Genomic DNA, 50695 nt, shown 5'->3' with positions numbered 1-50695 from the left:
TTCGGCAGTCATCGTAGCCATGGGGGACTCCTGAGGCGATGAGGGTCCGCCACCGGGCGGACCCGAGACCATTAGTCGGCGAGGAACTCTTCAAGGTTGTCGCGGGTGACGAGCTGGAAAGGCACCATGTTGATGCTCTCGACGGTCTCACCGTTGGCCAGGGCGATGGCCACCTTGACGGCGCCGCCGCCCTGGCCGATCGGATCCTGGAAGACGCTGGCCGCCAGCTCGCCCCGCTGCAGGGAGTCCAGGGCGTCTCGGGTGGCATCGATGCCACCAACCAGGATTTCGTCGGGGGCAATACCCGACTGGCGCATGGCGATCAGCGCGCCCAGCGCCATTTCGTCGTTGTTCGCCGCGATGGCGTCGATCTGCCGACCGCCGACGATCCAGTTGTTCATCAGGTCGATGGCATTGGTGCGCTGATAGTCGGCAGGTTGCTTCTCGATGATTTCGATACCCGGATACCTGGCGGCAACTTCCTCCACGCCTTCGGTGCGCAGATGGGTTGCGCTGGAGGAGAGCTCTCCCAGCATGATGGCGATACGGCCTTCTCCGCCCAGCATTTCGGCCAGTGCCTCCATCTGCAGCTCACCGGCCACCTTCTGCTCTGAGCCGACGAAGGCCACGTTGTCATGATCGAGGTCGTTGCCTTCTGGTTCACGGTTCACGTAGACGAGGGGGATACCGTTCTCGACGGCAACGCGAGTCATCATACCGGTGGCGGCGGTATCCACCGGGTTGATGATGATGGCATCGACGCCCTGGGCGGCCAGGCTCTCGGTGTGGCTGAGCTGACGGCCGATATCCCCTTGGGCATCCAGGATTTGCACATTCCAGCCATGGGATTCGGCCTCTGCCTGCATGGCATTGCGCATGCTGGTGAGGAAGTTGTCATCGAAGTAGGCCACCGACACACCGATGTTCTGGGCCATGGCCGTGGTGGTGCAGGCGGTGAAGAGGGCGGCGCCAAGCAGAAGACGTTTCATGAGGCAGACTCCATTGAGTGTCGTTGTGGTTATTGCTAGCCGGTGCTGGGTGAAGGCATCAGAATTCTATGCGTGCCTTGAATGGAATATAGATTCCATGTTGCAGGAATGCAAAAAATATATTCTATACTTTGGTATATATGGAACAAATGTTCCTTTTAGTGGCGCCCAGAGTCATACGGCAGGCACAAAAAAGCCCCGCCGAGGCGGGGCGAAGAGACGTCAGGCACACGACAATCGAATATGGCGGGGGGTTACTGGTTGGCGATCCACTCATGGGCCGGGTCGTTCTGGAACTTCCAGGCACGCTTGGGGCCGGCCATCACATTGAGGTAGTAGAGGTCGTAGCCGTGGGCGGCACCTACTGGGTGGTAGCCGCGGGGCACCATCACGCAGCAGCCGTTCTCCACCGCCATGGTCTCGTCCAGGGAGCGGTCGTCGGTGTAGACCCGCTGGAAGGCGAATCCCTGAGAGGGGTTGACGCGGTGGTAGTAGGTCTCCTCGAGGATCGACTCCTCAGGCAGGTTGTCCACATCGTGCTTGTGGGGCGGGTAGCTCGACCAGTTGCCGGCCGGAGTGTAGACCTCCACCACCAGCAGGCTGTCCGCCGGCTCGGTCTCCGGCAGGATGTCCTGGATATGGCGGGTATTGGTGCCGCTGCCGCGGGTGCTGCGCTTGACCTGGTCGGGGGTGATCAGCCGCGGCGGGTGGTTGCCCTGGCCGGGTGCGCTGCACACCGCCAGTTCCAGGTCGGTGGTGGCCTCCACGCTGTAGCCCACGCCATTCGGCAAATAGACGGCATAGGGCGGGATCTTCTCGAAGATGTCGAGGCGCTCACCGATCTCTTCCCAGCGATGCTCGCCGCTGGTCACGGTGGCGCGCCCCGCGAGCAGCACCAGGCAGTGCTCGCGGCCTTCGGTATTGGCTTCGAGGCGCTGCCCCTTGGCTAGCTTGTGCACGCGGAAGCCCACGTGCTCCCAGCCGGCGGATGCCGGGGTGACTTCCAGCACCTTGCCCTGGGCATCGGGCTCGTGGGGACGAACGAGGAGTGAGGTCATGGTCATGCCCTCCTGAAACGGTTGCAAGTAAAAAAAGGAGAGTGGTCCTGTAGCGGCTGCGTCGCTCAGCGCACGGCGGGAGATCCTTCCCCTTCCTGGTCGACCTCGTCCCGCGCCCTGTCCTGACGGACGCCCAGGGCGATGGCCAGGGTCTGGGTCAGGCACAGCGAGGCGGTCAGGCCGCGAAAGCTCTTGACCTCCGCCTCATGCACCACCAGCGAGACGTCCGCCAACCGGGCCAGTGGGCTGAGGCTGGAGTCGGTGATGACCACCAGGGGAATGCCTCGCCTGGAAGCCTCTTCCGCAGCTTCTCGTGACTCCTGGGCGTAGGGCGAGAAGCTCACCACCATGAGCGCATCGCGACTGCCCATGGACTTGAGCTGCTCGAGGTGCATGCCGCCCAGGCCGCTGACCAGATGGGTGCGTTTCTCTACGTGCTGCAGGGCGTAGGCCATGTAGCTGGCCACCACGAAGCTGCGTCGGGCGCCCATGACATGCACGATCTCTGCCGCTTCGAAGAGATCCAGCGCGCGCTCCAGGCTACGCAGGTCGGTGCGAGCGGGAAGCTGATCCAGTACGTCCCGGTTGGCTTCGGCAAACTCCCACAGCAGCTGGCTGCTGTCGGGCGTCTCACCGGTGGCGGTGCGTACCGCACGAATCCGCTCGGTGTAGTTGGGCAGCTCGTCCACCAGGCGGGCGCGGAACAGCTGCTGCATCTCCGAGAAGCCCTTGAAGCCGAAGCTATTGGCGAAGCGAATCAGGGTCGAGGGTGTGACGCCTGCCTGCTCGGCCAGCTTTGCCACCGTGGCGAAGGCGACCTCCTGGGGGTGATCGAGAAGGAAGCGCGCGGTCTGCTGCAGTCGACGGCTCAGCGACGGGTAGTCGGCCGTGATGCGCGCTTCCAGCGAAGTGAAGTCCTGGGGTGTCTCATTCATGGTGTCCGCCTTGCTGATGACTGGCCAGCGTTCGGGTGTCGTGTCACATGACTGACGTTACCCTAGCAGAGCGGGAATGAAAATTCCATTCAAACGATGGTCTAGAATGAAGGTCCCAGCAGTTCCAGCACCGGATGTGACGACATGACCGGGGGGCGGTCTGCATCTTTGGTCGTAGAGAGTCTCGCCCCGCCTTGCCTGGATGAGATCTAACCCCCTGATGTTGTGTGCATATGGCGGTGGGGCAGGGTGAGTGATTCGTCTGAGATGGAAAATTCAGTTTGTTGATTTAATGGAATGTATATTCTAGCCTTCAGGCGGACGACAACAACCAAGCCATTCACTGGAGGCCGCCATGGCTCAATACGACGTGAAATTCGCCCTCAACCATATGGTCTGCCCCCGCTGGACCCCGCAGCAGCTGATCGAGGTCGCCGCCGAGATGGGCCTGGGCGCCGTGGAGCTGCGCAACGACGTGGGCGAGAACAGCATCCTCGACCTCGAGGCCGCGCGTGCCGCCGGGCAGCGTGCTCGAGAGCTGGGCATCGAGGTGCTCAGCATCAACGCGCTCTATCCCTTCAATATCTGGAACGCGGAGCGTGAGGCCAAGGCGGATGAGCTGGCTCAGCTGGTGGATGCCGCGGGCGGGCTGGGCCTGGTGCTCTGCCCGCTGGTGGATGCGGACCATTCCGCCAGTGCCGACGAGAAGCGCGCGGGGCTGGAGCGCTCCCTGATCGAACTGGATGCCATCCTCGGGCGCTACGATCTCCAGGGCTTCGTCGAGCCCCTGGGCTTCCCCATCTCCTCGCTGCGCACCAAGGCCGAGGCGGTGAAAACCATCCGTGAGCTGGGGCTGGAGTCGCGCTTCGGCCTGGTTCACGACACCTTTCATCATCGGGGCGCCGGCGAGACCGCCTTCTTCGCTGGGCAAACCGGCCTGGTGCACATCTCCGGCGTGGAGGACCCGGCGCTCGGCTTCGACGACATGCTGGATCCGCATCGCCTGCTGGTCGGCGAGCGTGACCGCCTCGACAACGTGGGGCAGCTCAGCCGACTGCTCGCCGATGGCTACGAGGGGTACGTCTCCTTCGAGCCCTTCGCCGAGGAGGTTCACGCCCTGAAGGATCCCGTTGCGGCCCTTCAGCAGAGCATGGCCTTCATTCGTGCCGGCCTGACACGCTGAGCCCCCATATCACCGCACCCTTCCACCAGGAGGACGACATCATGAAGATCGCTCTCGATCCCCATATGCATCGCCATCTGTCGTTGCCGGAAATCTGCCGCCTGACCAAGGAGCTGGGCTACGACTACATCGAGCTGTCGCCACGCCCGGACTTCATGGTTTGGTGGACCCGGCCGCGTACCTATCCGGCCGCCGTGCAGGCCTTCAAGAAGGCGATGCGCGAGCACGACGTGGGCCTGGCCACCATGCAGCCCATGTACCGCTGGTCCAGCCCCTACCGCGACGAGTGGGAAATGGCCATGGACAACTGGAAGCGCATCATCGAGGTGGCCGTGGAGCTGGGGTGCGACACCCTGATCTCGGAGTTTGGGCGCGGCGGCTCCGTGGAGCGCTCCCAGGCCGACCGTCAGGGCATTCACACCCCGGAGGCCTGCGAGAACGCCTTCTGGCGCTCCATGGACGTGCTGGTGCCGATCCTCGAGCGCGAGGGCCTGACGCTGAGCGTCGAGCCTCACCCGGAAGACTGGATCGAGACCATGGAGCCGGCGGTGGAGATCATCAAGACCATCGACTCCCCGGCGGTGAAGTGCTCCTACATTGCACCGCACTGCTTCTATTACGGTGACGATCTGGCCGAGACCATTCGCGCCACCAAGGGCGAGCTGGTCCACGCCCGGGTTGCCGACACCTTCAATCATAAGGCCTCCTCCGAGTTGCGCTACATCGTCAACCCGCCGGGCTCCGAGGCCCGCGTCCATCAGCACCTGGATATCGGCCAGGGCGAGATCGACTGGGACGTCTTCTTCAAGACCCTGCACGAGGTCGGCTTCGACGGCGTGCTCTCCAGCTGTGTCTTCGGCTGGGAGGAGCGAGCCGTGGAGTCATCCCGCTTCATGCGTCAGGAAATTCAGCGTTACGTCGACAAGTACTGGAACCAATAAAAGGACAACATCATGACCGTCAGAATCGGAGTCATCGGCACCGGGATGATCGGCGAGGAGCACGCCCGCCGCATCACCCAGCAGCTTACCGGCGGCGAGATCGTCGCCGTCACCGACGTCAACATGGAACAGGCCCGGGCCGTGGTCGACCGCCTGGGGCTCTCCGCCCGCGTCTACGAGGATGGCCAGGCGCTGATTGCCGCCGAGGACGTGGATGCCGTACTGGTCACCTCCTGGGGGCCGACCCACGAGGAGTATGTGCTGGCGGCCATCGCGGCCGGCAAGTACGTGTTCTGCGAGAAGCCGCTGGCCACCACCGCCGAGGGCTGCCGCCACATCATCGATGCCGAGATCGAGGCCGGCCGCCGCCTGGTGCAGGTGGGCTTTATGCGTCGCTACGACAGCGGCTACCGAATGATGAAGGAGGCCATTGATGGCGGTCAGCTGGGCGAGGCGCTGATGGTGCACGCCGCCCATCGCAACCCCGAGGTGCCGGAGCGCTATATCACCCCCATGGCGATCCACGACACCCTGATCCACGAGCTGGACACCTTCCGTTGGCTGCTCGACGACGACTACAAGAGCGCCCAGGTGGTCTTCCCGCGCAAGACCCGTCATGCCCATAGCCAGGTCGCCGATCCGCAGATCGTCATGCTGGAGACCGTCAAGGGCGTGCGCATCGACGTGGAGGTGTTCGTCAACTGCCGCTACGGCTACGACATCCAGTGCGACGTGGTCGGCGAGGAGGGCGTCGCCCGCCTGCCCGAGCCACAGAGCCTGCAGTTTCGCCAGGCCGGCCGGCTCAGCAACGAGATCCTCCAGGATTGGAAGAAACGTTTCAGCGAGGCCTTCGACGTGGAACTCCAGGCCTTTATCGATGGCGTGGCCGCCGGCGGCATCGGTGGGCCCTCTTCCTGGGACGGCTATGCCGCGGCGATCACCGGGGATGTCTGCGTCAAGGCCCAGGAGAGCGGCGCCATCGAGCCCATCGAGATGCCCGAGCGGCCAGCCTTCTACGCCTGAGTATTCCGTCTCGTGCCGCACAGCCCCGGACCCGGCAGGGACCGGGGCTGTTCTTTGTTTGGCAGGGGATCCTTGTTTGGCAAGAGGATTTCGTTTGGCCAGCGCGCTTTGTTGTGAGGGGAGCGCTTGGTTTGTCGAGCGCTCATGCGACTAAAGAAGAACGAATCATCATTTCCATTCATTGAACAGATGGAATCTTTGTTCTAAAATGGATCTCAAGTGGAATACATAAACCGGCATCTTCAACCATCAACGATCGCCGAGCCGTGATAGCAGGGCTCGGGACTGGACAAGCCTAGGATGCGAGCCCATGAATGATACCAAGACCCTCGATCTGATCTGCCTGGGGCGTGCCGCCGTCGACCTCTATGGCGAGCAGGTCGGCAGCCGCCTGGAGGACATGAGCGGCTTCGCCAAGTACCTCGGCGGCTCCTCCGCCAATATCGCCTATGGCACCGCGCGCATGGGACTCACGTCCGCCATGCTGACCCGGGTCGGCGACGAGCATATGGGGCGTTTCGTGCGCGAGGAGCTGGCGCGTGCCGGCGTCGATATCAGCCATGTGGTGACCGACCAGGAGCGCCTCACCGGCCTGGTGATCCTGGGCATCAAGGATCGCGACACCTTCCCGCTGATCTTCTACCGCCATGACTGCGCCGACATGGCCATCGATGCTAATGATTTCAGCCCGGAGTTCATTGCCTCGAGCCGGGCGCTGCTGATCACCGGCACCCACTTCTCCACCGAGCAGACCTATCAGGCCAGCAAGACCGCCATCGAATACGCCAAGGCGGCCGGCACCAAGGTGATCCTCGACATCGACTATCGCCCGGTGCTGTGGGGCCTGACCACCCTGGGTGACGGCGAGACCCGCTTCATCTCCAACGAGGGCGTCAGCCGCCACCTGCAGACCATCCTGCCCGACCTGGACCTGGTGGTGGGCACCGAGGAAGAGGTGCATATCGCCGGCGGCAGCACCGATACCATCACCGCCCTGAAGACGATTCGCGAGCTCACCGATGCCACCATCGTGCTCAAGCTCGGCGCCCAGGGCTGCACCGTGCTCGACGGTGCCATTCCCGACAGCGAGGCCTCCTTCGAGGTGCATACCGGGGTTCGGGTGGACGTGCTCAACGTGCTGGGCGCCGGCGACGCCTTCATGAGTGGTTTCCTGCGCGGCTGGCTGCGGGGCGAATCCCATGCCCGGAGCTGCGCCTATGCCAACGCCTGCGGCGCTCTGGTGGTCTCCCGCCATGGCTGTGCCCCGGCGATTCCCAGCGCCGAGGAGCTCGACGACTACCTGTCCCGGGCCGAGTCGATCCCGCGCCCGGACCTGGACGCGCGGCTCAACTACCTGCACCGGGTCACCACCCAGCGCACCGCCACCGAGTGGAACGACCTGTGCATCCTGGCCTTCGATCACCGCAAGCAGCTCTTCGACATGGCCCGGGAGGCGGGCGCCGATCCCTCGCGCATCCCCACTCTCAAGCGCCTGCTGGTCCAGGCCACCGAGCGCGGCAGCCAGCAGCTTGGCGCGAGCCAGGTGGGCGTGCTGATCGACGACACCTACGGCCAGGATGCCCTCAACGACGTCACCGGCCGCGGCTGGTGGATCGGCCGCCCGGTGGAACTGCCCAGCTCCCGGCCCATCGAGCTGGAGGGCGGCCGCGATATCGGCTCGCGCCTCAAGAACTGGCCGCAGGAGCATATCGTCAAGTGCCTGGTGTTCTATCACCCGGAGGACCATGTCGAGCTGCGGCGCGCCCAGGAGCGCCAGGTGCTGGAGCTCTATCGGGCCTGCTGCGCCTCTGGTCACGAGCTGTTGCTGGAGATCATTCCACCGCGCGACCAGGTCAGCAACGACGACACCTATCTCAACACCATGCAGCGCATCTACAACCTGGGGGTGCAGCCCGACTGGTGGAAGCTGCCGCCCCAGAGCCCGGCCGCCTGGCGGCGGATCGGCGACCTGCTGGCGGCGCGCTCCCCCCACTGCCGCGGCGTGGTGATGCTGGGCCTGGATGCGCCGGCCGAGGAGCTCAAGCAGGGCATCCTCGACAGCGCCGGCGCCGAGGTCTGCAAGGGCTTTGCCGTGGGTCGCACCATCTTCGGCGAGCCGAGCCGCCGCTGGCTGCGCGGCGACTTCGACGACGAGCAGCTGATCGAGGCCGTGGTGGCCAACTACCTCGCACTGGTGGAAACCTGGCAGGCGCGTCAGCGCACCGCTGCCTGACCCCTCTGGACTCCTGATCAAGGGCAAATGACCATGACTACCATTCGACTCACCATGGCCCAGGCCGTCGTCCGCTACATGATGGCCCAGAAGGTCGAACTCGACGGCGAGATCCAGCCGCTCTTCCCCGGGGTCTGGGCGATCTTCGGCCACGGCAACGTGGCCGGCCTGGGCGAGGCGCTCTACCAGGCCCGCGAGACCCTGCCCACCTACCGGGCCCATAACGAGCAGGGCATGGCCCACGCCGCCATCGCCTACGCCAAGACGCTGAACCGCCGTCAGGTGATGGCCTGCACCGCCTCGGCGGGGCCGGGCTCCACCAACATGGTCACCGCCGCCGCCGTGGCCCACGTCAATCGCCTGCCAGTGCTCTTCCTGCCGGGGGACACCTTCGCCACCCGCCTGCCCGACCCGGTGCTGCAGCAGGTCGAGAACTTCCACGACCACACCCTGACCTCCAACGACTGCTTCAAGCCGGTGAGTCGCTTCTTCGACCGCATCACCCGCCCGGAGCAGCTGCTCACCTCGCTGCCCCAGGCGGTACGGGTGCTCACCGATCCGGTGGAGTGTGGCCCGGTGACCCTGGCACTGCCCCAGGACATCCAGACCTTCGCTTACGACTATCCCGCGCACTTCTTCGCCGAGAAGGTGTATCGCCCGCGTCGCCAGGCCGCCGACCGCCGGGAGCTTGAGGATGCCATCGCTCTGATCCGCCAGGCGAAGAAGCCGCTGGTGATCGCCGGTGGCGGCACCCACTACGCCGACGCCCTGGCCGAGTTCGATGCCTTCGTTTCTGCCTACCACCTGCCGGTGGGCGAGACCCAGGCCGGCAAGGGGGCCTTGCCCTGGGACCACGAGCAGAACCTGGGCACCATCGGTGTCACCGGTGGCGCCGCGGCCAATGCGCTGGCCGCCGAGGCCGACCTGATCATCGCCGTGGGCACCCGCCTAGGCGACTTCGCCTCCGGATCCCGGGCCCTGATCAACCCCGAGGCCAGGCTGCTCTCCATCAACGTCGCTTCCTTCGATGCGGTCAAGCACAAGGGCCAGGCCCTGGTGGGCGATGCCAAGCTGACCCTGCCGGAGCTCAGCGCCGGCCTCGACGGCTGGCGGCCCGAGGGCGCCTGGATCGAGCAGGCCGCCGAGCTGCGCGCCGACTGGAACCGCACCGTCGAGCGGGTCACCGCCGACCGCGGCACCAACCTGCCCTGCGACGCCGAGGTGGTGGGGGCGGTGAACCGCGCCGCCGGTGAGCGCGACATCGTGGTGTGTGCCGCCGGCGGGCTGCCCGGTGAGCTGCAGAAGCTGTGGCGCACCCGGTTCGATCGCGGCTACCACATGGAATACGGCTACTCCTGCATGGGCTACGAGCTGGCCGGCGGGCTGGGCGCCAAGATGGCGATGCCCGACTCCGAGGTCTTCGTCATGGTGGGCGACGGCTCCTATCTGATGCTCAACTCCGAGATCGCCACCTCGGTGATGCTGGGCCACAAGATCATCGCCGTGGTGCTCGACAACCGTGGCTACGGCTGTATTCACCGCCTGCAGCAGTTCTGCGGTGGCCCCGGCTTCAATAACCTGCTCGACGACTGCCTGACCGTGGAGGAGGGCGCGCCCAAGACCGATTTCGCCGCCCATGCCGAATCGCTCGGGGCGAAGGCCGAACAGGTGGGCAACATCCAGGAGCTGGAAGCGGCCCTGGAGCGTGCCAAGGCCTCCGACATCAGCTACGTGATCGCCATCGACACCGATGCCCTGGCCGACACCCAGGACGGCGGAGCCTGGTGGGACGTGGCGGTGCCCGAGGTCTCGGAGCGCCCCGAGGTCAACGAGGCTCGTGAGCGCTACGAGGCTTACAAGGCCCGCCAGTTCCAGAACATCTAACTCTCGACCACCACCACGAGCGCTTTCAGGAGTCCATCATGAGCGTAAGACTGGGCATCAACCCCCTGACCTGGACCAACGACGACATGCCGTCGCTGGGCGGCGATACCCCTCTGGAGACCTGTCTCTCCGAGGGCAAGCAGGCCGGCTTCGCCGGCTTCGAACTGGGCCACAAGTTTCCCCGCGACCCCGAGGTGCTGGGGCCGATCCTGGCGGGCCACGGCCTGTCGCTGGTCTCCGGCTGGTACAGCGGCGGGCTCTTGACCCGCAGCGCCGAGGAGGAGATCGAGGCGCTCAAGCCCCACCTGCACCTGCTCAAGTCGCTGGGCGCCAAGGTGATGGTGTTCTGCGAGGTGACCCGCTGCGTGCACGGCCAGCGCGACGTGCCGCTCTCCCATACCCCGACCATGAGCGAGGCGGAGTGGCAGACCTTCCTGCCGCGCCTCAACGAGGTGGCCGACTACTGCCAGGCTCAGGGTGTGCAGATCGCCTACCACCACCACCTGGGCACGCTGATCGAGAGCGAGGCCGAGATCGACCGGTTGATGGCCGGCACCCAGCCCTCCGTGGGCCTGCTGCTCGACTCCGGCCACCTGGTGGGCGCCGGCGGTGACCCCCTCGCCGTCCAGAAGAAGTACGCCGAGCGCATCAACCACGTGCACTGCAAGGACATCCGCCAGGAGGTGCTGGCCGACGTGCGCAACCGCGACCTGAGCTTCCTGGAGGGCGTGCTCAACGGCATGTTCACCGTGCCGGGTGACGGCTTTATCGACTACACCAGCCTGTTCAGGCAGCTCGCGGCCAGCGACTACGCGGGCTGGCTGGTGGTCGAGGCGGAGCAGGACCCCGCTGTGGCCCATCCGCTGACCTATGCGCGCCTGGGCTGCGACAACCTCAAGCGCTTCTGTGCCGAGGCCGGACTCCAGGTCACCGAATAATCCGACTCACGACGACAAGAGGAGCCCCTATGAGCATTCTGGGCAACTATATCAATGGCCAGGCCGTGGCCAGCCAGAGCGGTCGCACCGCGCCCGTCTACAACCCCGCCACCGGCGAGCAGAGCCTGCAGGTCGCGCTCTCCTCGGCCGACGAAACCCGCGAGGCGGTGCGCGTCTCCCACGAGGCCTTCGCCAGCTGGTCCAAGGTCAGCCCGCTGAAGCGCTCGCGCATCCTGTTCAAGTTCAAGGCGCTGGTCGAGGAGCACGCCGACGAGCTGGCGCGGCTGATCGCCAGCGAGCACGGCAAGGTGTTCTCCGACGCCAAGGGCGAAGTGACCCGCGGCCTGGAGGTCGTCGAGTTCGCCTGCGGCATCCCGCATCTGCAGAAGGGCGAGCACTCCCTCAACGTGGGCACCGGGGTGGACAGCTACTCCCTGATGCAGCCGCTGGGCGTCTGCGCCGGCATCTCGCCGTTCAACTTCCCGGCGATGGTGCCGATGTGGATGTTCCCCGTGGCCCTGGCCTGCGGCAACACCTTCATCATGAAGCCCTCCGAGAAGGATCCCTCCACGCCGATGCGCCTCGCCGAGCTGCTCAGCGAGGCCGGGCTGCCCGACGGCGTCTTCAACGTGGTCAACGGTGACAAGGAGTCGGTGGACGTGCTGCTCACCGACGAGCGAGTCCAGGCGGTGAGCTTCGTCGGTTCCACGCCGATTGCCGAGTACATCTACTCGACCGCCTCTGCCCACGGCAAGCGGGTCCAGGCCCTGGGCGGCGCCAAGAACCATATGGTGGTCATGCCCGACGCCGACCTCGACCAGGCCGTGGGGGCGCTGATGGGGGCCGCCTACGGCTCGGCCGGCGAGCGCTGCATGGCGATATCGGTGGCCGTGCCGGTGGGCGAGGAGACCGCCGAGCGGCTGCGCGAGAAGCTGGTGGCCGAGCTCGACAAGCTGCGCGTCGGCCCGGGCCTCGTCGACGGTCCCGACAACGACATGGGCCCGCTGGTTACCCGCGAGCACCTGGAGAAGGTCACGGGCTATATCCAGGCCGGCGTGGACGAGGGCGCCGAGCTGGTGGTGGACGGCCGCCGGGCGGTGATCGAAGGCGCCGGCGATGGCTACTTCGTGGGCGGTAGCCTCTTCGACCGCGTCAAGCCGGGCATGCGCATCCACCGCGAGGAGATCTTCGGCCCGGTGCTGGCCATCGCCCGCGCGGCGAGCTTCGACGAGGCCGTGGAGATGATCAACGACCACGAGTACGGCAACGGCACCGCCATCTTCACCCGCGACGGCGACGCCGCCCGCCAGTTCTGCGAGCAGATCCAGGTGGGCATGGTGGGCGTCAACGTCCCGATCCCGGTGCCCATGGCCTTCCACAGCTTCGGTGGCTGGAAGCGCTCGCTGTTCGGCCCGCTGCACATGCACGGCCCCGACGGCGTACGCTTCTACACCCGGATGAAGACCATCACCCAGCGCTGGCCCAGCGGCATCCGGGAAGAGACCAACCACTTCACCATGCCGACCCACTGATCGCGCCCGCGAAGCGGGACACCGTGACAACGAGCGCCGGAGCCGCGAGGCTCCGGCGCTCTTATGTGGGGGGCAAGAGCCCGATGCGGTGGGAGCGCCGCAGGATCAGCTCGCCGCGCGTCAGGTGCTGGGTCTCGGCCTCCGGTCGCTCGACCACCCGTCGGACGGCCTCGCTGACCAGCGCCTGGAGGGGCTGCCGGTAGGTGGTCAGCGCGTAACGAGGTGAGGCGGCCAGCTCGATATCATCGAAGCCGATGATGGCCATCTGCTGGGATAGCCCCCGCTCGGAGAGGGCGTCCAGGGCGCCGATGGCCAGTATATCGTTCTCGCAGAACAGCGCCTCGAGGCGCTCGCCAGGGGACGTGGTGTCCAGGTAGGCCGCCAGGGTGGTGAGCCCGCACTCGCGGCGATAGTGGCCGGCATCCAGAATCTCGATGGCGCCTACCCCATGCTCCGTGAGTCCCTCCCGGAAGCCCGCCAGGCGCCGCAGGCGGGTGGACTCGCTGGCCGGGCCGGTCATATAGCCGATCCGGCGGTAACCCTGAGCGCTCAGCAGGTCGGCGATCTCGCGGCCGGCGGCGTGCCCGTCGGTGGCGACGGCCTGGATATCGGGCTCCTCGCAGTTCCGGTAGAGCACCACCAGCGGGATATGGCGAATATCCCGGGCCAGTCGGATCAGCTCGTCGGTCAGCACGGTGCCCAGAAAGATCAGGCCATCCACCTGGAACTGATCGGCCAGCGAGATGGCCGAGCCGTGACGGTTGTCGTTGGTGATGTTGAGCAGCATGGAGAGGTAGCCCCGTCGCTGCAGCTGCAGGCTGACCTCGTTGAGCAGTGGCAGCATGTTGGGGTTGTCCATCTCGTCCACCACCAGGCCCACGATGCGGGTCTGACGCGTGGTGAGGCTGCGCGCCAGCAGGTTGGGGCGATAGCCCAGCGCGGCGGCAGCCTGCAGTACCCGATCACGCGCCTGGGGCGAGATGGAGGCTCCCTCGGTGAAGGCACGCGAGACGGTCCACTTGGAGACGCCGGCACGCTCGGCCACATCGCTGGCGGTCACCTTGTGGGCACTGACCATCTCGCCCTCGTTCTTGGACTTTTTGATCAAGATTTCCCCTTGACGGAAATTTTGTTCCATTCTAGTCTGGCTTGCAACCGGGTGCAAAGCGGTTTCGAGCCTAGCACAAACGGGAGCTTCAAGGCCGTGTCGCGGGACAGGGCATTTTTTTGACAGCCGGTTGCAACCGGGTGCAAGAGGCCTCGAAGACACCAGTGCCGCAGGCCGCAAGTGCCGTAGCGCCCGGGGGCACGGCAATTGACGGATAACAATCGACAAATGAGGAGAGGTGACATGCTGAATGGTGAGAAGACGACTACGCGCCCGCTACGCTGGGGCATGGTGGGCGGTGGCCGCACCGGCCAGGTGGGTTACAAGCACCGCACCGGCGCCCTGCGTGACGGCACCTACCAGCTGTTGGCAGGAGCCTTCGATCTCGACGCCGAGCGCGGCCGCGACTTCGGTACCAACCTGGGAGTCGCCGAGGAGCGCTGCTACGCCACCTATCAGGAGCTGATCGCTGGTGAGGCCTCACGCGAGGACGGCGTCGAGGTGGTGTCGATTGCCACCCCCAACGTCACCCACTACGAGATCACCAAGGCGTGCCTGCAGGCGGGGCTGCATGTGATCTGCGAGAAGCCGCTGTTCTTCACCGTCGCCGAGTGCGAAGAGGTGGCCAGGCTGGCCGAGGACAAGGGCCTCATCGTGGGCGTGTCCTACGGGTTCTCCGGCCACCCGCTGGTCCATCAGATGGCCGCCATGGTCAGGAAGGGCATGCTGGGCGAGATCCGCATCGTCGATATGCAGTACACCCACGGCTTCAACTCGGGTGACGATGAAGGTGCCGGCGAGGCGGTGAAGTGGCGCACCAACCCCGAGACCGCCGGCCCCACCTTCGTGCTGGGCGATATCGGCACCCACCTCTACTACCTCTCCGAGGTGGTGCTGCCGCACCTGAGGGTCGAGAAGCTGCTCTGCGACCGCAAGGCGTTCATTCCGACCCGCGCGCCCCTCGAAGACCACGCCACGGTGCTGATGCACTACGACAACGGGGCGCGCGGGCGGCTCTGGGTGTCGTCGGTGAACGCCGGCCACATGGGGTCGCAGCGCTACCGTTTCATCGGCTCCCAGGCCTCCCTCGAGTGGTCCGATGCCCATCCCGACCAGCTGATCTATGAAGTGCAGGGCGAGCCGCCCCGTACCCTGCATCACGGCATGCCCTACCTCGAGGAGGAGAGCCTGGCGATCGATCGCATGGGTGCACTGCACACCGAGGGGCTCGGTGACAGCTGGGCCAACATCTATCTGTGGATCGCCCAGGCCATCGACGCCAGGCGGCGCGGCGATGACGCCTTCCTGAAGGCCCATCACTACCCGGGGATCGCGGCCGGCACCGAAGGCGTGCGCTGGCTGGAGAACTGCGTGCGCTCGGCCGACAGCGGCTCGGCATGGGTCGATTACCAATGAGTTGTGTCGATGACACCCTATTGAATCAGGCAGTCGCGACGTTCCCTTGAGCCTCTCTGAATGCGGGTGAGGATGGGAGCGCTGGGCGACAACACAGCTTAGGTCCGCTTCCAGGACATCCATGACGTGATCACCACCCCCGAGTGGGGTGGTCTGGGTATCGTGCAGGGGCAGGATGCGGACTTCCAGCGCATCGGGTCCGAGCAACTGGCTGACCTCAGGCACCGCTACTGAAGGTGCGGGTTGCTCCTTGGTGTGCCAGGTGTTCCAGGGCCCCTTCTCGTGGAGTCCGCGTTGATGCTCGACTATGGTCTAGTGCTCTCGGTTTGAATATTCCTTCCGTGGAATCTATATTCTGGATCTAGTATTCCAGTCCCTCGTCATCCACCTGCTGGCGAGAGGCCAACCACAGCGGAGACGCACATGAGCACCCAGTCCTCGACACTGTCTGCAGCCGATGTCGGCGCGTCGTCGGCAGACACCAGCCAGGGTGGAGAATTCGAACACCAGCGGATTCCGGCCAGTCGTCAGCTGAGCGGCAAGTACTTCCTTGGTTCCTATGCCGGCGAACATGTCGCCGGCACCGAATTCGTGATCGGCGCCTCCCTGGTGGCGCTGGGCGTGAGCACCAGCGACCTGCTGTGGGGCCTGCTGATCGGTAACCTCTTCGCCGTGCTCTCCTGGGCCTGGGTGTGCAGCCCGGTGGCAGTGCGTTCGCGCATGACCATCTACTGGTACCTGGAGCGCCTGGCCGGCAAGCGTTTCTCGCTGGTCTACAACCTGCTCAACGGCTTGATCTTTGCCGTAGTGTCCGGGGCCATGATCACCGTCTCGGCCTCGGCGTTCCGGGTGGTGACCAGCATTCCGCCACAGACCGCCTGGTACCCCCAGAGCCTGAGCTTCGTGGCCCTGGTGCTCTTCGTGGGCGCCATCACGGTGTGGATGACCATCAAGGGTTTCAAGCTGATTGCCAATTTCTCCACCGTCTGCTCGCCCTGGATGGCCACCATGTTCCTGGCCAGCGGTGTGGTCACCATCCCGGTGCTGCTGCACATGGGGCAGTTGGACGGCATCACCACGCTTTCCGGGGTGGTCGATACCTTCGTCTGGACCGGCGCCACCCCCGATGGTGATCCGGGCATCTCCGTCTGGGTGATTGCCGCCTGGGCCTGGGGGGCCAACCTGCCCATGCACCTGGGCATGAGCGACATGTCGATCCTGCGCTTCGCGCGCAAATCCTCCTACGGCTACTTCTCTGCGGCCGGCATGTATATCGGCCACTACATGGCCTGGGTCTGCGCAGGCATGATGGGCGCCACCGCGGCGCTGCTGGCCGGCTCCCAGCTCACCGAAATGGACCCCGGTGGCGTGGCCTTCCGCATCCTCGGTGCCATGGGCCTGATCGCCGTGGTGATCGCTGGCTGGACCACCTCGATTCCCAGCCTCTACCGCGCCGGGCTGGCCTTCCAGTCGGTATTTCCCAAGTACTCCCGAGTCCAGGTGACGATGGTCACCGGGCTGGCAACCACCCTGATCGCCTGCTTCCCCTTCGTCTTCACCCAGTGGCTCAATGTGCTCTCCTACTTCATCATGCTGATCGCCCCGGTGGGCGCCATCATCGCCGCCGAGCACTTCCTGCTGCCGCGCCTGGGCATGCGCCCCTTGTGGCGTGAGCACCGCGGTCTCGCCGACAACCGTCCGGCCTTCCTGGCCTGGGGCATCGGGGTGATGACCGGCGTCCTGCTGCTGATGGAGGGCTCGCTGCACCTCTTCACCCTGTTCATTCCGGTGTGGCTGGTGAGTGTCATCGCCTACCCGCTGCTGTGCCGGGCCCTGGGCGTGCAGCGTGAAACGGGGATCGACTACTATGCCGAGGCCTATGGCCCCGTGCATCCGCCGGAGGTCCCCGGCGGCGAGGCTGAAGAGCAGCGTCCGGTGCGCGTACTCGACCCCTGGTACTTTACCGCCGTGGCCTGTCTGCTGGTGATTCTCGGGGCGGCTGGCTGGGCCTGGTTCAACGGTGCCGATGCGGTGGCCCACCTCGGCAGCTTCCAGACCCTGATCGTGATACCGACCGCGCTTTACTTCCTCTCGGCCACGCTGTGGATGAAGAACCGCCGCAAACCCAAGACCGCCTGAACACGATCTCGGGTTGTCTTCTCCCCGCGACGGGCCGGCCTAGTGCCGGCCCGTCGTTGCCTGTGGGAAGGAGCGTCGCGGGCAAGCGCAACAAAGTGATAGTCATGAGCCCGGTGCTCGCGGTGGTCGGGGCCGTGAGGCCGGCGTTGGCGGCTTGTCAGTGGCGGCCCCAGTCCGAAACAATCGCAAGAATGTGACATCGGGGCCGGCGCAGGCCTGCTGTAATGGTGCTCGACCGGGCATGAGCCCAACACCAATGACAATCGCCAGCGGAGCCACCCGAATGAGCATGCGAATCGCCAGCGCGCCCTGCTGTTGGGGCGTCGACAACGTCAACAGTCCTCACCTGCCGCCCTGGCAGAAGGTACTGGATGAGGCCGCCGAGGCGGGCTACAAGGGGCTGGAGCTGGGCCCCTACGGTTACCTGCCCCTGGACCGGGAGCGGCTCGGCCAGGCGCTGGATGAGCGTGGCCTGAAGGTGGTCGCCGGCACCATCTTCGACGACCTGGTCGACCCGGCCAACCGGGACAGCCTGGTCAAGCAGACCCACGAGATCTGCGCCTTCCTCACGCAGCTGCCCGAGCTGCCGCGGGCGGCGGGCCAGCACTTCCCCGCCCCCTATCTGGTCGTAATCGACCATGTGCATGCCGAGCGCAGCCGCTACGCCGGCCATTCCGACGAGGCGCCCCGTCTCGACGATGACCAGTGGGCCACCATGATGGGCCATATCCGGACCATCGCCGAGCTGGCCCACCGCGAGTATGGCGTCCGTGCCGTTATCCACCCCCATGCCGGCGGCTATATCGAGTTTGCCGACGAGATCCAACGCCTGCTGGCGGATATCCCCTACGAGATCGCCGGCCTCTGTCTGGATACCGGCCATCTCTATTACGCCGGCATGGATCCGGTGACCTGGCTCCGCGAGCAGGCGGATCGCCTGGACTACCTGCATTTCAAGGATATCGAACCGCGGGTCTTCGCCGAGGTCATGGCCAGCCGGGTGGACTTCTTCGAGGCCTGCGCCCGTGGGGTGATGTGCCCCATCGGCCAGGGTGTGGTGGACTACGACGCCCTCTACCCGCTGCTCAAGGAGATCGACTACCAGGGCTATATCACCATAGAGCAGGAGCGCGACCCGCGGGATGCCGACGGCAGCCTCGCCGCCGTGACTGCCAGCCTCGAGTACCTGAAGGGCCGGGGCTTCCAGGCCGACGTCTGACCACAGGAGACATGACCATGATCCAGGGTGACCTGAAGGTAGCCGCGCCCATTCGCTGGGCGATGGTGGGCGGCGGACGCGGCAGCCAGATCGGCTATATCCATCGCTGTGCGGCACTGCGCGACAACAGCTTCCAACTGGTGGCCGGCGCCTTCGACATCGACCCCGAGCGGGGGCGCGAATTCGGTCAGGCGCTGCGGGTAGCGCCCGAGCGCTGCTATCCGGATTACCAGACCCTGTTCGCCGAGGAGGCCAAACGGCCGGACGGTATCCAGGCGGTCTCCATCGCCACGCCCAACGGTACCCACTATGCCATCTGCCAGGCGGCGCTGGAGGCCGGTCTGCACGTGGTCTGCGAGAAGCCGCTCTGCTTCAGCGTGGAGGAGGCCGAGGTGCTGCATGACCTGGCCGAGAGGCAGAACCGCTTCGTTGGGGTGACCTATGGCTATGCCGGGCACCAGCTGATCCGCCAGGCCCGCGAGATGATCGCCGCCGGCGAGCTGGGTGAGATCCGCATGGTGCACATGCAGTTCGCCCATGGCTTCCATAGCGAGGCCGTGGAGGCAGCCAACCCCAGTACCCGATGGCGGGTCGATCCCAAGCATGCCGGGCCCAGCTACGTGCTCGGCGACCTGGCAACGCACCCCTTCTACATCGTCGAGGCGATGCTGCCGGAGCTGCGCATCTCGCGTCTGCTCTGCGCGCGCCAGAGCTTCGTGACAAGTCGTGCGCCCTTGGAGGACAACGCCTATGTGTTGATGGAGTACGAAGGTGGCGTCATGGGCCACCTGTGGGCCTCGGCGGTCAACGCCGGCTCCATGCACGGCCAGAAGGTGCGGGTGATCGGCTCCCGCGCCAGCCTCGAATGGTGGGACGAGCGGCCCAACCAACTGCGCTACGAGGTGCAGGGCGAGCCGGTCCGGCTCCTTGAGCGGGGTATGGACTACCTGTATCCCGAGGCGCGGGAGGACGACCGTATCGGCAGCGGTCACCCCGAGGGGCTCTTCGAGGCCTGGGCCAACCTCTATGCCCGCTTCGCCTTGGCCATGGAGGCGATGGATTGCGGGGACACCGGTGCCATCGAAACCTTGGCTGTTCCCGACATTCATGCCGGCGTCGAGGGCGTGCGCTGGGTGGCACACTGCGTGCGCTCCGCCGAGGCAGGAGGGGTGTGGGTCGATTACCACTGAGGGCAGTGCGAGCCGGTCCACGGCAAGCAAGTCGTGGTCTGGCACCCTGGGGGACTGAGAGAAGATGACGGATATCCACCATTGCTCCGGAGGGCCGTCGGTCATCCAGCGATTCCGGCAGCCGAGCGCCGGCAGCCGGCTGGCCATCGAGCGGCCCGCCGAGCTGCTCTATATGTGCCGGGCCGAGGGGAGCCAGAGTGATATGCCCCGGGCCATGCATCGCCATGATGACTGCGCCGAGCTCGTCTTTATCAGCGAGGGGTTGGGCACCCATATCATCGGCGGGCAGGAGTACCGGACGCGACGGGGGGATGTGCTCATCTATAACAGCGGTACCCTGCATGACGAGTCGGCAAGTCCCGAGGTGGGCATCGTCGCCTACTGCTGCGGCTTCCGGAATCTCCAGCTCAGGGGGTTGCCGGTCAATCACCTGGTGACCGAACAGGGGTGTCCGGTACTGGCCAGCGGCGAGCACCACGACACATTCGAGGGCCTGATGCGGCTGCTCTACGACCAGGTGTGGCAGGGAAGCGACGAGATCTGTCACCATCTGCTGCAGGCGCTGATTCAGCTGGTGGGGCGCCTGCTGGAGCGGCACGAGCCACGCCTCGACCTCCCCGGCTACGACTTCGGCCAGGAGGTGCGCCGCTATATCGACGAGCGATATGCCGAGGCGCTCGACCTGCAGAACATGGCCGAGCGCTTCAAGGTCAGTCACTTCCATCTTGCCCACCGCTTCAAGACCGCGGTGGGCTGTTCGCCCATTCACTACCTGATCCGGCGCCGGGTCGGCGAGGCCCAGTCGCTGCTGATCACCACCGACCTGAGCGTCGCCGAGATCGCCGAACGGGTGGGGTATCGCCACGCCAGCTATTTCACGACCGCCTTCAAGAAGGTGGTGGGGGTGACGCCCGGTGATTATCGTCGGCGCTATTTGAGCGATTGAGCAGCGCCAGCTTTCGCACAGCGCCTCAGCAGGGAAACAGCTCTCGCACCCGCAGCGTATGGCGGATCTGGCTGAGTGCCTGCTTGGCCTCGTCGTCGTAGCGCCCGTCGGATTCGATCACCACGTAGCCGACCTTGTCGTTGGTCTGCAGATACTGACCGGCGATGTTGATGTCGTGCTCGGCGAGCACTCGGTTGATCTCGGAGAGCACCCCGGGCACGTTGGCGTGGATGTGCAGCAGGCGGTGCTTGCCGGGATGAGGCGGCAGCAGTACCTCGGGAAAGTTGACCGCCATCATGGTGGAGCCGTTGTCCGAGTAGGTGATCAGCCGCTCGGAGACCTCGATGCCGATGTTTTCCTGGGCCTCCAGGGTGGAAGCCCCGATGTGCGGGGTGAGGATGACGTTGGGAAGTCCGCGCAGCGGGCTCTCGAAGACCTCGTCGTTACCCTTGGGCTCCACCGGGAAGACGTCGATGGCCGCCCCATTCAGCTTGCCGGCCTTGATGGCCTCAGCCAGGGCCTCGATCACCACCACCTTGCCGCGGGACGCATTGAGCAGGATGCCGCCATCCTTCATCAGGGCGATCTGCTCGGCGCCGATCATCCACTGGGTGGAGGGCAGCTCAGGCACGTGCAGGCTGACCACGTCGGCGCGGGCCAGCAGCGTCTCGAGGCTGGCCACCTGGCGGGCGTTGCCCATGCCCAGCTTGGTCACCACGTCGTAGTAGATGACGTCGAAACCCAGCGATTCGGCCAGCACCGAGAGCTGGGAGCCGATATTGCCGTAGCCGACGATGCCCAGCGTCTTTCCGCGGGCCTCGTGGGAGCGCTTGGCGCTCTTCAGCCAGCCGCCCTGGTGGGCGCGGGCGTTCTTCTCGGGGATGCCGCGAAGCAGCATGATCGCCTCGGCCAGCACCAGCTCCGCCACCGAGCGGGTGTTGGAGTAGGGGGCGTTGAACACCGGGATGCCGCGCCCCAGCGCCGCGTCGAGGTCGACCTGGTTGGTGCCGATGCAGAAGCAGCCCACGGCGTTGAGCTTCTCGGCGGCGGCGAAGACCCGCTCGGTGAGCTGGGTACGCGAGCGGATGCCGAGGAAGTGGACGTCGCGGAGCTTGTCGATCAGCGCGGCCTCGTCCAAGGATCCGGACAGCGCCTCGATATTGGTGTAGCCGGCGTTGCGCAGGTTATCCAGGGCGCTCTGGTGGACCCCCTCCAGCAGCAGGATCTTGATGGCGCTCTTGCTCAGTGATGTCTCGTGCATGGCGTGCATTGGAAGAGTCTCTTCGATAACGAGGGATGCGAATGTCGCGGAGGGAAGTGATCTCCTATTTTGTGCTTGTGTTGGTAAAAATACAATACGAGAAAAGAGAGGCAGTCTCAGCTTGGGCTGTCTGCGAGTCCTTGTCTGCCGGAAGGCGGTAGGTGGAGGGTGCTGGAAGCGTGGGGATTAGACTAAAGACATAGCATGCGCATTTTGGGACTGATTGCATTTTTGAGTATTAAAATGCAATGATGGCTCATCATCCGGCTGGCAGGAACAGGCGAATCCTGCCCGGCAGCCCTCAACAACGTGCGGTGCTTTCATGAAATATTTCAATAGCTTGAGCAGCCATCCAGGGGGCCGGCTTAGCCTCCATGGGCAGGACTATGCCTTCGTCGATCTCCCCGGGCTCTTCGGAGCGCGGCTGCGGGAACTGCCGATGGTGCTGCGTCTGCTGCTCGAGAATATCGTGCGTCATGCACGGGGCGAGGAGCGCGAGCGGGCGGTCGCGGCGATCTTCGACTGGCTGGGCAGTGGCACCAGCCAGGCCGAGATCGCTTTCCAGCCGGGGCGCGTGCTGATGCACGACACCACCAGCACCCCGGCCTTGGTGGATATCGCCGCGATGCGCGATGCGATCGCCGAGGCGGGCGGCAACCCCGCGGCCCTGACGCCTTGCCTGCCAGTGGATGTTTCGGTGGACCACTCCCTGGCGGTGGAGGTCTTCGCCACCAGCTCCGCCGCGGAGGAGAACCTGCAGCATGAGATGCGCCGCAACCGCGAGCGCTACCGCTTCCTGCGCTGGGCGTCTAGCGCCCTCGAGGGCGTGCGGATCCATCCGCCGGGCACGGGCATCATGCACACCCTCAATCTCGAGCAGCTGGCCACGGTGGTGACCACCGAGACCCGCGAGGGTGAGACGTGGCTGGTGCCGGATGTCATGCTCGGAACCGACAGCCACACGCCGATGATCAACGGCATCGGGGTGCTGGGCTGGGGCGTGGGCGGGCTCGAGGCCGAGACGGTGATGTTCGGCATGCCGACCATGCTGCGCATTCCCGAAGTGATCGGAGTGCGCCTGGTGGGGAAGCTGGCCCCCGAGGCCCAGGCGACCGACCTGGCGCTGGTGGTAACCAAGCGCCTGCGGGAGCTGGATGTCACCGGCAAGTTCGTGGAGTTCTTCGGGCCCGGCGTGAGTTCGCTGACCGCCGGCGACCGGGCCGTGGTCGCCAACATGGCGCCCGAGTACGGCGCCACCACGGGCTTCTTCGCCGTCGACGACCAGACGCTGCGCTACCTGCGCGACACGGGCCGCCCGCCCGAGGCGGTGGCGCGGCTCGAGGCCTACTGCCGGGCGGCCGGCCTGTGGTTCGACCCCCAGGCCAAGCCCACCTACACCGCGTCGATCGAGATCGATCTAAGCGCCATCGGGGTCCAGGTGGCCGGCCCCACCCGGCCCCAGGATCTGCACGATGTCGGTGACGTGCCGCGGGTGCTGGACGGCCTGGCTTTCACCCCGGCGCAGGGCGCGGACCTGCCGCGCCACCCGGTGGCCATCGCCGCCATCACCAGCTGCACCAATACCAGCGACCCGCGCCTGATCGTCACCGCCGGCCTGCTGGCGCGCAACGCCCGGCGCCACGGCCTGACGCCGCCGGCCTGGGTGAAGACCTCGCTGGCCCCGGGCTCGCCGGCGGCGGCCTCCTACCTGAAGCGGGCCGGGCTGCTGGAGGAGCTGGCGGCGGTGGGCTTCGATATCGTCGGCTACGGCTGCACCACCTGCATCGGCAACCCCGGGCCGCTGACCCGCGAGATCGCCGAGGCGCAGGCGGCGGGCGCGTGCCGGGCCGTGGCGATCCTCTCGGGCAACCGCAACTTCCCCGGCCGGGTCCATCCGGAGCTGGATCTCGGCTTCATCATGTCGCCGGCACTGGTGGTGGCCTTCGGCCTGGCCGGCGATGCCGAGCATGACCTGACGCGCCGGCCGCTGGGGCAGGGCAGCGATGGCAACGACGTCTATCTGCGCGATCTCTGGCCTTCGCGGGAAGAGGTCGACGCCGCCGTCGCCGAGGCCACCGATGCCGCTGACTTCGCGGCCGACTTCCGCCGGGCGAGCCGCAATGCCGCCTGGGAGGCCCTGGACGCGCCGCAGAGTGCGCGCTTCCCCTGGGACGCCGACTCCACGGCGCTGCGCCGGCCGCCCTTCGCATCGGTCACGGAGGGCAGCCAGCTCGGCCACTACACCGCCTACCCGCTGCTGGTGCTCGGCGACGACGTGACCACCGACCATATCTCGCCGGCCAGTGCCATCCCCCCCGACAGCCGGGTGGCCGACTTCCTGGTGGCGCGGGGCGAGCGCCGCGACGACCTGAACGTGTTCGCCTCGCGGCGCGGCAACTGGGAGGTAATGGTCCGGGCCGCCTTCCACAACAAGAGTCTGAGCAATCGCCTGGCGCCGGGGGCTCCGGTCGCTCATACCCGGCATGTGCCCAGCGGCGAGGTGATTCCGATCGTGGACGCCGCCGAGCGCTACCGGGCAGCGGGGGAGTCCGTGGTGGTGGTGGCTGGCGAGCGCTATGGCATGGGCTCGTCGCGAGACTGGGCGGCCAAAGGGCAGCGTCTGCTTGGGATACGCGCCGTGCTCGCGGTGAGCTTCGAGCGTATCCATCGCTCGAACCTGATCGGCATGGGCATCCTGCCGCTGGCGCTGCCCGAGGGGATGAGCGCGGCGAGCCTGGCGATCGGCGTGGGCGACCGGCTCGAGATCGCGGCCGAGGCCGGCCGGCTGGTGCCGCGAGCGGAGATCCCCGTGACGCTGTGGCGCGCCAGCGGCGAGGCGGAGCAGTTCCTTGCCGCGGCCCAGGTCGATACCCAGGCCGAGATTGCGCTGCTCGAGGCGGGAGGCGTGATCCCCTCCATTCTCCGGCAGACCCTGAATCCGCTGGCAGACGAAGGAGTATCGCATGAAAGCAACCGATGACGTGCGTCGGGCCATGGCCCCCCAAGGGGTGCTGAGAACGACGATCAACCTGGGCAATCCGATCCTGGCCGGCCGGGATCCGGAAACGACCCGGCCCCACGGCATCTCAGTGGATCTGGCCACGCGGATTGCCGAGCGGCTCGGCGTCGAGCTCGAGCTGCTGGTCTTCGACTCGGCGGGCCAGGCTGTGGCCGCCGTCGACGCGGGCCAGGCCGATATGGGCTTCTTCGCCCGGGATCCCGAGCGGGGGCAGGGCATCGACTTCACACCGCCCTATGTGCTGATCGAGGGCTGCTACCTGGTGCCCGATGCCTCGCCAATTACCGACATGACGGAGGTCGACCGGCCGGGCAACCGCGTCGTGGTGGGCAAGGGGAGCGCCTATGACCTCTTCCTCAGTCGCGCCATTCAACACGCCGAGATCCAGCGGTCGTCCACCTCCCCGGCGGTGGTGGCGTACTTCCTCGAGCACGAGCTTGAGGTGGCGGCGGGCGTCAAGCAGCAACTCGAGGCCGGCATCGAAGAGTACGGTGGTATGAGGCTACTGCCGGGGCGTTTCATGACGATCGAGCAGGCCATGGGGGTACCGAAGGGGCGTGACCCGCTGGCGAGGGAGTTCCTCGCGGCCTTTATCGAGGAGGTGAAGTCAGAGGGCGTGGTGGCAGAGCTGATGGCGCGCCACGGGATCGAGGGCGCCACCGTGGCTCCGCAGGCGTGACGGTAACCCGGTTCGAACGCCCGCCATGTCGATGACCCGGGGGCGTCGCCTCGGGCTGCTGAGGTCGCTGATCGCGGGCGCTGCGGGAGGGGGCTTGCTGGATCTTGTCGGCATGCCGCTGGCCTGGCTGGTGGGGCCCATCCTCGGCAACCTCTTGCTGCTCGCCGGCGGTCGCAAGGTCTGGATCCCCGGCCCCCTGCGTGCCTTCAGCCTCGGGGTGATCGGGCTGGTGATGGGGGGGCTGGTGACGCCCGACCTGGTGGATCGTCTGATGCACTGGCATCTATCGGTGTTGATCCTGGTCGCCGGCGTCATCGTCTCGACGCTGGTGGTGGCACGCTGGTATCGCCACTGTGGCTTCGATGCGCCCAGCGCCTGGCTCTCCGCCATGCCGGGGGGCATGGCAGCCATGGTGGCGATCGCCGAGAGTGCCGGGGGAAACCTTCAGCGGGTCTCGATCGCCCAGTCGCTGCGCGTGCTGATCGTCATTTGTGTTCTGCCGCCGCTCTTCGTCCTGTTCGGGCGTGAGGGGGAGGGCGCGGTGATGGCGGTGACCGAGGGCGGTGGGTTCGGCAATCCCTGGATGCTGCTGATGATTCCGCTGCTGGTGCCGCTGGGCATCCGCCTGGGAATCAGCGCGGCGCCCATGCTGGTGCCGCTGGTGTTCTCGGCGGCGTTGAGCGCCACGGACCTGGCGCGATTCGAGGTGCCGGCCTGGACCATGAACCTGGCGCTGCTGTTCCTGGGGTGCTCGATCGGGGCGAAATTCGGGGCCTTCTCGCTGAGGGCGCTCGTCGCCAATACCCGAGTCACCCTGGTCGCCACCCTCATGGCGATCGGCATCCTGGCCGTGTTCGCCGAGATGATCCATCGGGCGACAGGGATAGGGCGTGAGGTGGCGCTGTTGGCCCTGGCACCCGGCGGCATGGCGGAAATGTCCGCCCTGGCGGTCGTGCTGGGCCTGGACCCATTGTTCGTTGCCTTCCACCAGTTGCTGAGGGTCATCGGGCTGATGCTGATAGCCCCTTTCATTTTGCGACGCATGGCCTTGGGCAAGCTCGATCCCGATGGAAGGCGGTAGCCAGAGGGCCGTAAGGGGTGAATATGTGCCCCTGCTGATTGACTCGACTAAAGGATAGGCGATTTCCCCCCTCTGACCCGCTGAGAGCGCTTGACGGACGAAGTGGCGAAGCCTAGATTGTACATATGTTGATAAAAGAACAGATGGGCGGTCATGAGCCGTGAGGTTTGAGCCCTCTGCCACAGGAGCGATGGCCGATACTGTCAGCTCCCCGCATGGGCGGGTGTTTTTTTGCCACTGATTGTATTTTTACTAATTCAAATACAGTCCAGCCCCCTCCAACCGAAACAGGTATCGAGATGAAGGTGTACTTGATTCATGCCGTCATGGCAGCGATAGACCCGGTCCTGACATCCATCCGCCAGGAGTGGCCGGAGGTGGAAGCCCACAACCTGCTTGATGACTCGCTCGAGACGGACAAGGCGAACTCCCGAAACGAGATGTCTCAGCGGCTGCTGGCGTTAGCCCGCTACGCGAGGAGCAACGACGCAGCGGGAATACTGTTCACCTGCTCGGCCTTCGGCGAGGCCATCGAGAAGACCGCGGAAGCACTCGATATCCCGGTGCTGAAGCCCAACGAGGCCATGTTCTACCAGGCGATAGAGCGGGGCGGGCGTGTTGCCATGCTGGCGACTTTCGAGCCTGCCATCGAGAGCATGGAGCGAGAGTTCCACGACATAAAGAATGCGTTGCACAGCGATGTGACGCTGAAAAGCTTCTGGGTCTCCGGCGCGAGGGAGGCGCTGAAGTCCGGCGATCATGACAGACATGACGACCTGGTGGCCGAGATGGCGGCTGGCCTGTCGGGGTTCGATACGGTGATGCTGGCGCATTTCTCAACGGCGAGTGCAGCAAGCAAAGTGGCAAAGGTCACGACCGCACGGGTACTCACAAGCCCAGCTACTGCCGTTGACTCGCTCAAGAAGCGAGTGACTATGCAAAGCGCTTAGGAATTTGCTGGGCCGAGTTTATGTAAGAAGTGATGGTCGAGTGGTTTTCAATCCCAAGAGGAAGTGATAAATGAAGTTTCTTGTATTGCCCTGTGATGGTATCGGACCCGAAATCACCGACGCCTCTGTCAAAGTGCTGCAGGCTGCCAATGACAAATATGGGCTCGGTATCGAACTGGAATACGAAGACGTTGGCTTTGTCAGTCTGGAAAAGCATGGAACCACCCTGAGAGATGATGTCCTGGAAAAGGCCAAGCGCTGCGATGGCGTCATTCTTGGCACGCAATCGCATGCCGATTATCCGTCGCCCGAAAGGGGGGGGAGAAACGTATCGGCAGGCTTTCGGATAGGTCTCGATCTCTATGCCAATGTCAGGCCGGCGCGCACTCGGTCCTTTCTCGAGTCCAATATGAAACCCGGCAAGAGCATGGACCTGGTGATCATGCGGGAGGCGACGGAAGGGTTCTATCCGGATCGGAACATGACAAAGGGCTGGGCGGAGGTGATGCCCGACAAGGACATGGCCCTGTCCATCCGCAAGATCACCCGACGCTGCAGCGAACGAATTGCCAGGCAGGCCTTTGTACTGGCCATGAAGCGCCGAAAGAAAGTGACTGCGATCCACAAGTCCAACAGCTTTCATATGACCGATGGGCTGTTCCTTGAGGCCGTACAGGATGTGGCGAAAGAGTTTCCCGAGGTGGAAGTGGATGACCTGCTTGTCGATGCCTCTACGGCTCATCTGGTCAGAAACCCGGAGCAATTCGATGTGTTGGTCGCGACCAACTTCTATGGAGATATCATCAGCGATCTTGCCAGTGAGCTCTCGGGTAGCTTGGGCCTTGCCGGTTCAATCATGGCCAGTGATGAGCACTGCTGCGCCCAGGCCCAGCATGGCTCGGCACCCGATATTGCCGGACAAGATCTGGCCAACCCCTCATCGATGATTCTGTCGGTAGCGATGCTGCTGCATTGGATTGGCGAGAACAAGTCCCTGGAGAACTATCTCCGGGCGGGTGCGGCCATGTCCGAAGCCGTCGATACCGTTCTCATGGATCCAGAGAAAAGGACGCGGGATCTCGGTGGAAGCTATGGATGCAAGGACTTTAGTCAGGCCGTCTGTGACGCCCTGAGCTAGAGAAAGTAGTGCCTGAGGCACATCGAAATCTGAAATTCTTACAAGAGTAGAGAGACGCCATGATTGCCAACAAGTCAAAACTCATCGTTTCCGCCGTTGCCGTTTCCGTTGCAACTTTCTCGCATCTTTCCGTTGCTCAGGAAAACAGCTACCCCAGCGAGAGGCTGAACTACATCATCGCCTTCGGCCCGGGTGGCGGCAATGACCTGATGTCCCGAACCGTGGTGGATATCCTGAATGACTACGATCTCTATGGGGGGCAGAATATCGTCGTAGCCAACCGTGCAGGGGGGAGTGGAGCCATCGGGTACAGCCATGTGAAAAGGCAACATGGCAATCCCTACGTTGCCACATCGACCAGTGGGAACTTCATCACCACTCCGCTGATTGCCGATACGGACTGGAACTACAGTGACTTCACGCCGATTGCCCTGCTGGCCAGCGATGCCATGTTTCTCGTCGTCCGAGAGGACTCTGACTACCATAATGTAGATGACTTCGTAGAAGCCGCTCAATCTTCCCGTATCATTGTGGGAGGTACCGGGTCATCTGGCCCTAGCCGTGTCGTCGCCAGTCTCTTTTCCGAAGAAGCCGACATTCGGCTCGAGTATGTTCCCGCCGGAACCGGAGGGGAGATGGTGACCGCCCTGACCTCCGGCAGTGTGGAAGCCATTGTCGCCAATCCCTCAGAGGTGGCCGGGCAGATCGCCGCGGGGAACTTCCGGGCGCTGGCATTCTCGGATGCGCAACGCAGCGATATCTATCCGGATGTGCCGACTTTCCAAGAGCTGGGCTATGACTTCACCTTTGCGCTTCCCCGTGGCGTCGTATTACCGGGCGGCGTGGACTCCGACGTCCAGGAGTGGTGGGTATCGGCACTCAAGGAAGTGGTTGAGACTGAGGAGTGGAACAAGTACCTGGAAACCAACAGTTTGTCTGGCACCTACCTGTGGGGGGATGAGTTTGGTGACTACCTGCAGGAAACCTCTGAGGTCTACGAGAGGACGCTTCGCAATATCGGTGCCATCTAACAAGTCATGAGCTCGGCGGGGCATGGAGCGTCCCATGCCCACGCCGCATACAAGAGTGGTGCGCCAGATGAGACTGTGGTTTTCATTATTCCTGTTTCTCGTATCTACGGCATATTTCTTTTATGGGTTGAGTACCCTCAACTTCGTTACCAATATTGGACGGCCTGGGCCTGGCTATTTTCCCGCTATTGTCGGAGGGCTGCTGATTGTTTTCACTTCTGTAAACCTGTTGAAGGATCTCATCGCCACGAAGAGAAAAGAGCTTCAACCCTTCCGGTTTGCAGAGGTTCTTGCATCTCGTCAGGTTCAGGGAGGTGATGGAGGCAGCGGTGAAGCAGAGGAAGAGGCGGATCGTCCCGTCGATGTGGTTCTTATTGTTCTTTGCTTAACCTTGTTGATCGGGAGTATCACCTTCTTGGGTGGCCTGCTGTCGATGATCGTTTTCATGTTCGTCTTGATGTCGATTTTCAACAGGAAAAAGCTGGCGATGAACGTGGCTTACAGCATTGCCTTGCCTGTCCTCCTGTACCTGCTCTTCGATGTATTGCTCAACGCATCATTGCCCCGTGGTGTGTTCGGTGTCTAGTGATGGATATGATGAAACAATGTTGTGGGAGGTTTGCAAATGATTGAAGAGTTGATATCGAACCTGGGGTTTGGGCTTTCCGTCGCAATTACTCCAACCAATATGTTCTTCCTGTTCGTCGGGGCGTTCGTCGGGATGGTGGTAGGGTTGTTTCCCGGGTTTGGCCCCGCGGCTGGTATCGCCGTGCTGGTCCCGATGACCTTTGGGCTCGACCCGACCACGGCCATCATCATGCTGGCCGGCATCTACTATGGGTCAATGTATGGCGGCACCATCACCTCCATTCTGATCAATACTCCCGGGGAGTCGGCCACGGTTGCCTCGACCTTGGATGGCTACCCACTGGCCCAGAAGGGGCGAGCCGGCCCGGCGCTGGTGATGCAGTCTATCGCATCATTCATCGGCGGCACCATCGGGGTCATCCTGATCTGCTCCCTGGCGCCAACCCTGGCCAGTTTTGCCTCCTCCTTTGGGCCATCGGAATACTTCTTGATCATCCTGTTTGGCCTGCTGCTGCTGACGACGATGATGGGCGATAACAAGTTCAACGGCATCGTGTCGGCGCTGATCGGCTTCGTGATCTCGATGGTGGGCGTCGATGTCATGAGTGGTGTTCAACGCTTCACCTTCGGATCGCCTGAATTGATCGGGGGAATCTACTTCGTTCCGATCGCCATTGGCTTGTTCGGTATCGGTGAGCTGTTGCACTGTATCTACAAGGGGCAGCACCGGAAAAAGGTGGAAAGGGCCAGGGTGACGTTCCGGTCCAAGGACTTCTGGCCATCGAAAAAGGACTATTTCGAGTCAAGGTTTACTGTTTTTAGAGGGTCGATCATCGGTTTCGTGGCGGGGGTTCTTCCCGGGTCGGGAGCTACCATCGGCTCGATTCTTGGGTACTCGATCGAGAAGAAGATTGCCAAGGATCCCGAGAAGTTCGGTAAGGGAGAAATGAGGGGATTGGTCGCCCCCGAGGCGGCCAACAATGCGGCTTCGTCAGGCGCCATGGTCCCTCTGCTGTCGCTGGGCATTCCCGGGTCAGGGGCGACCGCCGTGCTGCTGGGCGCCTTCATGATGTGGGGGCTGCAGCCGGGTCCCATGCTGATCGAGAACGATCCCGGCTTCGTGTGGGGCCTCATCGCCAGCATGTACCTGGGCAACATGGTGCTGATCTTCCTGAGCATTGCCGCCATTCCCTTGTTCGTCAGGTTCCTGGATATTCCCTATGTCTATGTTATCCCGGTCGTCGTCCTGCTCTGTGTGATCGGAACTTACACGCTGCATTTCAGCATGGTCGAGACCTGGATGCTCCTGATTGCCGGGCTGTTGGGATTCTTCATGAAGCTCTATGGCTACTCCCCGGCAGCGACCGTGCTGGCGCTGGTGCTGGGCTCCATGGCGGAAGAGAACCTTCTTCAATCGCTTATCATCTCGGATGGGAGTCTCAGCATCTTCATTGACCGCCCCATTTCATTCGTCTTGAGCATGATCGTCCTGATGGTGATCGCCATGCCGATGATCATTAGATTGCTGAGAAATAAGATCCATAGCAGGAGAGTTTCCTGAGGTAAAGATATCTCGTAGTGGTTGTTCCGAAGAGTCGACGGGACAACCCTCCGAGCATATACAGTGTTGGTGAGGCATGGTATCATTGAGCCGGTAAGCTGTCGCCAAATATTTCATGCCTTCATGAGTGAGCCGGATATGCAGACTGCTCAGAGAAAGAAGACGAATCCTGAAGTTGTCGCCAAGAGAATGCTGGCTCTGGTGCATGAGAAGAATATACAGGTTGGCAGCCACCTGCCCGAAACCTTCTTTGCTGAGAATTTGAAGGTGTCGCGGACCCCCATACGCTCCGCGCTCGCCTACCTTGAAGATAAAGGCGTGGTGAGGAAGCAGCCGAACCGCGGCTACTTCTTGATCGCTTCGAAAATTTCCGATCAGGATGAAGTCGAAGCCTTGGTCGTGGATGGCAGCTCACCCATCTCCCCCCTAGCATTCAATATGGCAGTGGACTACCTGAAGGGAAAGCTGGGGAAAACCATATCGGAAACCGAGCTGGCTAATATCTACGATACCAACAGGTTTTCGATCCAGCAGGCCCTGGTGTCCATGGAGTCAGAAGGGTGGGTGTCGAAGCTGATGGGATATGGCTGGGAGTTCAATGAGTTCCTTACATCCAAGGAAACCTATGATCAATGCTATCGCTATCGCATCCTGATCGAGCCTGCTGCGCTTCGTGAGCCTGGTTATACGATTGATCGCCGCCTGTTTCGGCAGCTAAGAAAGCTTCAGATGGATACGCTCACCATGGATGACCAGGATATCACCGAGCGCCATATGTTCTTGGCCGGCACGTTTTTTCATGAGTCGATTGTGGCCTGTGCCAGGAATGTCTTTCTCCTGGAAGGTCTGCAAAGAGCCAATCGGCTGAGAAAGCTGATGGAATACAATGTGTTCTTGAAGAGGGAGTCACCCAAGCCCGAGTCGAGAGAGCACTTGGTAATTCTCGACCTTCTCGAGGAAGGGAAGAACGAAGAGGCCGCTGTATATCTAAGCAATCACTTGGAGCGGGCAAGGCAAGAGAAGATGAGGATCGCGTCTCAACTTTTTTGATGGCTAAGGGCGTTTCTTCTCTTATGCTCTTGTTTGTCGTTATTCGATAAACGTTAATCTCTGACTTTGACGTAGGGATCGATGCTGCCTTTGGTTGGTGGCGGGCTTCGCCTGCTCCCTGGTCAGCGTGCGGTAGTGAAGAGCTGTGGCGAATAACTGCACTGTTTTTAATCGTGTCGCACACATCCGGCCCGCTTTTTTGCAGCGTGCGTTTCGTGAAAATAACTTAAATGGAGAACTGGCATGAGTATCCTTCTGGGGGCTATTGCGGATGACTTTACCGGCGCTACGGACCTCGCCAACAATCTGGTGCGGGCCGGCATGCGCTGCGTGCAGCTGATCGGCGTGCCGCAGGGCGAAGTCGATCTCGGTGAGGCCGATGCGGTGGTAGTGGCGCTGAAATCGCGCACTTGCCCGGTCGAGCAGGCGGTGGCCGACTCCCTGGCGGCACTCGATTGGCTCCAAGCCTGCGGCGCGCGTCAGTTCTTCTTCAAGTACTGCTCCACCTTCGACTCCACCGACGCCGGCAATATCGGCCCGGTGGCCGATGCGCTGCTGGAGCGTCTTCGGGTGACACAAACAGAGCGCCTTCTGGCGACAGAATCAGAACGCCCCGGCGGCTCCCAGACCGTGATGGTGCCGGCCTTTCCCGCCAACGGTCGTAGTGTCTACCAGGGGCATCTGTTCGTCGGCGACCGGCTGCTCAACGACAGCGGCATGCAGCACCATCCGCTGACGCCGATGACCGACGCCGATCTGGTGCGGGTGCTGGGCCGCCAAACGCCGCATCCGGTGGGCCTGGCGGCCCGGCCGGTGCTGGCCCGGGGCGGCGCGGCGACCCGCGTCCACCTCGAGGCGCTGGCCGCCGAGGGCGTGCGCCATGTGATCTGCGATAGCCTGGATGAGCACGACCTCGAGACGCTGGCCGAGGCGGTGGTCGACTACCCGCTGGTCACCGGCGGCTCGGGCCTCGGTCAGGCGCTGCCGGAACAGTATCGCCGACGCGGCTGGCTGACCGAGGTGGCCGAGCCGGGGCGGCTCGCCTCGGCGTCCGGCAGCGCCCTGGTGCTCTCCGGCAGCTGCTCCCGGGCCACGCTCCGGCAGGTGGCGCACTTTCTCGAGCACCATCCTCTCGGGCAGCGTGGGGGCTTCGCCCTGGACCCGCTCGAGCTCGCCGAAGGCGAGGCGCATCTCGAGGCGGCCCTGGCCTTCGCCCGCGCGGGGCTCGCCGAGGGCGGCCCGGTGCTTGTCTACGCATCGGCGGACCCCGAACGGGTAAAGGCCGCCCAGCAGGCGCTGGGCGTGGCCCGCGCCGGCGAGCTGGTGGAGCAGGCCCTGGGCCGGCTGGCCAACACCCTGGTTGACGAGGGCGTGGGGCGCCTGATCGTCGCCGGCGGTGAGAGCTCCGGGGCGGTGGTCTCGGCGCTGGGCCTCCGCCAGCTGCGCATCGGCGACCAGATCGACCCCGGTGTGCCCTGGACCCAGGCGCCAGTGGAAGGTCGTGAGGCGCCGCTGTCGCTGGCGCTGAAATCGGGCAACTTCGGCGGCGAGGACTTCTTTACCCGCGCCTTTGCGGTACTGGCGCGGTTGACTGGTGACGAGGTACTGGGATGAGCCTGAACGACGAGAGCCGGCTACGCGAGCAGATCGCTACCTTGGGGCAGTCGCTGTTCGATCGCGGCCTGACCATGGGCTCCAGCGGCAATATCAGCGTGCGCACCGAGGACGGCGGCTGGCTGATGACGCCCACCAACGCCTGCCTGGGGCGGCTGGACCCGGCGCGGATCTCGCGCCTGGATGGTGAGGGGCGCTGGCGGGATGGCGACAAGCCCACCAAGGAGCACTTCCTGCATATGGCGATGTACGCTGAACGTCCGCGTGCCGGCGCCATCGTGCACCTGCACTCCACCCACTCGGTGGCGGTCTCCTGCCTGCCGGGCATCGATCCCTGCGACTGCATCCCGCCGCTTACCGCCTACTACGTAATGCGGGTCGGCCGGCTGCCACTGGTGCCCTACCACGTGCCGGGTGATCCGGCTCTTGGCGATGCAGTGCGTGGGCTGGCAGGCAAGCACAGCGCCGTACTGCTCGCCAATCATGGCCCGGTAGTGGCCGGCAAGACCCTGGAGGCGGCGGTCTATGCCACCGAAGAGCTTGAGGAGACTGCCAAGCTGTTCCTGCTTCTACGCGGCGAGAACCCGCGGGCCCTGACGCCGGAGCAGGTCGCCGAGCTGGAGGCACGCTTTCCCCGCGACTAGCTAGGGGGCGATGATCGAATCGCCCCTGCCCACCCGGGCCGAGGTGTTCGACGTGGCCAACGCTGTGCTTGATGGTACCGACGCGGTGATGCTCTCCGCCGAGACTGCCGCCGGCGACTTTCCGGTGGAGACCGTGGAGGCCATGGACCGCGTCTGCCTGGGCGCCGAGCGCGAGCGGGTCGCCCAGGAATCGGGCCACCGCATCCACGGGGGCTTCACCCAGGTGGACGAGACCATCGCACTCTCCGCCATGTACGCCGCCAACCATCTCTCCGGGGTGGCGGCCATCGCCTGCATGACCGCCACCGGTTACACGCCGCTGATCGCCTCGCGCATCTGCTCGGGGCTGCCCATCGTGGGGCTGGCCCACAGCGCCATCGCTCAGCGGCGCATGGCGCTTTATCGTGGAGTGGTCTCGGTGCCCTTCGACACCGGTGAGATGGCGGCCGAGGAGCTCAACGACCGCGCCCTGGCGCTGCTGGTGGAGAAGGGCATCGCCGTGCCGGGCGACCATGTGATCCTCACCCGGGGCGATCATATGAACGCCCACGGCGGCACCAATTCGATGAAGATAGTGGAAGTCTGGTGAGCGCTGGGCAGTGAGACCGCCAGGCCGCCTCAGCAAGGGAACAGCTCTTGCACCCGCGGCGTATGGCGAATCTGGCTGAGTGCCTGCTTGAAAAGCGAATAGAGGGGCTACGGCAAGAGCAACGGGTCTAGCCCCACACGCTTCATTAGTCAGGCTGGCGACGAAAGTACCAGTACCGAGCTTGGCATTGCCACTGTCGATACCCGCAAGCCCGGATGGCAACGTGAGCGATCGCTACAGTAGTTCTGGCTTCAGCGCTAGCCTTGTCGGCGGCGTTTGACATCTCCGCTCAGAGGTAGCCGCGGATTGCATCCAGCACCGTCGTGTCGATGACGACCTGCTCCTCCGCCGAGGCGGCGTCTCGCACCTGGCGACGACCGGGCACATAGGCCCCCCTTGCGGCCAGCCGGTCAAGTTGGCAACTGAGCCGGATCGAAAAGTCCGCAGCCAGGGCCGCGGGATGGATGGCGATGATCGTCAGCCCGGCATCGACCCGTTCCGCGCCGTTCTGGAAATCCGCCATATCCAGGGACCAGGCGGCGCCGGAGAGCCCCGCCGCCAGGCACTCGATCATCAAGGCGATATTGGCCCCCTTGGCGCCACCGAAGGCAAGCAGGGCGCCGCGCAGGGCCGCTACGGAGTCGGTGGTGGCCTGTCCTGTTTCATCGATGGCCCAGCCCTCGGGGATCGGCTCGCCTCGTTCCGCGGCACCGCGCAGGTTGACGAAAGCGGTGGCGCTGATTGCCTGATCGATCACTAGGGGCGCCTCGGGGTCGGCCAGGGGGGCGGCAAAGGCTAGCGGATTGGTGCCAAAAACCTTCCCGCCGCCAGGGGCCGCGGCCACTGCCGCCGGGCTGTTGGAGACGGCAAAGGCCACCAGCCCCTCCAGCGCCAGGCGACGGACATAGTAGCCCAGCTCGCCGCTGGTAAAGCTGTTGCTCTGGGTAAAAAGGGTCACGCCCAGTTCGCTTGTCTTCGTAACCAGGGTCGGCATAGCCTGGTCGAAGCCTAGCTGAGCAATGCCCCCATCTGCATCAGAGTAGATGAGCGCAGGCAAGGGCGAGTTGAAAATTGGTTCGGCTCGACAATTGATTCGCCCCGCCTGGAAACTGGCGAGATAGTCCAGAAGGTGGGGGAACCCGACTCCTTGCTGTCCGTATAGCTCCGCTGAAACTGTCGCCCTTGATAGGGCGTGCGCAGTAGCAGGGTTGGCGCCAGCGGCGAGGCAGGCCTTTTCAGCTAGTCTCCCCGCCTCGTAGATGGAAAGCGCTTGATGATTCAACAAAGCGTCCTCAGAATTATTTTGGCAACGTTTGGTACTCATGTCATGGCCTCTTCCGGCAGGGGTAAGCCGTAAGCTTTTCCTTGCCGGTTGAGCTGATAGGTCCACATCAATTCACGTATCCGAGCAGCCTCGGTAGGAAGAGCGACAACGACGGCCAGTAGGTGGTGATCAACATCACGGGCAGCGCGGCCCACAGCATGAAACTAAAGGCGGGGCGTATGACCTGTGACATCCCCACTTGGCCGATTCGGCAGCTCATGAACAGGATAGGCGCCATGGGCGGGCTGTTGCAGCCGATCACGACGCTGGTACCGACGATAGCGGCAAAGTGGACCGGATGAACTCCGATGCTTTCCATGACCGGAAGCAACAGCGGGCTCAGGATGGCAACGACGCTGACGTCATCCATGATCATGCCCATCAGGATCAGGAAGACATTGACCATGAGCAGGATCAGCAGCTCGTTGCCGACCGTGTCGAGCAACAGCGCCGTCAGCTCCTGGGGCACACGCTCCATGGTAAAGATGCGGCTGGCCACGAAGGAGAAGAGCAGGATGATCATGATTACGCCCGTCGTCGTGGCAGCCTTGATGAAACACTGTACCACTGACTTCAGGTCGAGTTCGCGATAGACGAAAAGCCCAACGGGAATGGCATAGACGACGGCAACGGCGGCTGCCTCGGTGGGTGTGAAGATGCCGCCATAGATGCCCCCCAGAATAATCACCGGCAGCATCAGAGCGGGAAGGGCCTTCCAACCGGTACTGCCGATATGCCGGAACCGCTCGGTGATGGGAAACACTTCACCCCTCTGGCCTGGGTTATGGCGCATCTTGATTGCGTTGATGGCGCAGAGGAAAATCATCAGCAGGATGCCTGGGCCAATGGTCGCCAGAAAGACCGCCGCCACGGACTGACGAGTGACGACAGCATAGAGAATCATGGTGATGCTGGGGGGTATCAGCAGACCGAGCAGTGAGGAGATTCCGACCAGGGCCGTGGAGTAGGGTCGGGTGTATCCGTGTTTTTCCATCGGACCAATCATGATGGTGCCGATAGCCGCTACGGCAGCCGACGCGGTGCCGGAAATGGCCCCAAATACACCGCAAGACACCACCATGGAGGTGCCCATCCCGCTGCGTGACTTTCCAACGATGGCCTCGGCAAAGTGTATCAGCCTGGCGGCAATCCCCCCGGACTGCATCAAATACCCTGTCATGATGAACAGGGGCAGTGCCAGCAATATGACCGAGTTGATAGACCAGAATCCGGTGGTCATCAGCGAAGATATGTTGACATCGTATGCTAGCGACAAGACCAGCGTCATGGCAGCGAAAGAAAATACCACTGGCACACCTATCATCATCAGTACGACGACGGCGGCAATAGCTAACAAGGCACCCATTTTAGCCTTCCTTTAACATTGTTTTCTGTGCCGAAAGGAGCGTGGTGTTTCGCTCATTTCTTGATGAACAAATGTGCAGCATCATGAGCAAAGTCTCGTAGTGCATATACGAGGAGGAGAATGCTCGCGACGAAGAGGCTGCCTTGAGAGATGTATTGAGGGATGCCGAACACTGGAGTTCGCTGCCCTCTTTCGATACCCCAGGATAACAGGCTGTAGCTCCACACAACGAATAGTACTGCCAACAAGAGCGAGAGGGTGGTGGCAGTGAATCTTGAGACAGTTTTGATGGTCTCGTTTTTGCAGAAAGCCTGGATGAAGTCGGCGCTAAGGTGAGAGCGCTCTCGAGACGCCAGTGCGGCGCCCAGCATGTATAGCCACATGGCCGCCATCAGCACCAGTTCCTCGAGTCCAAAGATCGGCATCCCCAAGAGTGACCGGGAGACGATGCCAATCACGATGGCGAAGGATACGAAAACACCCATCATCGTAACGATGATCTTCATAAATAAAGCGATCGCGTTATCGATGGAAGCGAATATGTCAACGATAGCTTTCATGACATTGCCCCAAGAAGTGAATGCCATGGGGTGGCCGCTGCTATCCCGGGCCACCCCACTCCACGCATTGGCTAGTTACTGCGGATTGGTAGCATTGGCGCGAACTGCATCCATGACATCCGCTCCGAGGGACCTTTCCGCTTCCGTCCAAACCTGATCACGGACTCGCTCGATCCAGTCGGCCATCTCTTCATCGGATGGCACGATATATTCCATACCATCCTCCTGGGCCCTCTGAATCCACATGTGATCCTCGTCCTTGGCATTCTCGAACTGGTCGTTGACCACGACTTCTACGGCATCTGAGATGATCGTACGATCCTGATCATCGAGTGCTTGCCAGGCGTCTTGATTCATCAGGAAGGCATAGAAGGAGAAGTTGTGCTGGGAGTGGACATAATAATCGAGAAGGTCACTGAAGTAGGTGTGGGGCCAGAAGATCACGTTGCCCGAGTCGCCATCGACGACACCGGTCTGAATGGAGGTGTAGACTTCGGACCAGTCAATCGGTACGGCCTGGAAGCCCATGGCCCGTACCGTTTGAGGGAGAGGGAAGATCGGCTGAGAGCGAACCCGGATTCCTCGTGCGTCCTCATAGTTGGTGGCATAGGTATTTCGGGTGGCGATACCGCCAAAGCCTTCGGGGAAGGGGCCCAGATACTCAAGCCCAATGTCCGAGAAAAGGGGGCCAATGATTTCCGACAGCCAGCCATCTCGACCATAGGTTTCCAGTGCCTCATCCCACCCTAGGCTCAGATAAGGTAAGTGCAACACCCCAAGCCGCTCGTCATAAGACGTATGGGGCCAGGTCAGCATCAGGTCGATATTGCCCCTGACCAGCTGATCGAAGAGTTCCTGTGGGCCACCAATTTCATCCTGATAGTAGACATTGATGGTGATTCTGCCGTCTGACTTTTCCTCGACGAGCTCCGAAATTTTGTTGATCGCCTGGCCTTGGGCCGAGTCTCGATCTCCTGATTCCGTCGCCATGGTAAGTCGAATGCTGTCGGCGCTTGCCAACCCGGCGGAAGAGAAAGATAGTGCGGCGATAATCGATGGGATGGCTGCTTTCTTGAACATGATTTGTGTGGTCTCGGCTTTCATAGCACCCTCTCTAGTTAGGCTATTGTAGTTGGGGGTTGTCCCATGTCGTTGTGAGGCATAGGCATGTTTTCAAACTATCATCGTGTGAGAATTATGAGAAATGACCTTTTTGCCGTGGTAACCAATACTCTCGGTTATCGCTTCGTCCATTCCACGGCCGAGTGTTGACAAGGAGGGCGAGGCCGCCCTCCGAAGCAGGATCAAGCCAGCTGGATCCAGGTGGTCTTGAGCTCGCAGTACTGGTCGTGGGCATGGACCGACTTGTCGCGGCCACCGAAACCGGACTGCTTGTAGCCGCCGAAGGGCGTGGTGATATCGCCCTCGGAGAAGCAGTTCACCGACACGGTACCGGCGCGGATGGCCGCCGACATGCGGTGCACGGTGTTGAGGTCCTCGCTCCACAGCGAGGCCGCCAGGCCATAGCAGGTGTCGTTGGCGATGGCGATGGCTTCCTCCTCGGTGTCGAACGGGATCACCGCCAGTACCGGGCCGAAGATCTCGTCCCGGGCGATCGCCGCCTCGGGCGACACGTCATCGAAGATGGTCGGGGCGACGAAGTAGCCGCCGCTCTCTTCCAGGAGCCGGGCTCCTCCGCTTACCAGGGTCACGCCCTCGGCCTTGGCCTGATCGATGTGTGCCAGAACCTTCTGCATGTGCGCCTGTTCGATCAGGGCGCCGAGCTGCACCTCCGGGTCCAGCGGGTTGCCAGTGGTCCACTCCGTCTCGAGCTGGCGCTGCAGCTCGTCGACCAGGTCATCCTTGATGGAGCGGTGCACGATCAGCCGCGAGCCCGCCGAGCAGTTCTCGCCCATGTTCCAGAAGGCGGCGGCCAAAACGTTGCTGGCCACGGTCTTGAGGTCGCTGACGTCGGGCATCACCACCTGGGGGTTCTTGCCGCCGCACTCCAGCACCACCCGCTTGAGGTTGCTGGCCGCGGAGTACTCGAGGAACTTGCGGCCCACCTCGGTGGAGCCGGTGAAGGCGGCCATGTCGATGTCGGTATGCAGACCGATGGCCTTGCCCGCCGCGTGGCCAAGACCCGGCACCACGTTGAGTGCCCCGGCCGGAATCCCGGCCTCATGGGCTAGCTCAGCGAGGCGCAGGGTGCTCAGTGAGGTCTGTTCGGCGGGCTTGAGCACCACGCTGTTGCCGGTGGCGAGCGCCGGGCCCAGCTTCCAGCCGGCCATCATGGCGGGGAAGTTCCACGGCAGCACCGCGCCGACCACGCCGATGGGCTCACGGGTCACGGTGGCGACCACGCCTTTGGCGGTGGGGGCCACGGCGTCGTAGAGCTTGTCGGTGGCCTCGGCATGCCAGCGGATGGTATTGGCGGTATCGGGAATATCGACGTTGAAGCACTCGCTGATCGGTTTGCCAGCTTCCATAGCTTCGAGCACCGCCAGCTCCAGGCAGTTTTCCTCGATCAGGTCGGCGAAGCGCTGCAGGATGGCCTTGCGTTCGGCGGGGGCGAGCCCCGACCAGACGCCGGCCTCGAAGGCGCGGCGAGCGGCCTGGACGGCCAGGTCCACGTCTTCGGCGCCGCAGGCGGCGACCTCAGTCAAGACCTCGCCGGTGGCCGGGTTGAGGGTCGGGAGTGTCTCGCCGGAGCGCGCCGGGACGAAGCGGCCGTCAATAAAGGCCAGGTTGCGGTATTCGAGGCGCTCGATCTGTTGCGCAATGCTATCCGGGGTGAGGCTATCGGACATTGTTGTTCTCCTTCAGGTGCAATGAATCAGCGTTCGTTACCGGCCTTCCACTCTTTCCAGGCGAGGGTCGAACGAATCCCCAGGCCGAGCAGGGGCTCGGGCGGGTTGGCGACCGGCTTGGGTTGATTGAGCATGATGTTGAGCAGCTCGCTCTCGACGCCGAGGGCATACTCGGCGATCAGCTTTCCGGAGATCGTGCCGCGGGTCAGGCCCAGTCCATTCTGGCAGACGGCGCTGAAGACCCCGGGGGTCAGCTCGCCGAAGGGGGTACCGCCGTTGCGGGAGAGGCATAGTGCACCGCCCCAGGTGTACTCCAGCTCGACCCCGGCCAGCATCGGGAATCGTCGTTCGAATGAGCGCCAGTGGGCGGCGCGCACGCGTGCCAGCTGATTAGCACTGGTGCTGACATCGGGGTTGTAGGTAAAGGAGTTGCGGATGCAGATGCGGCCGTTGCTCAGGCGGCGCACCGTGGTCCCCATGGGGTCCGCCGGAATCAGCCCCCAGCTCTCCTCACCGCCCAGCGCCGCGATCTCCTCGGGGCTCAGCTGGCGGGTCAGGCTGCCGTAGGTGTAGACGGGCAGAATGCGCCCCTTGAGGCCTAGCCCCCCGAACTGGGCCGCGTAGGCGTTGTTGGCGAGGATCAGGCGGGGTGCCGTGAGGCGCCCCTGATCGGTGATAAGGACATGGGGCTTGCCGACCAGGATCTCGCGGACTGGCGTGTCCTCATAGAGGCGCACGTTCTCGGGCAGCGTCTTCCCCAGGCCCCGGACCAGGGCGGCGGGCTGGACCTGCACGCAGCCGGGGGCATGCAGGCCCGCCCGATAGAAGCCGGTGCCTGTCACTGCCTGCATTTCCCTGGCGTCGAGCAGGCGATAGGGCTCCCCCAGGGCCGTCAAGCCCTTGGCGAAGGCCTCCAGGGCACGCTCTCCGTGAGCCTCTACTGCGCCGTGCAGCTTGCCCTGCTCTCGCCAGTCGCAGTCGATGGCGTGGCGCTGCACGATGTCACGCATATAGTCGATCGCCCCGCGGTTGAGGCGAATCTGCTGGAGATCCTCGCTGCGGTCCCCGGTGTAATCGTGAGAGCTCAGGTTGTGCGGCAGGTCGATCATGAACCCGGAGTTGCGCCCGGCGGCGCCGTAACCGACGCGCCGAGCATCCACCAGGGCGATGGCGGCATTCGGCTGCAGCTCGGCCAGTCGGCGGGCCGCCGCGAGGCCGGCCAGCCCCGCGCCCAGCACGATCCAGTCGGCCTTGGCCTCACCCCTCAGGGGCGAAGCGGGCGGTGGCGGCGGTAGCATCTCATACCAGCCGCATCGGCCGTCGTTCTGGGGCAGGAAATTGCATGTCAGCTGCATGGCTTGGCCTCCACCGCCTGAGGGTCAGCCGCGGTGGGCGACCAGGGCCTCATAGGTACGCTGGAAGGCGGCCTTCTCTGCCTCGTCCAGTGGCAGCAGCGGGCGATGTGCCGGCCCGACTGGCAGCCCGGCCACTTCGCAGCCGTACTTGATGTACTGACAGAACTTGCCGCCCTGCTCCAGCAGGTTGAGCATCGGCAGCAGGCGAGCGGCCAGCTCACGACCGGCGACGAAGTCCTGTTCGATCACGCAGGCACGGTGCAGGGCCACGTGCTCCGGGGCAAGGAAGTTGGAGGCGCCACAGACCCAGCTTCGTGCCCCCCAGACGAAGTACTCCAGCACCTGGTCGTCCATACCGCAGCTGAGCTGAAGCTGATCGCTGAACTCGGTGGCCAGCGCATGCAGGCGTTCCACCGATCCGGTACTCTCCTTGATCGCCTGGATATTGGGCCGATCCTGCAGCGCCTGGATCAGCTCCAGCGACATGGGCACGCCGGTGCGATCAGGGAAGTTGTAAAGCATGATCGGCATGTCGAGGGCATCGTCGACGGCGCGGATATGGGCCAGCAGCTCGTCTTGGGTCGGCTGGCAGTAGTAGGGGGCCGCCACCAGCAGGGCATCGAAGCCGGCGGCCTTGGCATACTGGCCCAGCGCCAGACTCTCCTCGGTGGTGGTAGCGTTGATGCCGGCCATCAGCGGGATGCGCCCCTTGGCGTGATCGGTGACAAAGTCGAAGACGCGCTGGCGATCATCCTTGCTCAGCGCATAGTACTCACCGGTGGTGCCGCCGATGATCAGGCCGTGAACGCCCTGATCAATCAGGGTATCGATCACCTTGCCGAGCACATCAAACTGGATGGAATTGTCGCCAGCAAAGGGAGTGACGACGGGAGTCCAGATGCCATCGAAGTTCATGCTTTCACCTTTTTGTAAAGAAGCTTTATATAGGAAGTCGTGATCAAGCCGGAATTGGCTTTCATTCAGAGTAAGCAGTCCGGCGTTGCTGCCAAAGAAACTTATTTTGCCGGCAATTAATGACGGGATGTTATGGTTGAAAAGGGTGGTTCCTCCTCATCCGGTTGGCCTTGGGTGGGTGGTGCCTGGTCCGCTCGGCAGAGTCTCCGCAGCGTTCACCGACCACAACCCCGGGGGGCGGCTGTTGCACGCGGGGACTTTCGGGTAGCCTAGAAAGGGCGGAAATGCCTTGTTGCACGCTTCCATCGAGAGTAGGCCGGTCTGTTTCTCGGCGGAATCGACTTTTTATTCAGGATGTTGATGAGCTCACGTTATGACAAAGCACACCGACCCCGACCAGACGCTGCTCAAGATGCCTTCCCTGCGGGCGGTGAAGTCCTTCGTGGCGGCGGCGCGCTACCAGAATTTCACCCGTGCCGCCGAGGCCCTTTGCGTCACCCAGGCGGCGATCAGCCGCCAGGTTCGTGAGCTGGAGGGTTATCTGGGCACGCCCTTGTTCAAGCGGGTGGGGCGTTCGGTAGAGCTGACCACGGCCGGCTCCATCTTCTTTGATGCGGCGCAGCTTTCCTTCATCAACATTGCTCAGGCCGCCGATCGCATCCGTAAGGACCATCGGACGAGTGCCAGGCGCCCCCTGACGCTGTGCTGCTCTCCCGCTTTCTCTGCGCTGTGGATGTCGCGCCGATTACCGAGCTTTTTCAGTGACAACCCCGATATCGACCTTAATCTGGTTACCACCCAGAACTTCCTCTCTCTGGAGCCAGGGGTCTACCCGGACATCTTCATCACCAAGATGTCGCGGGTGCGGGACGGCTATATCAGCCTGCCGCTGTTTCACGATGTCATCTATCCGGTCTGTACGCCGGAATATCTCGAGGCCCATCCCGAGATTCAGACGCTTGAGGGGCTGAGAGACGGTGTGCTTCTGAACCTGAGTCCCTACGGTCGCTCCCAGGTCGCCGAGCACGTGGATTGGGGAGTGTGGCTGGCGATCCACCATCTTGATATCGAGGATCGCACGCGCGATAGCCACCATTATTTCAATGCCAACGATTACAATATGCTGATCCAGATGGTGCTGAACAGCCAGGGTGTGGCCCTGGGCTGGGACCACCTCGTGGGGCCGATTGTCGAGCAGGGGAAGTTGGTCAGGCCGGTCGAGAATCAGGTGGTGCTGGAAGAGACGCGCCATTACCTAGCCTATCGGGAGGACAAGGCCGATGATGAGACGCTACGCCGGTTCCGCGAGTGGTTCACCGCCCAGTGCGGCATCCAGGTCTCCCCGTGACAGCGTGAATATATCGCGTCATGCCGAGGTGCCGCCCCTCCGTGTGCTTCGTCCTGCTGCACCGCTTCACGCTGCTGCCCTTTGCCGCCTTCGTCGACTGCCTGCGCCTGGCCGCCGACGAGGGCGACCGCAGCCGTCAGCTGCGCTGTCACTGGACCTTCATGACCAGCGTCGGCCAAGAGGCCCACTCCAGCTGCGGCGCCACCATCTCGCCCTGCCAGACCTATCGAAACCCCACGGAGTTCGACTACATCGTGGTGATCGGCGGCGTCCAGGATGAGCGGGATCGGCCCGACTGATCAGCTCGTTCCCTTCGGCAGAATCGGCAAGCCGGAAGAAGTAGCGGCTCTGGTGGCATTCTTGAGCTCGGACGAGGCGCCCTTCCTCTGTGGCTCTGCGGTCGAGATCACTGGAGCTCAGGCCGTGTCCTGATCCATAGGCCGCCGTGCGCTGGGGCGCAAGCCTCGGCCATGCTTCCAGGCGCTTCGATTCCAGGCATCAAGTGCCTGCTCCTCGGAGCTATGGCAGACCTTACCCCTTGTCGGGCAGTGCCATCTTTCTTACGGTGTAACGTCATTTTCTGAACGGAACTATGTTCATACTTTCAGATAGATAGTCGATGAGCAGTCGTATCCGCGCCGGAAGATGCTGGCTATAAGGGTACACCGCATAGATATCGGCATTAGGTAGCTGGTATTCATTTAATACTCTTTTCAGGTGGCCTTCTTTTATATGGTGGTAGACATCCCACTCAGCGCGTATCGCGATGCCATGCCCTCCCAGCGTCCAGCTCAGCACACTTTCCCCATCGTTTGAACTCAAATTTCCTCTGACGCGGATGTGATAGATCTGATCGCCTTTATTGAATTTCCAGTTTCCATACGTGTCCTCATTCTGTCTTAGTACTATGCAGTTGTGCTCAGAGAGCTCTCGGGGGTGTTCAGGTACCCCGTGTGTTTCCAAATAAGAGGGTGATGCGCAAACAAATCGCTGGTGTGAAGCAATCTTCTTGGCATGTAATCCAGAGTCAGGGAGTGACCCAAAGCGAATTCCGAGATCAAATGAATTGGCTATCAGGTTTAGTGGGTGGTCTGAAAGGTGGAGTTGACATTCCACCTTTGGGTTTTCTTTTATAAAGTCGGCAATGAATCTGGATACATATTTTCTTCCAAACCCAAAGGGCGCATTGATCCGAATCAGCCCCTCGGGTTCATCGCTCTTTTGGCGTAGTGCGCTGTTCATCTCCTCTATTGTTGATGTAACTTTTCGAGCATAGTCTAAATAAATCGTGCCGTTCGATGTCAGGCTCATCGAGCGAGTTGATCTCGATAAAAGCTGAGAGCCTACATTCTTTTCGATATTGGAAAGTCTCTTGCTCGCAGCTGCAGGCGTTATGTCTAGATCTCTGGCAGCTTTTGAAATGCTGCCTGCTTGACAAAGAAAAATAAAAAACTCAAAGTCGGTGCTCGACATGAGTGTTAACCCCCGGGTTGTTTCTGTTTCAACTCACAGTATATTGCATGCTCTCCGGCTTGTCACCTAGTGTTGGTGGGGCAATTCTGATGTCTCTCGATAAAGTGAGATATCGCTAAACAATCAGCAGGAGCGTTGAGTATGCGCAGTCACCGTGTTGCGGTTATTCCCGGGGATGGAATTGGTCTTGAAGTGATCGAGGCCGGCAAGAAAGTTCTGGAAGCCCTGTCGAAGAAGAGTGGAGACTTTCAGTTTGAGTTCGAGGATTTTGACTGGAGCTCTCGGCGTTATCTCGAGAAAGGCGAGTACATTCCAGAAGGTGGTCTGGAAAAGCTGTCAAAGTTTGATGCCATCTACTTTGGGGCCGTGGGTAGCCAAGACGTTCCTGATCATGTCTCTCTCTGGGAGCTCAGACTCGCCATCTGTCAGGGCTTCGATCAATACGCCAATGTTCGCCCGGCCCGGGTGCTGCCGGGTGTCAATAGCCGCTTGAAAGGTGCCGATGAAATCGATTGGGTCATCGTCAGGGAAAATAGCGAGGGCGAGTACTCGGGTAATGGCGGTCGGGTGCACCAGGGGCTTCCCGACGAGGTGGGCACAGAGGTGTCCGTATTCACCAGGAAAGGTATCGAGCGTATTCATCGCTTTGCCTTCGAGCTTGCCCAAAGCCGCCCTCGCAAGAAGCTGACCCTGGTGACCAAGTCCAATGCCCAGCGCCATGGCATGGTGCTCTGGGATGAGGTCTTCTTCGAAGTTGCCAAGGATTTCCCTGACGTCGATATCGATCGTGAGCTGGTCGATGCTGTAACCACCCGCATGGTGCTGAAGCCCGAGACGATGGACGTTATCGTGGCGACTAACCTTCATGCCGATATTCTGTCCGATCTGGCGGCGGCGCTTTCAGGCAGCCTGGGTATTGCTCCAACCGCTAACTTGAATCCCGAAGGCAACTTCCCCTCCATGTTCGAACCCATCCACGGTTCTGCATTTGATATTGCCGGTAAAGGGATTGCGAACCCGGTGGGCTCCTTCTGGACTGCGGCCATGTTGCTTGAGCATCTTGGCGAGAATATTGCAGCCGAGCGCTTGATGGCCGCCATTGAAAGACTGACTGCTTCTGGCCTCCAGACAAAAGACCTCGGAGGAACCGCAACGACTGAGGGTGTGACTCAAGCCATCTGTTCGGATATCGAAGAACAGTAGTTCGATTTTCCAAGGGGCTAGCGCCATCGGTTGGCCAGCCCCTTGGACAGATGATTTAAGATTGCGTCACCCAATTGAAAACCTCGCTGTATTTCACCATGGGAGCTTCATAGTGAAAATAGTCATTGCTCCTGATAGCTACAAAGGGTCGCTGTCTGCTGAATCTGCTGCAGACGCAATGGCGAAAGGAGTCGCTCGTGCCCTGCCAGATGCAGTGCTGTTGCAGTGTCCAATGGGAGATGGTGGCGAAGGTACGCTAGCTGCTTTGGTTGCTTCCACCGGTGCTGAAGTACGCCACACGGATGTGACGGATGCTCATGGAGGAATCAGGCGTGCCGCCTGGGGGTGGCATAGGGAGAGTGCCACGGCCTATGTGGAGTTGGCCGAAGCCTGTGGCTTGCAGTATACGGATGTCCATCAGCGCTCCATCCTGGACGGTACCACCTATGGCGTTGGTCAACTTATACATGAGTCGCTGAGAGTGGGGGCAACATCCTTGGTCCTTACGCTGGGAGGCAGTGCTACCAACGATGCAGGAGCAGGGCTTTTAGTCGCACTAGGTGGGCGGTTGCTGGATAAGCATGGCCATGAATTGCCCCCATCCCCAAGGAGCTTTTCCCGGATTTCCAGGATTGACATTTCACAGCTTGATGGTCGACTAAAGAACCTTGAAGTTGTTGCGGCAGTCGATGTCGACAACCCATTGCTGGGGAAGAATGGTGCTAGTGCCATCTATGGCCCGCAAAAGGGGGCTTCATTAGGCGATGTTAATCAACTCGAGTCGGCATTAAGGGTGTTTTCTGACAAGCTTTATGATGCTATTGGGAATGATGTCAGCGAGTACCCCGGGGCTGGTGCAGCGGGCGGCGTTGGGTATATGGCCAAGGCAATCCTCAATGCAGAACTCAAACCTGGCATCGATGTGGTCATGGACCAAGTTGGTTTCTTGAATCTTATTGGTGGTGCGGACTTGGTTATCACGGGTGAAGGCCGCCTGGATGGGCAAAGCCTGGCCGGAAAGACGCCGATTGGAATCTCTCGGTGTGCAAGCAAGCTGAACGTGCCAGTCATCGTAATGGCGGGACAGCTCGGATATGACTGGCGCGCCTCATATGAGCATGGCGTCACCGCTGCATTCTCGTTGACGGATGGACCGATGCGGCTAGAGGAAGCATTGGGCAAGACCCGTCAGTTGTTAATCGACCGATGCGAGTCGGTGGCAAGGTTATTTCATGAGGCATCAATGTGTCACATGAGGTCCACTGCGAAACTTGGGGAGGGATTTGTCATCGTTACATAGGGCAGATGAACTGTTTTTTTCGACAAGATAAGTATAACTTAAATGGAGCACTCACATGAAACTATCCAATCTTGCTGTCGTCGCACTCTGCAGTGGCGTCGCCGTCAGTGCCTTTGCTGAAGCGGATCGTGATAACTGGCCGCGCAGCCTGACCATCGGTACGGGTAGCCAAGGGGCAACCTATTATATCTATGGATCCGGTTGGGGAAATCTGGCCAGTGAAGCAACAGGTTCATCCTTTGGTGCTGAGGTTACCGGTGGTCCTGTCCAGAATGTGACACTTGTGCAGATGGGCGAGCATGAGTTCGGCATGGTTACCATGGGGCCCGCCTACGAGGCGTGGCAGGGTAACAGTGAGCTGGCGCCGGGCATCGAGCACACCGATATCCGTGCCGTTTTCCCCATGTACCAAACGGCCCTGCAAGTAATCTCGCTGTCGGGTTCAGGTATTTCCTCGATTTCTGACCTCGATGGGAAGACCGTGGGCGTGGGGCCTGCCGGCGGAACGGGGGATATGTATTACCCCCAGCTTTTCGAGAAACTCGGCCTCAATGTCCGCACCCGCAACGGTGGCGCCGCCGACCAGGCTAGTCAGGTTCAGGATGGCTTGCTGGATGCCTTCGCCTTTGCCGCTGGCATACCGGTTTCTGCGTTCAGTCAGCTTGAGGCGCAAGTCGATGTCAATATTTTCTCTTTCTCCGAGCAGGAGATGGAGCAATTCCTGGATGACTTTCCTGAACTGAGTCCGGCAACCATACCCGCTAGTGCCTACAGCAGCTTGGATGAGGATGCATCCGCCATTTCACTGTGGAATTTTGCCATCACCCACAAGGACATGCCGGAGTCCTTGGTCTACGAAGTGACCAAGACCGTAATGGAGAACCATGAGCGCATGATTCAGGTACATGGCTCTGCGCGCGAAACGATGCCGGAGAACTTCGTGCACAACACCTTCATCCCCTGGCACCCCGGGGCGGTTCGCTGGTTTGAAGAAAACGGTTACGAGATCCCCGCTGATCTTCGGGATTAATCCACCATGCTTGCGCGCCGGCTAGCTAGCCGGCGCGCAGGCAGGTGATGCAACCGGGCAACCGCAATCTGC

At 62.6% G+C, this 50695-nt stretch carries 42 protein-coding genes and 1 pseudogene; 30 read left to right on the top strand and 13 right to left on the bottom strand.

Annotated elements, in window-relative coordinates; translation table 11 throughout:
- Positions 1–71: 71 nt before the first annotated feature.
- The 3 genes from J5F18_RS16725 to J5F18_RS16715 form a co-directional block, all read right to left on the bottom strand.
- On the bottom strand, positions 72–935 hold the full coding sequence (locus J5F18_RS16725; protein ID WP_346299671.1) for a sugar ABC transporter substrate-binding protein: 864 nt from the start codon (positions 933–935) through the stop codon (positions 72–74).
- 308 nt (positions 936–1243) lie between these two features.
- On the bottom strand, positions 1244–2047 hold the full coding sequence (iolB, locus tag J5F18_RS16720) for a 5-deoxy-glucuronate isomerase (RefSeq protein ID WP_346299670.1): 804 nt from the start codon (positions 2045–2047) through the stop codon (positions 1244–1246).
- Positions 2048–2112: 65 nt separating this feature from the next.
- Positions 2113–2982 carry a MurR/RpiR family transcriptional regulator gene (locus tag J5F18_RS16715; RefSeq protein WP_346299669.1) on the bottom strand — a complete coding sequence of 290 codons (870 nt, stop codon included), beginning with the start codon at positions 2980–2982 and terminating at the stop codon, positions 2113–2115.
- A 355-nt stretch (positions 2983–3337) separates the two neighbouring features.
- On the opposite strand from J5F18_RS16715, the gene J5F18_RS16710 reads away from it, so the two are divergent.
- The 7 genes from J5F18_RS16710 to J5F18_RS16680 all read left to right on the top strand — a co-directional run bounded on the left by J5F18_RS16710 (position 3338) and on the right by J5F18_RS16680 (position 12716).
- The gene (locus tag J5F18_RS16710) at positions 3338–4165 is read left to right on the top strand and encodes a TIM barrel protein (protein ID WP_346299668.1); all 828 of its coding nucleotides are present in this window, start codon (positions 3338–3340) and stop codon (positions 4163–4165) included.
- Between the two features lie 41 nt (positions 4166–4206).
- Complete coding sequence (locus tag J5F18_RS16705; protein WP_346299667.1) at positions 4207–5106, top strand: sugar phosphate isomerase/epimerase; 900 nt, start codon at positions 4207–4209, stop codon at positions 5104–5106.
- Positions 5107–5118: 12 nt separating this feature from the next.
- Positions 5119–6129, top strand: coding sequence for a Gfo/Idh/MocA family oxidoreductase (locus tag J5F18_RS16700; protein WP_346299666.1), 1011 nt, complete (start codon positions 5119–5121; stop codon positions 6127–6129).
- Between the two features lie 310 nt (positions 6130–6439).
- Positions 6440–8362 (top strand): 5-dehydro-2-deoxygluconokinase, encoded by a 1923-nt coding sequence (gene iolC, locus J5F18_RS16695; RefSeq protein ID WP_346299665.1) that lies wholly within the window; start codon positions 6440–6442, stop codon positions 8360–8362.
- 33 nt (positions 8363–8395) lie between these two features.
- Positions 8396–10246 (top strand): 3D-(3,5/4)-trihydroxycyclohexane-1,2-dione acylhydrolase (decyclizing), encoded by a 1851-nt coding sequence (gene iolD / locus J5F18_RS16690; protein ID WP_346299664.1) that lies wholly within the window; start codon positions 8396–8398, stop codon positions 10244–10246.
- 38 nt (positions 10247–10284) lie between these two features.
- Positions 10285–11184, top strand: a complete 900-nt coding sequence (gene iolE / locus J5F18_RS16685; protein WP_346299663.1) for a myo-inosose-2 dehydratase — start codon at positions 10285–10287, stop codon at positions 11182–11184.
- A 29-nt stretch (positions 11185–11213) separates the two neighbouring features.
- Complete coding sequence (locus tag J5F18_RS16680; RefSeq protein WP_346299662.1) at positions 11214–12716, top strand: CoA-acylating methylmalonate-semialdehyde dehydrogenase; 1503 nt, start codon at positions 11214–11216, stop codon at positions 12714–12716.
- A gap of 61 nt (positions 12717–12777) precedes the next feature.
- Here J5F18_RS16680 and J5F18_RS16675 read toward each other — a convergent pair whose 3' ends face one another.
- A complete protein-coding gene (locus J5F18_RS16675) occupies positions 12778–13824 on the bottom strand; it encodes a LacI family DNA-binding transcriptional regulator (protein ID WP_346299661.1) in 1047 nt (348 codons plus the stop codon).
- Between the two features lie 243 nt (positions 13825–14067).
- Between J5F18_RS16675 and J5F18_RS16670 the strand changes: the two genes are divergently transcribed.
- The 5 genes from J5F18_RS16670 to J5F18_RS16650 all read left to right on the top strand — a co-directional run bounded on the left by J5F18_RS16670 (position 14068) and on the right by J5F18_RS16650 (position 20734).
- Complete coding sequence (locus J5F18_RS16670) at positions 14068–15240, top strand: Gfo/Idh/MocA family oxidoreductase (RefSeq protein ID WP_346299660.1); 1173 nt, start codon at positions 14068–14070, stop codon at positions 15238–15240.
- Positions 15241–15663: 423 nt separating this feature from the next.
- The gene (locus tag J5F18_RS16665; RefSeq protein WP_346299659.1) at positions 15664–17379 is read left to right on the top strand and encodes a hypothetical protein; all 1716 of its coding nucleotides are present in this window, start codon (positions 15664–15666) and stop codon (positions 17377–17379) included.
- Positions 17380–17662: 283 nt separating this feature from the next.
- The gene (locus J5F18_RS16660) at positions 17663–18598 is read left to right on the top strand and encodes a TIM barrel protein (protein ID WP_346299658.1); all 936 of its coding nucleotides are present in this window, start codon (positions 17663–17665) and stop codon (positions 18596–18598) included.
- A gap of 17 nt (positions 18599–18615) precedes the next feature.
- On the top strand, positions 18616–19788 hold the full coding sequence (locus J5F18_RS16655; RefSeq protein WP_346299657.1) for a Gfo/Idh/MocA family oxidoreductase: 1173 nt from the start codon (positions 18616–18618) through the stop codon (positions 19786–19788).
- A gap of 64 nt (positions 19789–19852) precedes the next feature.
- Complete coding sequence (locus J5F18_RS16650) at positions 19853–20734, top strand: AraC family transcriptional regulator (RefSeq protein WP_346299656.1); 882 nt, start codon at positions 19853–19855, stop codon at positions 20732–20734.
- Positions 20735–20759: 25 nt separating this feature from the next.
- On the opposite strand, the gene serA is transcribed toward J5F18_RS16650, so the two are convergent.
- Positions 20760–21995: a phosphoglycerate dehydrogenase gene (gene serA, locus J5F18_RS16645; RefSeq protein ID WP_346302261.1), complete on the bottom strand. Its 1236-nt coding sequence runs from the start codon at positions 21993–21995 to the stop codon at positions 20760–20762.
- Positions 21996–22317: 322 nt separating this feature from the next.
- Between serA and acnA the strand changes: the two genes are divergently transcribed.
- The 12 genes and pseudogenes from acnA to J5F18_RS16585 all read left to right on the top strand — a co-directional run.
- Positions 22318–24975: an aconitate hydratase AcnA gene (acnA, locus tag J5F18_RS16640; RefSeq protein ID WP_346299655.1), complete on the top strand. Its 2658-nt coding sequence runs from the start codon at positions 22318–22320 to the stop codon at positions 24973–24975.
- Positions 24959–25693 (top strand): ABC transporter substrate-binding protein, encoded by a 735-nt coding sequence (locus tag J5F18_RS16635; RefSeq protein WP_346299654.1) that lies wholly within the window; start codon positions 24959–24961, stop codon positions 25691–25693. Before acnA ends, J5F18_RS16635 begins: the two co-directional genes overlap by 17 nt.
- Positions 25694–25787: 94 nt before the next feature.
- Complete coding sequence (locus J5F18_RS16630; protein WP_346299653.1) at positions 25788–26774, top strand: AbrB family transcriptional regulator; 987 nt, start codon at positions 25788–25790, stop codon at positions 26772–26774.
- 299 nt (positions 26775–27073) lie between these two features.
- The gene (locus J5F18_RS16625) at positions 27074–27724 is read left to right on the top strand and encodes an aspartate/glutamate racemase family protein (RefSeq protein WP_346299652.1); all 651 of its coding nucleotides are present in this window, start codon (positions 27074–27076) and stop codon (positions 27722–27724) included.
- 70 nt (positions 27725–27794) lie between these two features.
- A complete protein-coding gene (locus J5F18_RS16620; protein ID WP_346299651.1) occupies positions 27795–28862 on the top strand; it encodes an isocitrate/isopropylmalate dehydrogenase family protein in 1068 nt (355 codons plus the stop codon).
- A 59-nt stretch (positions 28863–28921) separates the two neighbouring features.
- Positions 28922–29893, top strand: a complete 972-nt coding sequence (locus J5F18_RS16615) for a tripartite tricarboxylate transporter substrate binding protein (protein WP_346299650.1) — start codon at positions 28922–28924, stop codon at positions 29891–29893.
- 34 nt (positions 29894–29927) lie between these two features.
- Positions 29928–30479, top strand: coding sequence for a tripartite tricarboxylate transporter TctB family protein (locus tag J5F18_RS16610; protein ID WP_346299649.1), 552 nt, complete (start codon positions 29928–29930; stop codon positions 30477–30479).
- A gap of 39 nt (positions 30480–30518) precedes the next feature.
- Positions 30519–32042 (top strand): tripartite tricarboxylate transporter permease, encoded by a 1524-nt coding sequence (locus J5F18_RS16605; protein WP_346299648.1) that lies wholly within the window; start codon positions 30519–30521, stop codon positions 32040–32042.
- A gap of 138 nt (positions 32043–32180) precedes the next feature.
- Positions 32181–33092, top strand: a complete 912-nt coding sequence (locus J5F18_RS16600; protein WP_346299647.1) for a GntR family transcriptional regulator — start codon at positions 32181–32183, stop codon at positions 33090–33092.
- A gap of 243 nt (positions 33093–33335) precedes the next feature.
- A complete protein-coding gene (otnK, locus tag J5F18_RS16595) occupies positions 33336–34706 on the top strand; it encodes a 3-oxo-tetronate kinase (RefSeq protein WP_346299646.1) in 1371 nt (456 codons plus the stop codon).
- Positions 34703–35350 (top strand): 3-oxo-tetronate 4-phosphate decarboxylase, encoded by a 648-nt coding sequence (gene otnC, locus J5F18_RS16590; RefSeq protein ID WP_346299645.1) that lies wholly within the window; start codon positions 34703–34705, stop codon positions 35348–35350. The genes otnK and otnC overlap by 4 nt, the downstream gene beginning before the upstream one ends.
- A gap of 7 nt (positions 35351–35357) precedes the next feature.
- A pseudogene (locus J5F18_RS16585) lies at positions 35358–35939 on the top strand (pyruvate kinase); the annotation flags it as partial.
- A gap of 289 nt (positions 35940–36228) precedes the next feature.
- On the opposite strand, the gene J5F18_RS16580 reads toward J5F18_RS16585, so the two are convergent.
- The 7 genes from J5F18_RS16580 to J5F18_RS16550 all read right to left on the bottom strand — a co-directional run bounded on the left by J5F18_RS16580 (position 36229) and on the right by J5F18_RS16550 (position 44269).
- Complete coding sequence (locus tag J5F18_RS16580; RefSeq protein ID WP_346299644.1) at positions 36229–37263, bottom strand: Ldh family oxidoreductase; 1035 nt, start codon at positions 37261–37263, stop codon at positions 36229–36231.
- Between the two features lie 67 nt (positions 37264–37330).
- On the bottom strand, positions 37331–38629 hold the full coding sequence (locus J5F18_RS16575) for a TRAP transporter large permease (protein WP_346299643.1): 1299 nt from the start codon (positions 38627–38629) through the stop codon (positions 37331–37333).
- 53 nt (positions 38630–38682) lie between these two features.
- Entirely contained in the window at positions 38683–39216 is a 534-nt protein-coding gene (locus J5F18_RS16570) for a TRAP transporter small permease (protein WP_346299642.1), read from the bottom strand.
- Positions 39217–39264: 48 nt separating this feature from the next.
- Positions 39265–40293 (bottom strand): TRAP transporter substrate-binding protein DctP, encoded by a 1029-nt coding sequence (gene dctP, locus J5F18_RS16565; protein WP_346299641.1) that lies wholly within the window; start codon positions 40291–40293, stop codon positions 39265–39267.
- Between the two features lie 200 nt (positions 40294–40493).
- Positions 40494–41999: an aldehyde dehydrogenase gene (locus J5F18_RS16560; RefSeq protein WP_346299640.1), complete on the bottom strand. Its 1506-nt coding sequence runs from the start codon at positions 41997–41999 to the stop codon at positions 40494–40496.
- A gap of 26 nt (positions 42000–42025) precedes the next feature.
- On the bottom strand, positions 42026–43354 hold the full coding sequence (locus J5F18_RS16555) for an FAD-binding oxidoreductase (RefSeq protein WP_346299639.1): 1329 nt from the start codon (positions 43352–43354) through the stop codon (positions 42026–42028).
- A 24-nt stretch (positions 43355–43378) separates the two neighbouring features.
- Positions 43379–44269, bottom strand: a complete 891-nt coding sequence (locus J5F18_RS16550) for a dihydrodipicolinate synthase family protein (RefSeq protein WP_346299638.1) — start codon at positions 44267–44269, stop codon at positions 43379–43381.
- 373 nt (positions 44270–44642) lie between these two features.
- Here J5F18_RS16550 and J5F18_RS16545 point away from each other — a divergent pair, with 373 nt between their 5' ends.
- Genes J5F18_RS16545 through J5F18_RS16535 form a run of 3 tightly spaced genes read left to right on the top strand, consistent with a single transcriptional unit; the run spans position 44643 to position 46049 of the window.
- Positions 44643–45617, top strand: coding sequence for a LysR substrate-binding domain-containing protein (locus tag J5F18_RS16545; protein WP_346299637.1), 975 nt, complete (start codon positions 44643–44645; stop codon positions 45615–45617).
- A 41-nt stretch (positions 45618–45658) separates the two neighbouring features.
- Entirely contained in the window at positions 45659–45916 is a 258-nt protein-coding gene (locus J5F18_RS16540; protein ID WP_346299636.1) for a hypothetical protein, read from the top strand.
- Positions 45894–46049 (top strand): SDR family oxidoreductase, encoded by a 156-nt coding sequence (locus tag J5F18_RS16535; RefSeq protein ID WP_346299635.1) that lies wholly within the window; start codon positions 45894–45896, stop codon positions 46047–46049. The genes J5F18_RS16540 and J5F18_RS16535 overlap by 23 nt, the downstream gene beginning before the upstream one ends.
- A 141-nt stretch (positions 46050–46190) precedes the next feature.
- On the opposite strand, the gene J5F18_RS16530 is transcribed toward J5F18_RS16535, so the two are convergent.
- A complete protein-coding gene (locus J5F18_RS16530) occupies positions 46191–47090 on the bottom strand; it encodes a LysR family transcriptional regulator (RefSeq protein ID WP_346299634.1) in 900 nt (299 codons plus the stop codon).
- Between the two features lie 141 nt (positions 47091–47231).
- Here J5F18_RS16530 and J5F18_RS16525 point away from each other — a divergent pair, with 141 nt between their 5' ends.
- From J5F18_RS16525 to J5F18_RS16515, 3 genes are all read left to right on the top strand, one after another.
- On the top strand, positions 47232–48293 hold the full coding sequence (locus tag J5F18_RS16525; protein WP_346299633.1) for a tartrate dehydrogenase: 1062 nt from the start codon (positions 47232–47234) through the stop codon (positions 48291–48293).
- A gap of 112 nt (positions 48294–48405) precedes the next feature.
- Positions 48406–49593 carry a glycerate kinase gene (locus tag J5F18_RS16520; RefSeq protein ID WP_346299632.1) on the top strand — a complete coding sequence of 396 codons (1188 nt, stop codon included), beginning with the start codon at positions 48406–48408 and terminating at the stop codon, positions 49591–49593.
- Between the two features lie 55 nt (positions 49594–49648).
- A complete protein-coding gene (locus tag J5F18_RS16515; RefSeq protein ID WP_346299631.1) occupies positions 49649–50623 on the top strand; it encodes a TAXI family TRAP transporter solute-binding subunit in 975 nt (324 codons plus the stop codon).
- Positions 50624–50695 lie beyond the last annotated feature (72 nt).

The organism is Halomonas sp. BM-2019 (assembly GCF_017584085.1).
Note: the sequence above shows the minus strand (reverse complement) of the source record. Positions and strands in the feature narration are given on the sequence as shown.

Coding starts and splice junctions, on each gene's coding strand:
- J5F18_RS16725 (WP_346299671.1), bottom strand. CDS start 935: ATGGCCCAGAACATCGGTGTGTCGGTGGCCTACTTCGATGACAACTTC.
- iolB (WP_346299670.1), bottom strand. CDS start 2,047: ATGACCTCACTCCTCGTTCGTCCCCACGAGCCCGATGCCCAGGGCAAG.
- J5F18_RS16715 (WP_346299669.1), bottom strand. CDS start 2,982: ATGAATGAGACACCCCAGGACTTCACTTCGCTGGAAGCGCGCATCACG.
- J5F18_RS16710 (WP_346299668.1), top strand. CDS start 3,338: ATGGCTCAATACGACGTGAAATTCGCCCTCAACCATATGGTCTGCCCC.
- J5F18_RS16705 (WP_346299667.1), top strand. CDS start 4,207: ATGAAGATCGCTCTCGATCCCCATATGCATCGCCATCTGTCGTTGCCG.
- J5F18_RS16700 (WP_346299666.1), top strand. CDS start 5,119: ATGACCGTCAGAATCGGAGTCATCGGCACCGGGATGATCGGCGAGGAG.
- iolC (WP_346299665.1), top strand. CDS start 6,440: ATGAATGATACCAAGACCCTCGATCTGATCTGCCTGGGGCGTGCCGCC.
- iolD (WP_346299664.1), top strand. CDS start 8,396: ATGACTACCATTCGACTCACCATGGCCCAGGCCGTCGTCCGCTACATG.
- iolE (WP_346299663.1), top strand. CDS start 10,285: ATGAGCGTAAGACTGGGCATCAACCCCCTGACCTGGACCAACGACGAC.
- J5F18_RS16680 (WP_346299662.1), top strand. CDS start 11,214: ATGAGCATTCTGGGCAACTATATCAATGGCCAGGCCGTGGCCAGCCAG.
- J5F18_RS16670 (WP_346299660.1), top strand. CDS start 14,068: ATGCTGAATGGTGAGAAGACGACTACGCGCCCGCTACGCTGGGGCATG.
- J5F18_RS16665 (WP_346299659.1), top strand. CDS start 15,664: ATGAGCACCCAGTCCTCGACACTGTCTGCAGCCGATGTCGGCGCGTCG.
- J5F18_RS16660 (WP_346299658.1), top strand. CDS start 17,663: ATGAGCATGCGAATCGCCAGCGCGCCCTGCTGTTGGGGCGTCGACAAC.
- J5F18_RS16655 (WP_346299657.1), top strand. CDS start 18,616: ATGATCCAGGGTGACCTGAAGGTAGCCGCGCCCATTCGCTGGGCGATG.
- J5F18_RS16650 (WP_346299656.1), top strand. CDS start 19,853: ATGACGGATATCCACCATTGCTCCGGAGGGCCGTCGGTCATCCAGCGA.
- serA (WP_346302261.1), bottom strand. CDS start 21,995: ATGCACGAGACATCACTGAGCAAGAGCGCCATCAAGATCCTGCTGCTG.
- acnA (WP_346299655.1), top strand. CDS start 22,318: ATGAAATATTTCAATAGCTTGAGCAGCCATCCAGGGGGCCGGCTTAGC.
- J5F18_RS16635 (WP_346299654.1), top strand. CDS start 24,959: ATGAAAGCAACCGATGACGTGCGTCGGGCCATGGCCCCCCAAGGGGTG.
- J5F18_RS16625 (WP_346299652.1), top strand. CDS start 27,074: ATGAAGGTGTACTTGATTCATGCCGTCATGGCAGCGATAGACCCGGTC.
- J5F18_RS16620 (WP_346299651.1), top strand. CDS start 27,795: ATGAAGTTTCTTGTATTGCCCTGTGATGGTATCGGACCCGAAATCACC.
- J5F18_RS16615 (WP_346299650.1), top strand. CDS start 28,922: ATGATTGCCAACAAGTCAAAACTCATCGTTTCCGCCGTTGCCGTTTCC.
- J5F18_RS16610 (WP_346299649.1), top strand. CDS start 29,928: ATGCCCACGCCGCATACAAGAGTGGTGCGCCAGATGAGACTGTGGTTT.
- J5F18_RS16605 (WP_346299648.1), top strand. CDS start 30,519: ATGATTGAAGAGTTGATATCGAACCTGGGGTTTGGGCTTTCCGTCGCA.
- J5F18_RS16600 (WP_346299647.1), top strand. CDS start 32,181: ATGCAGACTGCTCAGAGAAAGAAGACGAATCCTGAAGTTGTCGCCAAG.
- otnK (WP_346299646.1), top strand. CDS start 33,336: ATGAGTATCCTTCTGGGGGCTATTGCGGATGACTTTACCGGCGCTACG.
- otnC (WP_346299645.1), top strand. CDS start 34,703: ATGAGCCTGAACGACGAGAGCCGGCTACGCGAGCAGATCGCTACCTTG.
- J5F18_RS16580 (WP_346299644.1), bottom strand. CDS start 37,263: ATGAGTACCAAACGTTGCCAAAATAATTCTGAGGACGCTTTGTTGAAT.
- J5F18_RS16575 (WP_346299643.1), bottom strand. CDS start 38,629: ATGGGTGCCTTGTTAGCTATTGCCGCCGTCGTCGTACTGATGATGATA.
- J5F18_RS16570 (WP_346299642.1), bottom strand. CDS start 39,216: ATGGCATTCACTTCTTGGGGCAATGTCATGAAAGCTATCGTTGACATA.
- dctP (WP_346299641.1), bottom strand. CDS start 40,293: ATGAAAGCCGAGACCACACAAATCATGTTCAAGAAAGCAGCCATCCCA.
- J5F18_RS16560 (WP_346299640.1), bottom strand. CDS start 41,999: ATGTCCGATAGCCTCACCCCGGATAGCATTGCGCAACAGATCGAGCGC.
- J5F18_RS16555 (WP_346299639.1), bottom strand. CDS start 43,354: ATGCAGCTGACATGCAATTTCCTGCCCCAGAACGACGGCCGATGCGGC.
- J5F18_RS16550 (WP_346299638.1), bottom strand. CDS start 44,269: ATGAACTTCGATGGCATCTGGACTCCCGTCGTCACTCCCTTTGCTGGC.
- J5F18_RS16545 (WP_346299637.1), top strand. CDS start 44,643: ATGACAAAGCACACCGACCCCGACCAGACGCTGCTCAAGATGCCTTCC.
- J5F18_RS16535 (WP_346299635.1), top strand. CDS start 45,894: ATGAGCGGGATCGGCCCGACTGATCAGCTCGTTCCCTTCGGCAGAATC.
- J5F18_RS16530 (WP_346299634.1), bottom strand. CDS start 47,090: ATGTCGAGCACCGACTTTGAGTTTTTTATTTTTCTTTGTCAAGCAGGC.
- J5F18_RS16525 (WP_346299633.1), top strand. CDS start 47,232: ATGCGCAGTCACCGTGTTGCGGTTATTCCCGGGGATGGAATTGGTCTT.
- J5F18_RS16515 (WP_346299631.1), top strand. CDS start 49,649: ATGAAACTATCCAATCTTGCTGTCGTCGCACTCTGCAGTGGCGTCGCC.